At 67.4% G+C, this 56,594-nt stretch carries 53 protein-coding genes and 2 tRNA genes (2 of these 55 only partly in view); 39 read left to right on the top strand and 16 right to left on the bottom strand.

Going from position 1 to position 56,594, the window contains the following annotated elements:
• The 3 genes from A9O67_RS10035 to dusA all read left to right on the top strand — a co-directional run.
• Positions 1-851: the 3' portion of an acetyl-CoA C-acetyltransferase gene (locus A9O67_RS10035; protein ID WP_068609719.1), read on the top strand. It extends 328 nt beyond the left edge of the window; only the last 851 of its 1,179 coding nucleotides appear in the window; its start codon lies off the left edge, out of view; it ends in the stop codon at positions 849-851.
• A 60-nt stretch (positions 852-911) separates the two neighbouring features.
• Positions 912-1,652 carry an acetoacetyl-CoA reductase gene (gene phbB, locus A9O67_RS10030; protein WP_068609717.1) on the top strand — a complete coding sequence of 247 codons (741 nt, stop codon included), beginning with the start codon at positions 912-914 and terminating at the stop codon, positions 1,650-1,652.
• Positions 1,653-1,735: 83 nt separating this feature from the next.
• On the top strand, positions 1,736-2,749 hold the full coding sequence (gene dusA / locus A9O67_RS10025) for a tRNA dihydrouridine(20/20a) synthase DusA (protein WP_068609715.1): 1,014 nt from the start codon (positions 1,736-1,738) through the stop codon (positions 2,747-2,749).
• A gap of 24 nt (positions 2,750-2,773) precedes the next feature.
• On the opposite strand, the gene A9O67_RS10020 is transcribed toward dusA, so the two are convergent.
• Positions 2,774-3,421, bottom strand: a complete 648-nt coding sequence (locus A9O67_RS10020; RefSeq protein ID WP_068609714.1) for a GntR family transcriptional regulator — start codon at positions 3,419-3,421, stop codon at positions 2,774-2,776.
• Between the two features lie 165 nt (positions 3,422-3,586).
• On the opposite strand from A9O67_RS10020, the gene scpA reads away from it, so the two are divergent.
• The 8 genes from scpA (at position 3,587) to A9O67_RS09985 (ending at position 12,227) form a co-directional block, all read left to right on the top strand.
• Entirely contained in the window at positions 3,587-5,752 is a 2,166-nt protein-coding gene (gene scpA, locus A9O67_RS10015) for a methylmalonyl-CoA mutase (RefSeq protein ID WP_068609713.1), read from the top strand.
• An 80-nt stretch (positions 5,753-5,832) separates the two neighbouring features.
• Positions 5,833-6,063 (top strand): antitoxin, encoded by a 231-nt coding sequence (locus A9O67_RS10010; RefSeq protein ID WP_068609712.1) that lies wholly within the window; start codon positions 5,833-5,835, stop codon positions 6,061-6,063.
• A 5-nt stretch (positions 6,064-6,068) separates the two neighbouring features.
• Positions 6,069-6,473: a type II toxin-antitoxin system tRNA(fMet)-specific endonuclease VapC gene (gene vapC / locus A9O67_RS10005; protein WP_068609706.1), complete on the top strand. Its 405-nt coding sequence runs from the start codon at positions 6,069-6,071 to the stop codon at positions 6,471-6,473.
• Positions 6,473-7,078 carry a PIN domain-containing protein gene (locus tag A9O67_RS13460; protein ID WP_156682289.1) on the top strand — a complete coding sequence of 202 codons (606 nt, stop codon included), beginning with the start codon at positions 6,473-6,475 and terminating at the stop codon, positions 7,076-7,078. The genes vapC and A9O67_RS13460 overlap by 1 nt, the downstream gene beginning before the upstream one ends.
• Positions 7,071-8,120: a methylmalonyl Co-A mutase-associated GTPase MeaB gene (gene meaB, locus A9O67_RS10000; protein WP_068609988.1), complete on the top strand. Its 1,050-nt coding sequence runs from the start codon at positions 7,071-7,073 to the stop codon at positions 8,118-8,120. The genes A9O67_RS13460 and meaB overlap by 8 nt, the downstream gene beginning before the upstream one ends.
• Before the next feature lie 2 nt (positions 8,121-8,122).
• On the top strand, positions 8,123-9,655 hold the full coding sequence (locus tag A9O67_RS09995; protein ID WP_068609704.1) for an acyl-CoA carboxylase subunit beta: 1,533 nt from the start codon (positions 8,123-8,125) through the stop codon (positions 9,653-9,655).
• A gap of 20 nt (positions 9,656-9,675) precedes the next feature.
• Complete coding sequence (accC, locus tag A9O67_RS09990; RefSeq protein WP_068609702.1) at positions 9,676-11,727, top strand: acetyl-CoA carboxylase biotin carboxylase subunit; 2,052 nt, start codon at positions 9,676-9,678, stop codon at positions 11,725-11,727.
• Positions 11,724-12,227 (top strand): VOC family protein, encoded by a 504-nt coding sequence (locus A9O67_RS09985; protein ID WP_068609701.1) that lies wholly within the window; start codon positions 11,724-11,726, stop codon positions 12,225-12,227. Before accC ends, A9O67_RS09985 begins: the two co-directional genes overlap by 4 nt.
• Here the strand turns inward: A9O67_RS09985 and rsxB are convergent.
• From rsxB to A9O67_RS09970, 3 genes are all read right to left on the bottom strand, one after another.
• Entirely contained in the window at positions 12,224-12,907 is a 684-nt protein-coding gene (rsxB, locus tag A9O67_RS09980; protein WP_068609699.1) for an electron transport complex subunit RsxB, read from the bottom strand. The genes A9O67_RS09985 and rsxB overlap by 4 nt on opposite strands.
• Complete coding sequence (locus A9O67_RS09975) at positions 12,904-14,289, bottom strand: polyhydroxyalkanoate depolymerase (RefSeq protein ID WP_068609697.1); 1,386 nt, start codon at positions 14,287-14,289, stop codon at positions 12,904-12,906. Before A9O67_RS09975 ends, rsxB begins: the two co-directional genes overlap by 4 nt.
• A 106-nt stretch (positions 14,290-14,395) precedes the next feature.
• Positions 14,396-15,592, bottom strand: a complete 1,197-nt coding sequence (locus tag A9O67_RS09970) for an amino acid aminotransferase (RefSeq protein ID WP_068609695.1) — start codon at positions 15,590-15,592, stop codon at positions 14,396-14,398.
• Between the two features lie 67 nt (positions 15,593-15,659).
• Here A9O67_RS09970 and uvrB point away from each other — a divergent pair, with 67 nt between their 5' ends.
• From uvrB to A9O67_RS09910, 12 genes are all read left to right on the top strand, one after another.
• Positions 15,660-17,762 (top strand): excinuclease ABC subunit UvrB, encoded by a 2,103-nt coding sequence (gene uvrB, locus A9O67_RS09965; protein WP_068609694.1) that lies wholly within the window; start codon positions 15,660-15,662, stop codon positions 17,760-17,762.
• A 61-nt stretch (positions 17,763-17,823) separates the two neighbouring features.
• Positions 17,824-18,489 (top strand): LuxR C-terminal-related transcriptional regulator, encoded by a 666-nt coding sequence (locus A9O67_RS09960; protein ID WP_068609690.1) that lies wholly within the window; start codon positions 17,824-17,826, stop codon positions 18,487-18,489.
• On the top strand, positions 18,486-20,432 hold the full coding sequence (locus tag A9O67_RS09955) for a sensor histidine kinase (protein ID WP_068609688.1): 1,947 nt from the start codon (positions 18,486-18,488) through the stop codon (positions 20,430-20,432). The genes A9O67_RS09960 and A9O67_RS09955 overlap by 4 nt, the downstream gene beginning before the upstream one ends.
• Before the next feature lie 103 nt (positions 20,433-20,535).
• Positions 20,536-21,066 (top strand): Fe-S cluster assembly transcriptional regulator IscR, encoded by a 531-nt coding sequence (gene iscR / locus A9O67_RS09950; RefSeq protein ID WP_068609686.1) that lies wholly within the window; start codon positions 20,536-20,538, stop codon positions 21,064-21,066.
• Positions 21,067-21,097: 31 nt separating this feature from the next.
• Positions 21,098-22,318: an IscS subfamily cysteine desulfurase gene (locus tag A9O67_RS09945; protein WP_068609684.1), complete on the top strand. Its 1,221-nt coding sequence runs from the start codon at positions 21,098-21,100 to the stop codon at positions 22,316-22,318.
• A gap of 31 nt (positions 22,319-22,349) precedes the next feature.
• Positions 22,350-22,742, top strand: a complete 393-nt coding sequence (gene iscU, locus A9O67_RS09940) for a Fe-S cluster assembly scaffold IscU (protein ID WP_068609683.1) — start codon at positions 22,350-22,352, stop codon at positions 22,740-22,742.
• A 41-nt stretch (positions 22,743-22,783) separates the two neighbouring features.
• The gene (gene iscA / locus A9O67_RS09935; protein WP_068609682.1) at positions 22,784-23,107 is read left to right on the top strand and encodes an iron-sulfur cluster assembly protein IscA; all 324 of its coding nucleotides are present in this window, start codon (positions 22,784-22,786) and stop codon (positions 23,105-23,107) included.
• Positions 23,108-23,120: 13 nt separating this feature from the next.
• Positions 23,121-23,624: a Fe-S protein assembly co-chaperone HscB gene (gene hscB / locus A9O67_RS09930; protein ID WP_231960303.1), complete on the top strand. Its 504-nt coding sequence runs from the start codon at positions 23,121-23,123 to the stop codon at positions 23,622-23,624.
• An 18-nt stretch (positions 23,625-23,642) separates the two neighbouring features.
• Entirely contained in the window at positions 23,643-25,538 is a 1,896-nt protein-coding gene (gene hscA, locus A9O67_RS09925; RefSeq protein ID WP_068609679.1) for a Fe-S protein assembly chaperone HscA, read from the top strand.
• Positions 25,539-25,877 carry an ISC system 2Fe-2S type ferredoxin gene (gene fdx, locus A9O67_RS09920; RefSeq protein WP_068609677.1) on the top strand — a complete coding sequence of 113 codons (339 nt, stop codon included), beginning with the start codon at positions 25,539-25,541 and terminating at the stop codon, positions 25,875-25,877.
• Positions 25,878-25,888: 11 nt separating this feature from the next.
• A complete protein-coding gene (gene dnaQ / locus A9O67_RS09915) occupies positions 25,889-26,617 on the top strand; it encodes a DNA polymerase III subunit epsilon (protein ID WP_068609675.1) in 729 nt (242 codons plus the stop codon).
• Between the two features lie 44 nt (positions 26,618-26,661).
• Positions 26,662-26,736 (top strand) — tRNA-Val (locus tag A9O67_RS09910).
• A gap of 69 nt (positions 26,737-26,805) precedes the next feature.
• Here A9O67_RS09910 and A9O67_RS09905 read toward each other — a convergent pair.
• Positions 26,806-27,018: a putative motility protein gene (locus A9O67_RS09905; protein ID WP_231960302.1), complete on the bottom strand. Its 213-nt coding sequence runs from the start codon at positions 27,016-27,018 to the stop codon at positions 26,806-26,808.
• Positions 27,019-27,163: 145 nt separating this feature from the next.
• Between A9O67_RS09905 and A9O67_RS09900 the strand changes: the two genes are divergently transcribed.
• The 7 genes from A9O67_RS09900 (at position 27,164) to A9O67_RS09870 (ending at position 38,752) form a co-directional block, all read left to right on the top strand.
• The gene (locus A9O67_RS09900; RefSeq protein WP_068609671.1) at positions 27,164-29,068 is read left to right on the top strand and encodes a propionate--CoA ligase; all 1,905 of its coding nucleotides are present in this window, start codon (positions 27,164-27,166) and stop codon (positions 29,066-29,068) included.
• 73 nt (positions 29,069-29,141) lie between these two features.
• Positions 29,142-29,507, top strand: a complete 366-nt coding sequence (locus A9O67_RS09895; RefSeq protein WP_068609669.1) for an ArsR/SmtB family transcription factor — start codon at positions 29,142-29,144, stop codon at positions 29,505-29,507.
• Positions 29,508-29,675: 168 nt separating this feature from the next.
• Entirely contained in the window at positions 29,676-32,558 is a 2,883-nt protein-coding gene (locus A9O67_RS09890) for a 2-oxoglutarate dehydrogenase E1 component (RefSeq protein WP_068609667.1), read from the top strand.
• 84 nt (positions 32,559-32,642) lie between these two features.
• Positions 32,643-33,929, top strand: coding sequence for a 2-oxoglutarate dehydrogenase complex dihydrolipoyllysine-residue succinyltransferase (odhB, locus tag A9O67_RS09885; RefSeq protein ID WP_068609664.1), 1,287 nt, complete (start codon positions 32,643-32,645; stop codon positions 33,927-33,929).
• Positions 33,930-33,947: 18 nt separating this feature from the next.
• On the top strand, positions 33,948-35,375 hold the full coding sequence (gene lpdA, locus A9O67_RS09880) for a dihydrolipoyl dehydrogenase (RefSeq protein WP_068609662.1): 1,428 nt from the start codon (positions 33,948-33,950) through the stop codon (positions 35,373-35,375).
• Positions 35,376-35,381: 6 nt separating this feature from the next.
• Positions 35,382-36,521 (top strand): cell division protein ZapE, encoded by a 1,140-nt coding sequence (gene zapE / locus A9O67_RS09875; protein WP_068609660.1) that lies wholly within the window; start codon positions 35,382-35,384, stop codon positions 36,519-36,521.
• 65 nt (positions 36,522-36,586) lie between these two features.
• Positions 36,587-38,752 (top strand): putative bifunctional diguanylate cyclase/phosphodiesterase, encoded by a 2,166-nt coding sequence (locus tag A9O67_RS09870; protein WP_082955487.1) that lies wholly within the window; start codon positions 36,587-36,589, stop codon positions 38,750-38,752.
• On the opposite strand, the gene A9O67_RS13165 is transcribed toward A9O67_RS09870, so the two are convergent.
• The 5 genes from A9O67_RS13165 to A9O67_RS09850 all read right to left on the bottom strand — a co-directional run bounded on the left by A9O67_RS13165 (position 38,749) and on the right by A9O67_RS09850 (position 40,979).
• Positions 38,749-39,084 (bottom strand): helix-turn-helix domain-containing protein, encoded by a 336-nt coding sequence (locus tag A9O67_RS13165; RefSeq protein WP_082955486.1) that lies wholly within the window; start codon positions 39,082-39,084, stop codon positions 38,749-38,751. The genes A9O67_RS09870 and A9O67_RS13165 overlap by 4 nt on opposite strands.
• Positions 39,059-39,340 carry a BrnT family toxin gene (locus A9O67_RS09865; protein WP_068609656.1) on the bottom strand — a complete coding sequence of 94 codons (282 nt, stop codon included), beginning with the start codon at positions 39,338-39,340 and terminating at the stop codon, positions 39,059-39,061. The genes A9O67_RS13165 and A9O67_RS09865 overlap by 26 nt, the downstream gene beginning before the upstream one ends.
• A gap of 121 nt (positions 39,341-39,461) precedes the next feature.
• Positions 39,462-39,552 (bottom strand) — tRNA-Ser (locus tag A9O67_RS09860).
• Positions 39,553-39,581: 29 nt separating this feature from the next.
• A complete protein-coding gene (locus A9O67_RS09855; protein ID WP_068609654.1) occupies positions 39,582-40,496 on the bottom strand; it encodes an SPFH domain-containing protein in 915 nt (304 codons plus the stop codon).
• A 48-nt stretch (positions 40,497-40,544) separates the two neighbouring features.
• Positions 40,545-40,979, bottom strand: coding sequence for an NfeD family protein (locus A9O67_RS09850; RefSeq protein ID WP_068609652.1), 435 nt, complete (start codon positions 40,977-40,979; stop codon positions 40,545-40,547).
• Positions 40,980-41,010: 31 nt separating this feature from the next.
• Here A9O67_RS09850 and A9O67_RS09845 point away from each other — a divergent pair, with 31 nt between their 5' ends.
• Both A9O67_RS09845 and A9O67_RS09840 read left to right on the top strand, forming a co-directional pair.
• Positions 41,011-43,311 (top strand): arginine/lysine/ornithine decarboxylase, encoded by a 2,301-nt coding sequence (locus A9O67_RS09845; RefSeq protein ID WP_068609650.1) that lies wholly within the window; start codon positions 41,011-41,013, stop codon positions 43,309-43,311.
• A 94-nt stretch (positions 43,312-43,405) separates the two neighbouring features.
• Positions 43,406-43,621, top strand: coding sequence for a YdcH family protein (locus tag A9O67_RS09840; RefSeq protein ID WP_068609648.1), 216 nt, complete (start codon positions 43,406-43,408; stop codon positions 43,619-43,621).
• 33 nt (positions 43,622-43,654) lie between these two features.
• Here the strand turns inward: A9O67_RS09840 and A9O67_RS09835 are convergent, their stop codons facing one another.
• Positions 43,655-44,122, bottom strand: coding sequence for a C40 family peptidase (locus tag A9O67_RS09835; RefSeq protein WP_068609987.1), 468 nt, complete (start codon positions 44,120-44,122; stop codon positions 43,655-43,657).
• A 198-nt stretch (positions 44,123-44,320) separates the two neighbouring features.
• Between A9O67_RS09835 and A9O67_RS09830 the strand changes: the two genes are divergently transcribed.
• From A9O67_RS09830 to soxX, 5 genes are all read left to right on the top strand, one after another.
• A complete protein-coding gene (locus A9O67_RS09830; protein ID WP_068609646.1) occupies positions 44,321-44,914 on the top strand; it encodes an isochorismatase family protein in 594 nt (197 codons plus the stop codon).
• A gap of 194 nt (positions 44,915-45,108) precedes the next feature.
• Positions 45,109-45,561 carry a thiosulfate oxidation carrier protein SoxY gene (gene soxY, locus A9O67_RS09825; RefSeq protein ID WP_156682299.1) on the top strand — a complete coding sequence of 151 codons (453 nt, stop codon included), beginning with the start codon at positions 45,109-45,111 and terminating at the stop codon, positions 45,559-45,561.
• A gap of 37 nt (positions 45,562-45,598) precedes the next feature.
• The gene (soxZ, locus tag A9O67_RS09820) at positions 45,599-45,910 is read left to right on the top strand and encodes a thiosulfate oxidation carrier complex protein SoxZ (protein ID WP_068609643.1); all 312 of its coding nucleotides are present in this window, start codon (positions 45,599-45,601) and stop codon (positions 45,908-45,910) included.
• A gap of 58 nt (positions 45,911-45,968) precedes the next feature.
• On the top strand, positions 45,969-46,769 hold the full coding sequence (gene soxA, locus A9O67_RS09815; protein WP_068609640.1) for a sulfur oxidation c-type cytochrome SoxA: 801 nt from the start codon (positions 45,969-45,971) through the stop codon (positions 46,767-46,769).
• Between the two features lie 16 nt (positions 46,770-46,785).
• Complete coding sequence (gene soxX, locus A9O67_RS09810; protein ID WP_068609639.1) at positions 46,786-47,433, top strand: sulfur oxidation c-type cytochrome SoxX; 648 nt, start codon at positions 46,786-46,788, stop codon at positions 47,431-47,433.
• A gap of 76 nt (positions 47,434-47,509) precedes the next feature.
• Here the strand turns inward: soxX and A9O67_RS09805 are convergent, their stop codons facing one another.
• From A9O67_RS09805 to A9O67_RS09785, 5 genes are read right to left on the bottom strand one after another with little or no spacing between them, the layout of a single operon-like run.
• Positions 47,510-48,226, bottom strand: a complete 717-nt coding sequence (locus tag A9O67_RS09805; RefSeq protein ID WP_185974439.1) for an ABC transporter ATP-binding protein — start codon at positions 48,224-48,226, stop codon at positions 47,510-47,512.
• Positions 48,223-48,972 carry an ABC transporter ATP-binding protein gene (locus tag A9O67_RS09800; protein ID WP_068609636.1) on the bottom strand — a complete coding sequence of 250 codons (750 nt, stop codon included), beginning with the start codon at positions 48,970-48,972 and terminating at the stop codon, positions 48,223-48,225. Before A9O67_RS09800 ends, A9O67_RS09805 begins: the two co-directional genes overlap by 4 nt.
• Complete coding sequence (locus A9O67_RS09795) at positions 48,965-50,002, bottom strand: branched-chain amino acid ABC transporter permease (RefSeq protein WP_068609634.1); 1,038 nt, start codon at positions 50,000-50,002, stop codon at positions 48,965-48,967. The genes A9O67_RS09800 and A9O67_RS09795 overlap by 8 nt, the downstream gene beginning before the upstream one ends.
• Before the next feature lie 8 nt (positions 50,003-50,010).
• On the bottom strand, positions 50,011-50,874 hold the full coding sequence (locus A9O67_RS09790; protein ID WP_068609632.1) for a branched-chain amino acid ABC transporter permease: 864 nt from the start codon (positions 50,872-50,874) through the stop codon (positions 50,011-50,013).
• A 21-nt stretch (positions 50,875-50,895) separates the two neighbouring features.
• Positions 50,896-52,083 carry an ABC transporter substrate-binding protein gene (locus A9O67_RS09785; protein ID WP_068609630.1) on the bottom strand — a complete coding sequence of 396 codons (1,188 nt, stop codon included), beginning with the start codon at positions 52,081-52,083 and terminating at the stop codon, positions 50,896-50,898.
• A gap of 172 nt (positions 52,084-52,255) precedes the next feature.
• On the opposite strand from A9O67_RS09785, the gene purL reads away from it, so the two are divergent.
• Together purL and A9O67_RS09775 are read left to right on the top strand one after the other, a co-directional pair.
• On the top strand, positions 52,256-56,314 hold the full coding sequence (gene purL, locus A9O67_RS09780; RefSeq protein WP_068609629.1) for a phosphoribosylformylglycinamidine synthase: 4,059 nt from the start codon (positions 52,256-52,258) through the stop codon (positions 56,312-56,314).
• A gap of 112 nt (positions 56,315-56,426) precedes the next feature.
• Positions 56,427-56,594, top strand: the beginning of a protein-coding gene (locus A9O67_RS09775; RefSeq protein ID WP_068609983.1) for a hemerythrin domain-containing protein. Its footprint extends 378 nt past the window's final position; only the first 168 of its 546 coding nucleotides appear in the window; its start codon is at positions 56,427-56,429; its stop codon lies beyond the right edge, outside the window.

Genomic DNA, 56,594 nt, shown 5'->3' with positions numbered 1-56,594 from the left:
TCATCGCCGGCGGGCAAGAGAACATGTCGCTGGCCCCGCACGTGCTGATGGGCAGCCGCGAGGGCCAGCGCATGGGCGACTGGAAGATGATCGACTCGATGATCGTCGACGGCCTGTGGGACGTCTACCACCAGTACCACATGGGCATCACGGCCGAGAACGTCGCCAAGGCCCACGGCATCACGCGCGAGATGCAGGATGCCCTCGCGCTGGAGAGCCAGCGCCGCGCCGCCGCCGCGCAGGACGCCGGCAAGTTCAAGGACGAGATCGTGCCGGTCATGATCCCGCAGCGCAAGGGCGACCCGATCGTCTTCGACACCGACGAGTACCTCAACCGCAAGACCAGCGCCGAGGCGCTGGCGGGCCTCAAGCCCGCGTTCGACAAGACCGGCAGCGTCACCGCCGGCAACGCCAGCGGCATCAACGACGGCGCGGCCGCCGTGATGGTCATGAAAGCGAGCAAGGCCGCGCAGCTGGGCCTCAAACCCCTGGCGCGCATCGCCAGCTTCGGCACCAGCGGGCTGGATCCGGCCACGATGGGCATGGGTCCGGTGCCGGCGTCGCAGAAGGCGCTGGCGCGCGCCGGCTGGTCGGTGACCGACGTCGACCTGTTCGAGCTGAACGAGGCGTTCGCCGCCCAGGCCTGCGCGGTCAACCAGGCGCTGGGCGCCGCCCCGGCCAAGGTCAACGTCAACGGAGGCGCCATCGCGCTGGGCCACCCGATCGGCGCCTCCGGCTGCCGCGTGCTGGTCACGCTGCTGCACGAGATGCAGCGCCGCGACGCCCGCAAGGGCCTGGCCGCGCTGTGCATCGGCGGCGGCATGGGCGTCTCGCTCTGCGTCGAGCGCTGAGCCTGCCACCCCCTGGTTTTTGCCCCACCACCCACGTCCAACACACAGAGGAGCAGTTTCATGAGTCAACAACGCGTCGCATACGTCACCGGCGGCATGGGCGGCATCGGCACCGCCATCTGCCAGGCACTGGCCAATGCGGGTTTCAAAGTCATCGCCGGCTGCGGCCCCACGCGCGACTATCAAAAGTGGCTGGACGAGCAAAAGGCGCTCGGCTACACCTTTTATGCCAGCGTGGGCAACGTGGGTGACTGGGATTCCACGGTCCAGGCCTTCACCAAGGCCAAGGCCGAGCACGGCCCGATCGACGTGCTGGTCAACAACGCCGGCATCACGCGCGACCGCCTGTTCCTCAAGATGACCAAGGAGGACTGGGACGCCGTCATCAACACCAACCTGACCTCCATGTTCAACGTCACCAAGCAGGTCGTGCCGGACATGGTCGAGCGGGGCTGGGGCCGCATCATCCAGATCTCGTCGGTCAACGGCGAGAAAGGGCAGGCCGGCCAGACCAACTATTCCGCTGCCAAGGCCGGCATGCACGGCTTCACCATGGCCCTGGCGCAGGAGCTGGCCTCCAAGGGGGTCACCGTCAACACGGTCAGCCCGGGTTACATCGCCACGGACATGGTCAAGGCCATCCGCCCCGACGTGCTGGAAAAAATCATCGCCACCATCCCCGTCAAGCGCCTGGGCGAGCCGCGCGAAATCGCCTCCATCGTCGCGTGGCTGGCCGGTGACGATGCGGGCTTCACCACCGGGGCCGACTTCTCGTGCAACGGCGGCCTGCACATGGGTTGACGGATTCGACCTCCGTCGCACAACGTCCCAGCGCCCGCCTTTTGGCGGGCGTTTTTCGTGGCGTCGGGGATAATCGCGGCCCCATGAGTGAATCGCAGCCCAACCCCGGCCACAACCCCTGGCGCCTGAGCGTCGCCCCGATGATGGAGTGGACCGATCGCCATTGCCGCTGGTTTCACCGCCAGCTCACCCGCCACGCGCGCCTGTATACCGAGATGGTCACCACCGGCGCGTTGTTGCACGGCGATGTCGCGCGCCATCTGCGCTTTGGCGCGGAAGAGCACCCGGTGGCGCTGCAACTGGGCGGCAATGTCCCGCGCGAGCTGGCCGTGGCGGCCCGCATGGGCGAGGCCTGGGGCTACGACGAGATCAACCTCAACTGCGGCTGCCCCAGCCCGCGCGTGCAGCGCGGCGCCTTCGGCGCCTGTTTGATGGAGCATCCGCGGCTGGTGGCCGACTGCGTGCGCGCGATGCGCGACGCCGTGCGCGTGCCGGTGACGGTCAAGCACCGCATCGGCATCGACCGGGTGGAGGACTATGCGTTCGTGCGCGACTTCGTCGGCACGGTGGCCGAGGCCGGCTGCGCGGTCTTCATCGTGCACGCCCGCAACGCCTGGCTGGATGGCCTGAGCCCCGCCGAAAACCGCACCGTCCCGCCGCTGCGCTACGCCGTGGTGCATCGGCTCAAGCGCGATTTTCCGCAGTTGACGATCGCCATCAACGGCGGCATCACCACCGACGCCCAGGTGGCGGAGCACCTGGCCCAGGTCGATGGAGTGATGGTGGGCCGGGAGGCCTACCACAACCCGTGGTGGCTGGCCTCGTGGGACGCGGCGTACTTTGGCGCGCCACACGCCGTGCCCGACCGCGACGCGGTGGAAGCGCGCATGGTGGACTACATGGCGCGCGAAGGGCCGTCGTTGCCCGGCGGCTGGTATGCCATCGCGCGCCACATGCTGGGGTTGCGCCACGGTCAGCCCGGTGCGCGCCGATGGCGACAGGTCTGGAGCGATCACCGGCTCAAACGCCGGCCGCCGCACGAGGTGGCCGAACTCGCCCGGGCGGCGCTGCGCGCCCCCGCGTCCAGCGCCGCGTGAGGCGCGCTCGGCGCGCGCCCACGGTCACACCGCTGCCTGCAAGCCGTTGGCAAAGTGCACCCGCACCGCTTGCGCGGCCCCGGCGGCATCCCGCCGGCGCAAGGCGTCCAGGATGGCGCGGTGCTCGGCCAGCGACTCGGCGATGCGCCCCTGTTTGAACAGCGAGCCGTGGCGGTTGAGCTTCATGACCTTGCGCAGGTCGTTGACGAGTTGCTTGCGCCAGCGGTTCTGCCCCAGATCGAGCAGGCGCAGGTGAAACGCCTCGTTGAGCTCGAAAAACCGCTCCCGTGACCCCGTCTCGGGGTCGGCCGCGGCTTCCAGATCGGCGTGCATCCGCTCCAGAGCGGCCAGATCGTCGTCGGTCGCGCGCCAGCAGGCGGATTCGGCGGCATCCGCCTCCAGCAGCGCCAGCAGTTCGTACACCTCGCGCAGGTCCTGTTGCGACACCTCGGTGACGTAGGCGCCGCGGCGCACCTTCATCGTCACCAGCCCCTCGGCCGCCAACACCTTGATCGCCTCGCGCAAGGGCGTGCGGCTGATGCCCAGCTCCTCGGCGATTTTGAGTTCGTCGATCCAGGCGCCGGGGGGCAGTTCGCGGCTGAAGATGCGTTGGCGCAGCAGCTCGGCCACTTCCTCGTACAGCGCGCGCGACAGCAGGGGAACGGCAGTCATGGGCGCGATGATAGCGCCAGAAAGATTCTGCATCAATAATTATGAATGCGTTACACTAGGCGTTGTCCGGCGTTTGCGCCATCATCGCATCCGTTCGCGCGGGATCGCGCATCGCGTGGCCCGCACCGCACCGACCGTCATCCACCTGCCGACCTCGGGGGTTCCATGTCCAACACCGAATTCCGCACCGCCACACTGGCCGACTGGGAGGCCGCCGCCCGCAAATCCCTCAAGGGCGGCTCGCTCGAGCAGCTCCATTGGGTCACGCCGGAGGGCATCACCGTCAAGCCGCTCTACACCGCGGCCGACATCCGGGACCTGCCGTACACCGACACGCTGCCGGGCTTCGAGCCGTTCATCCGCGGGCCGCAGGCAACCATGTATGCGGTGCGCCCCTGGACCATTCGGCAATACGCAGGCTTCTCTACCGCCGAGGAGTCCAACGCCTTCTACCGCAAGGCGCTGGCCGCCGGCGGGCAGGGGGTCAGCGTCGCCTTCGACCTGGCTACCCACCGCGGCTACGACAGCGACAACCCGCGCGTGGTCGGTGACGTCGGCAAGGCGGGCGTGGCCATCGACAGCGTGGAGGACATGAAGATCCTGTTCGATGGCATCCCGCTCGACAAGGTGAGCGTCTCGATGACGATGAACGGCGCGGTGCTGCCGGTGCTGGCGGGCTACATCGTCGCGGCCGAGGAACAAGGGGTGGCGCAGGACCAGCTCTCGGGGACCATCCAGAACGACATCCTCAAGGAGTTCATGGTCCGCAACACCTACATCTACCCGCCGGAGCCGTCGATGCGCATCATCGGCGACATCATCGAGTACACGGCGCGGCACATGCCGAAGTTCAACTCGATCAGCATCTCCGGCTACCACATGCAGGAGGCCGGCGCCAACCAGGCGCTGGAGCTGGCCTTCACGCTGGCCGACGGCAAGGAGTACGTCAAGACCGCGCTGGCCAAGGGCTTGGATGTGGACGAGTTCGCCGGGCGGCTGAGCTTTTTTTGGGCGATCGGGATGAACTTCTACCTCGAGATCGCCAAGATGCGCGCCGCGCGGCTGCTGTGGTGCCGCATCATGAAGGGCTTTGGCGCGAAAAATCCCAAGAGCCTGATGCTGCGCACCCACTGCCAGACCAGCGGCTGGTCGCTGACCGAGCAGGACCCCTACAACAACATCGTGCGCACCACCATCGAGGCGATGGCGGCGGTGTTCGGCGGCACGCAGTCTCTTCACACCAACAGCTTCGACGAGGCGATCGCGCTGCCGACCGAGTTCTCGGCCCGCATCGCGCGCAACACGCAGCTGATCCTGCAGGAGGAGACGCACATCACCAGCGTGATCGACCCCTGGGCCGGCTCGTACATGATGGAAAAACTCACCCAGGACATGGCGGACAAGGCCTGGGCCATCATCGAAGAAGTCGATGCCATGGGCGGCATGACGCAGGCCGTCTCCAGCGGCTGGGCCAAGCTCAAGATCGAGGCCAGCGCGGCCGAGAAGCAGGCGCGCATCGACAGCGGCAAGGACGTCATCGTCGGCGTCAACAAGTACAGGCTGGCCAAAGAGGATCCGGTCGAAATCCTGGAGGTGGACAACCTGAAAGTGCGCGAGGCGCAGATTGCGCGGCTGCAGCGCATCCGCGCCACGCGCGACGGCGCCGCCGTGCAGCGCGCGCTGGACGCGCTGACCGAGTGCGCGCGCACGGGCCAAGGCAACCTGCTCGCGCTCAGCGTCGAGGCCATCCGCCTGCGGGCCACAGTCGGCGAGGTGTCCGACGCGCTGGAAAAAGTCTTCGGGCGCCACCGCGCCGACACACAAAAGGTGACCGGGGTGTATGCCGCTGCCTACGACTCCGCCGAAGGGTGGGAAAAGCTCCAGCAGGAAATCGCCGCCTTTGCCGAACAGCACGGCCGCCGCCCGCGCGTGATGATCGCCAAGCTGGGCCAGGACGGCCACGACCGCGGCGCCAAGGTGGTGGCCACCGCCTACGCCGACCTGGGCTTCGACGTGGACATCGGCCCGCTGTTCCAGACCCCGGAGGAGTGCGCGCGCCAGGCGATCGAAAATGACGTGCATGCGGTCGGCATCTCGACGCTGGCGGCGGGCCACAAGACGCTGGTGCCCGCCATCATCCAGGCGCTGAAAGACCAGGGCGCCGACGACATCATCGTCTTCGTCGGCGGCGTCATCCCCCGGCAAGACTATGAGTTCCTCTACGACGCTGGCGTCAAGGGCATCTACGGCCCCGGCACCCCCATCCCGGCCAGCGCCAAGGATGTGCTGGAGCACATCAAGAGGGCGGTGGCCTCAGCGGGTGGGGCGTGATGGGCGGACTGGGTATATATTTCTGATATCTACTCAATCAAAGGAGGCGAGCCGTGCCCCCCCCAGTTGCCACTGCCAAAGTGTTCACCACCGGCCGCAGCCAGGCCGTGCGCCTGCCCAAGGCGTTTCGGTTTGACACGGCGGAAGTCACCATTGAAAAGGTGGGCGATGCCGTTGTTTTGAGGCCCAAGTTGACGCGCAAAGACGAATGGTGGGCTGCGATGGAAAGGGTGCTCGACGGTTTTGAGGGCATGCCCGAGCACATCGAGCGCGACCGCTCAGGGCTGGGTGATCCGGTGCGCCTGGACTGATAGGCATGTATTTCCTGGACACCAACATCTGCGCCTACTTCATTTCGAGGCGCTACCCCGCGGTCACGGCCAGGTTTCGTGCAGTTGAGCCCCATGAGTTGGCCATCTCGGCACTGGTGGCGGCAGAGCTGGCCTACGGCGTCGAGCACAGCACGCGTGTGGAGCAAAACCGGCTGGCGCTGGAAGGTTTTATGCGGCTCATCAAGGTCGTGCCGTGGGACGCATCCGCCATGTGGCACTTCGCGCAGCACAAAACGCGGCTCAAAAGGCTGGACCAGCCCATCGGCGAGTTGGAGTTGCTCATCGCCTCCCAGGCTCTAGCCTTGGATGCGGTGCTGGTCACCAACAACACCCGGGAATTTGAGCGCATCGACGGCCTGAAGCTGGAGAACTGGGCTGAGGGCAGTTGATGAAAACTCAAATCATTTTGGTAGATTGGGAGAATGTTCAGCCCGAGCTTTTGCCCGCACTCAGCCTGGAAAACACGCGGTTGTTGGTATTCATCGGGCCACACCAAAACAAGTTGCCCTTTCCAGTGGTTCAAGCGGTGCAGATGCTCGGTGCACGTGCGCAATATGTTCAGGTGAGCAAGCAGGGAAACGATGCGCTGGATATGCACATCGCGTTTTATATAGGGCGTCTGGCGAGTGAGTTGAAAGACGCGTACTTCCATGTAATTGCCAAAGACCGCGACTATGACCCGCTGATCGCCCACCTGCGTTCGCTGGATATCGGGGCTGCGAAATGGCCTGATTTGGCCTCCATACCTGTTTTCAAGCGTGCTGCCGCAGTCACGTTGAAAGATCAGCTGGTCGCAGCCAAAGACTGGTTGAGGGAGCGAAGAATCAACCGCCCCAAGACACTAAAAACCTTGACCAATAGCCTGAAAACAGTCGCCTTTTCTGGACGGCTGACGGATGAAGAAATTGGTTTGCTGATGAAAGCACTGCTAGACGAGGGACTGATTGACGTCCAAGGGCAAAAAGTGACTTATGCTGGGCAACTTGATGCTTGACTACCTCCTGCACGGTACCCCTGCCCAGCAGCGGCGTGCCATGGCCAAGGCCATCACGCTGCTGGAGTCCACACGGCCTGACCACCGGCGCGAGGCCGACGCCCTGCTCAACGCCTTGCTGCCGCACACGGGGCAGGCGTTTCGTCTGGGCATCAGCGGTGTGCCCGGCGTGGGTAAAAGCACCTTCATCGAGGCGCTGGGGCTGTACCTGATTGGGCAGGGGCACCGCGTCGCCGTGCTGGCGGTGGATCCGAGCAGCAGCGTCTCGGGCGGCTCCATCCTCGGGGACAAGACGCGCATGGAGCATCTCTCCGTGCACGAGCATGCCTACATCCGGCCCAGCCCCAGCGGGGGCAACCTGGGCGGTGTGGCGGCCAAGACGCGCGAGGCGATGCTGGTCTGCGAGGCGGCGGGCTACGACATCGTGATTGTCGAGACGGTCGGCGTCGGCCAGAGCGAGACGGCGGTGGCCGACATGACCGACATGTTCTGCGTGCTGCAACTGCCCAATGCGGGCGACGACCTGCAGGCGATCAAGAAGGGCATCATGGAGCTGGCGGATCTGGTCGTCATCAACAAGGCCGACCTCGACCCCGACGCTGCCACGCGCGCCCAGGCCCAGATCACGTCGGCGCTGCGCCTGCTGGGCCTGCATGGACGGCCGGAGACGGCCCACCACGACGAGACGCTGTGGCACCCGCGCGTCATTCAGCTCAGCGCCCTGCAGGGCCGCGGGGTGGATGCCTTCTGGCAGGCGGTCAGCGATTTCCGGCGTCTGCAGCAGGCCAACGGGCGGCTGGCCGCGCGCCGCCAACGGCAGGCCCGCGCCTGGATGTGGGAGCGCATCGACAGCGGCCTGCGCGAGGCGTTTGCCCACCATGCCGCCGTGCGCGAGCGCCTGCCCCAGCTCACCGAAGCCGTGCTGGCCGGGCGCATGGTGGCCTCGGCCGCCGCGCGCTCCTTGCTGTCTGCCTTTTTCCACGCCCCGCCGATGGGCGGCGACGCGACCCCTTCACCTTCCCTGAACGACAGGAGCCTGTGACCATGCAAGAAATTCTCGAACAGCTCGAGCGCAAGCGCGCCGCCGCCCGCCTGGGCGGTGGGGTCAAGCGCATCGACGCCCAGCACGCCAAGGGCAAGCTGACCGCGCGCGAGCGCATCGAAGTCCTGCTCGACGAAGGCACCTTCGAAGAGTGGGACATGTTCGTCGAGCACCGCTGCACGGACTTCGGCATGGCGGAGCAGAAGGTGCCTGGCGACGGCGTCGTCACGGGCTACGGCATGATCAATGGCCGGCTGGTGTTTGTCTTCAGCCAGGATTTCACCGTCTTCGGCGGCGCGCTGTCCGAGGCGCATGCCGAGAAGATCTGCAAGATCATGGACCAGGCGATGAAGGTCGGCGCGCCGGTCATCGGCCTCAACGATTCGGGCGGTGCGCGCATCCAGGAGGGGGTGGCGTCGCTTGGCGGCTATGCCGAGGTGTTCCAGCGCAATGTGCTGGCCTCCGGCGTCATTCCGCAGATCAGCGTCATCATGGGGCCGTGCGCGGGCGGCGCGGTCTATTCGCCAGCGATGACGGACTTCATCTTCATGGTGCAGGATACGTCCTACATGTTCGTCACCGGCCCCGAGGTGGTCAAGACCGTGACGCACGAGGAGGTGACCGCCGAGGAGCTGGGCGGGGCGCTGACCCACACCACCAAGAGCGGCGTGGCCGACCGCGCCTTCGACAACGACGTCGAGGCGCTGCTGATGGTGCGCCGTCTGTTCAACTACCTGCCGCTGTCCAACCGCGAGAAGGCCCCCGTGCGCCAAAGCGGCGACCCGATCGACCGCGCAGAACTCAGTCTGGACACCCTGGTGCCGGACAACCCCAACAAGCCGTACGACATGAAGGAGCTGATCCTCAAGACCGTCGATGACGGCGACTTCTTCGAGATCCAGCCCGACTACGCCAAGAACATCATCGTCGGCTTCGCGCGCATGGACGGGCAGACGGTGGGCATCGTCGCCAACCAGCCGCTGGTGCTGGCCGGCTGTCTGGACATCAAGAGCAGCATCAAGGCGGCGCGCTTCGTGCGCTTCTGCGACGCCTTCCACATCCCGGTCATCACCTTTGTCGATGTGCCCGGCTTCATGCCCGGCACGGCGCAGGAGTATGGCGGCATCATCAAGCACGGCGCCAAGCTGCTCTACGCCTACGCCGAGGCCACGGTGCCCAAAATCACCGTCATCACGCGCAAGGCCTACGGCGGTGCGTATGACGTGATGGCCTCCAAGCACCTGCGCGGCGACGTCAACCTGGCCTGGCCCAATGCCGAGATCGCCGTCATGGGCGCCAAGGGGGCGGTGGAAATCATCTTCCGCGAGGACAAGAAGGACCCGGCCAAGCTGGCCGAGCGCGAGGCGGAGTACAAGCGGCGCTTTGCCAACCCGTTCGTCGCCGCCGAGCGCGGCTACATCGACGACGTCATCCTGCCGCACGAGACGCGCAAGCGTATCTGCCGCAGCCTCGTCATGCTCAAGGACAAGAAGCTGGACAACCCGTGGCGCAAGCACGGCAACATCCCGCTGTGAGGCGAGGGGGAGCACACACCATGTTCAAGAAAATCCTGATTGCCAACCGCGGCGAAATCGCTTGCCGCGTCATCGCCACCGCCCGCAAGATGGGCATCGCCACCGTGGCCGTTTATTCCGAGGCCGACCGCGAGGCGCGCCACGTCCGCCTGGCCGACGAGGCCGTCTGCATCGGCCCGGCGCCCAGCCGCGAAAGCTACCTCGTGGCCGACAAGATCATCGCCGCGGCCAAGTCCACCGGCGCCGAGGCCATCCACCCCGGCTACGGCTTCCTGTCCGAGAACGAGGACTTCGCCCGCCGTGTGGAGGAGGAGGGCCTCGTCTTCATCGGTCCGAAGCACTACAGCATCGCCGCGATGGGCGACAAGATCGCCTCCAAGAAGCTGGCCAAGGAGGCCGGCGTCAACACCATCCCGGGCTGGAACGACCCGATCGAGTCGGCCGAGCAGGCGGTGGAGATCGCGCGCGGCATCGGCTACCCCGTGATGATCAAGGCGAGCGCCGGCGGCGGCGGCAAGGGCCTGCGCGTGGCTTTCAACGACAAGGAGGCGCTGGAGGGCTTCACCTCCTGCCGCAACGAGGCGCGCAACAGCTTCGGCGATGACCGCGTCTTCATCGAGAAGTTCGTCGAGGAGCCGCGCCACATCGAGATCCAGGTGCTGGGCGACGCGCACGGCAACGTGATCTACCTGAACGAGCGCGAGTGCTCCATTCAACGCCGCCACCAAAAGGTGATCGAGGAGGCGCCCAGCCCCTTCATCAGCGACGCCACCCGCAAGGCGATGGGCGAGCAGGCCGTGGCGCTGGCCAAGGCGGTGAAGTACCAGAGCGCCGGCACGGTGGAGTTCGTGGTCGGCAAGGACCAGAGCTTTTATTTCCTGGAGATGAACACCCGCCTGCAGGTGGAGCACCCGGTGACCGAGTGCATCACCGGGCTGGATCTGGTGGAGCTGATGATCCGCGTCGCCGCCGGCGAGCCGTTGCCGCTGACGCAGGCCGACGTCAAGCGCGAAGGCTGGGCCATCGAGTGCCGCATCAACGCCGAGGACCCGTTCCGCAACTTCTTGCCCTCCACGGGCCGGTTGGTGCACTTCAAGCCGCCGACCGAGACCATGTGGCAGGCGGATACCGCGCACCGCTACGGCGTGCGGGTGGACACCGGGGTGTTCGAAGGCGGCGAGATCCCGATGTACTACGACTCGATGATCGCCAAGCTCATCGTGCACGGCAAGGACCGCCTGGACGCGATTGCCAAGATGCGCGAGGCGCTCAACGGCTTCGTCATTCGCGGCATCAACAGCAACATCCCCTTCCAGGCCGCGCTGCTGGCGCACCCGGAGTTCGTCGCCGGGCGCTTCAACACCGGCTTCATCGCCCAGCACTACGGCGGCGGTTTCCGCTCCGAGGACGTGCCGCACGACGACGAGGACTTTCTGGTCGCGCTGGCCGCCTTCGTGCGCCGCAAGAGCCGTGAACGGGCGGCCGCGATCAGCGGCCAGCTCCCCGGCTATGGCGTCAAGGTCGGCAAGGACTACACCGTCATCCGCCTGTCCAACGACGGCCAGCACCGCCACATCCCGGTCCATGTGGACGAGTTCGTGGGCGAGACCGGCTACGCCTCGGTGCTGGTGGGGGACAAGCGCTACAAGATCAGCTCGCCCTCGCGCCTGAACGACATCGTCATCACTGGCGAGGTCAACGGCCAGCCCTTCACCGCGCAGATCGAACGCGGCAGCGCCCGCAATCCGCTGGCCCTGGTCGTGCAGCACAACGGCACCAAGCTGGAGTGCCTGGTGGTGTCGCCCCGCATGGCGGAGCTGCACCGGCTGATGCCCTTCAAGGCGCCGCCGGACATGAGCCGCTATGTGCTCTCGCCCATGCCGGGGCTGCTGGTCGATGTGGCCGTCCAGCCCGGCCAGAGGGTGCAAGCCGGCGAACGCGTCGCCGTCATCGAGGCCATGAAGATGGAGAACGTGCTGTTCGCCGCGGCCGACGGCGTCGTGGCCAAGGTGCTGGCCAGCAAGGGCGAGTCGCTCGTGGTGGATCAACCCATCGTGGAGTTCGAAAAGTGAGCGCGCGCCCCTTTCAGGTGCTGGGCATCCAGCAAATCGCCATCGGCGGGCCGGACAAGGCCCGGTTGCGCCGCCTGTGGGTGGACCTGTTCGGGCTGGAGGTGACCGGCACCTTCGTCAGCGAGCGCGAGAACGTGGACGAGGACATCTGCGCCACCGGAAGCGGTCCGTTCAAGGTCGAGGTAGACCTGATGCAGCCGCTGGATCCAGAGAAAAAACCCGCGGTCCACGCCACCCCGCTGAATCACGTCGGCCTGTGGGTGGACGATCTGCCGCGCGCCGTCGAATGGTTGAGCGGCCAAGGGGTGCGCTTTGCGCCCGGCGGTATCCGCCGGGGCGCCGCCGGCTTTGACATCTGCTTCATCCACCCCAAGGGCAACGACGAGTTTCCCGTGGGCGGGGAGGGCGTATTGATCGAGCTGGTGCAAGCCCCGCCCGAGGTCATCCAGGCCTTTCGCGCGCTGGCGGCCGGCCCGTCGGTGGCAGGGGCGCTCGACTAAGACGCGGCGCGGGCCGCGCGCGCCTTGGCGATGGCCGCCTCGATCAGGGCGCGCTTGCGGTCGAGGACGGCCGGGTCGGTGTGCTTGGAGTGGGCCGGCAGGTCGGCCAGCTTGGCCTCGGCCTTGTGCAGGCGGCGCTCGGCCTGCTCGTCGGCCTCACGGGCCAGGCGGGCGAGCCGGGCCTGATAACGGGTGCGGGCCTGCTCGGCCTGTTGGGGCGACCACGCGGCCCAGCCGCGCCGGTCGCCGCTGATGGGGACCATCGCAATGCAGTCCACCGGGCACGCCGGGATGCACAGCTCGCAGCCCGTGCAGTAGGGCTCGATCACGGTGTGCATGCGCTTGTGCGCACCGACGATGGCGTCGGTCGGGCAGGCCTTGATGCACAGGGTGCAGCCGATGCACCAGGTCTCGTCGATGACGGCGACGCCCATCGGGCCTTCGGTCCCGTGGGCGGGGTTCAGGGGTTTGGGCGCACGGCCGGTCAGCGCCGCCAGCCGCCGCACGCCTTCTTCGCCCCCCGGCGGGCATTGGTCGATGTCCGCTTCGCCGCGGGCAATCGCCTCGGCATAGTGGCGGCAATCCGGATAGCCGCAGCGCGTGCACTGCGTCTGCGGCAGGGCGGCATCGATGCGGTCGGCCAGCGTCGGGGCGCTGGCGTTTGCGTCGCCCGCGCTCATGCCCCCGGTTCGGTCTTGCGGCGGCGGCCGCGCGTCGGCGCCGGCTCGTCCCGGCGGATGGCAGACGCCATCAAATCGGCCTCGGCCTGGGCAGCGGCCACATCGGCGCCACCCGCCGGCGGTTGGTGCGCCAGGATGAAGTCCCGCACCACGGGGTAGACCTTCTCGCGCCAGCGCCGCCCGCTGAAGATGCCGTAATGGCCGGCCCCCGCGACTTCGAAATGACGCTGATCGCGGGACTCGATGCCCGTGCACAGGTCATGCGCCGCGCGCGTCTGCCCGCTGCCGGAGATGTCGTCCAGCTCGCCTTCGACCGTCAGCAGCCCCGTGTTCCGGATGTCCTGCGGGCGCACCCGCTCCAGCGTGCCATCGGGTGCGCGCACGTCCCAGGTGCCGTGCACCAGCTTGAACTCCTGGAACACCGTGCGGATGGTCTCCAGGTAGTAGTTCGCGTCCATGTCCAGCACCGCGTTGTACTCGTCGTAGAACTGGCGGTGCGCCTCGGCGCTCTCGTTGTCGCCCTTGATCAGTTGCAGGAAGTAGTCGTAGTGGCTGTTGACATGGCGGTCCGGGTTCATCGCGATGAAGCCGGCATGCTGCAAAAAGCCGGGATAGACGCGTCGCCCTTCGCCGGGGAAGCCCGCCGGCACGCGGTAGATCACGTTGTTTTCAAACCACTCGTAGCTGCGGTGCACGGCCAGGTTGTTGACCGCCGTCGGCGAGCGGCGCGCGTCGATCGGGCCGCCCATCATAGTCATGGACAGCGGTGTCTTCTCGCCACGGCTGGCCATCAACGACACGGCCGCCAGCACCGGCACCGTGGGCTGGCACACGCTCATCACGTGGCAGTTGCCATACTGCCGCTGCAGGTAGCGGATGAACTCCTGCACATAGTTGACGTAGTCGTCGAGGTGGAAATCCCCCTCGGACAGCGGGACGGTGCGGGCGTTTTTCCAGTCGGTGATGTAGACCTTGTGGTCACGCAGCATGGTGCGCACGGTGTCGCGCAGCAGCGTCGCGTAGTGCCCCGACAGCGGCGCCACGATCAGCACCACCGGCTGCTCCTTCAGGCGCAGCAGCGTCTGGGGATCGTCCGAGTAGCGCTTGAAGCGGCGCAACTCACAGAAGGGTTTATCGATCTCCACCCGCTCGTGGATGGCGACATGCACCCCGCCGATGTCCACGCTGCGAATGCCAAACTCGGGTTTTTCGTAGTCCTTGCCCAGGCGGTGCAGCAGGTCGTAGGCAGCCGCCACGCGCTGCGAAAACGGCGTTTGCGCCAAGGGCGACGAGGGGTTGGCAAACAGCTTGGCCGTCACCAGCGCGAAGTCGGAGAACGGCTCCATCAACGCCCGTTGGGCCTCGTACAGGTGATACAGCATGGCGTCGGTCGGTTATGTTGCAGTGCAGCAAATATAGCAGGAAGTCGCCCTGGACGCCATGCGGCCGAACCCCGAGGCGCCGTCGCCTCGGGGACAGCCATGGGGATCAGAGGACAGCCGCGATCGACTGGCAGACGTAGTCGATGTTGCGGCTGTTGAGGGCGGCCACGCACATGCGGCCCGTGTCGGTGCCGTAGACGCCGAACTCGGTGCGCAGGCGCACCATCTGGTCTTTGGTCAGCCCCGAGTAGCTGAACATGCCGATCTGCTGGGTGATGAAGGACATGTCCTGCCGGACGCCGGCGGCCGCCAATCCGTCCACCAGCCGCTGGCGCATGGCCTTGATGCGGGTGCGCATGTCGCCCAGCTCCTGCTCCCACAGCGCGCGCAGCTCGGGCGTGTTCAGCACCATGGCCACCACGGCCGCGCCATGCGTCGGCGGGTTGGAGTAGTTGGTGCGAACCACAATCTTGAGCTGCGACAGCACGCGGTCGGCCTCGTCCTTGCTGGCGCACACCACGGACAGCGCGCCGACGCGCTCACCATACAGGCTGAAGCTCTTGGAGAAGGATGTGGAGACGAACACGTCCAGCCCCGCGGCCACGAACTTGCCCACCGCCGCCCCGTCCTCGGCGATGCCGTGGCCGAAGCCCTGGTAGGCCATGTCGAGGAAAGGCACCAGGCTGCGCTCGCGCACCACGGCCACGACGGCGTCCCACTGCTCGGGCGTCAGGTCGTAGCCGGTGGGGTTGTGGCAGCAGGCGTGCAGCACGACGATGGTGCCCGCATCGGCCGCGCGCAGGCTGGCCAGCATGCCGTCCACGTTCACGCCGCGCTTGGCCGCGTCGTAATAGGTGTAGGTGTCCACCGCGAAGCCGGCGTTGGCAAACAGGGCCCGGTGGTTCTCCCAGCTCGGGTCGCTGATCAGCACCTTGGCGCCCGGGGTGAGCTTTTTCAGGAAGTCGGCGCCAATTTTGAGGCCGCCCGTGCCGCCCAGCGCCTGCACCGTGGCCACGCGGCCGCTGCGCACCACGTCGCTGTCGGCGCCAAACACCAGTGCCTTGACCGCGTTGTCGTAGGCCGCGATGCCGTCGATCGGCAGGTAGCCGCGCGGGGCGGGCTTTTCCATCAGGCGCTGCTCGGCCGCCTGCACGCATTGCAGCAGTGGCAGCTTGCCGTTGTCGTCGTAGTAAACGCCGACGCCCAGGTTGACCTTGTTGGGGCGGGTGTCTGCGGCAAACTGTTCGTTCAGGCCCAGGATGGGATCGCGGGGGGCCATTTCGACAGCGGAGAAAAGCGACATGTGCAGTCCTTCGGGGGCGGTTGGATAATCCGAAATTTTACCCGGGGCCTGCCCGCGGCCCGCCGCCATGACCACCGAGACGATCGTCCCCACCGCCCCCCAGGACGGCCATGCCACCCCTGGGGCGTTCGTGACCTTTCCCGGCTCGCCGTTCGAGCTGTATCAGCCCTATCCGCCGGCCGGCGACCAGCCGGAGGCGATCGCACGGCTGGTCGAGGGCGTGCAGGACGGCGAGGCCTTTCAGACGCTGCTGGGCGTGACCGGATCGGGCAAGACGTTCACGATGGCCAATGTGATCGCTCGGCTGGGGCGGCCGGCCATCGTGTTCGCCCCCAACAAGACGCTCGCGGCGCAGCTCTACAGCGAGTTCCGCGAGTTCTTTCCCAAGAACGCGGTCGAATACTTTGTCAGCTATTACGACTACTACCAGCCCGAGGCCTACGTGCCGCAGCGGGATCTCTACATCGAGAAAGACAGCGCCATCAACGAGCACATCGAGCAGATGCGCCTGTCCTGCACCAAAAGCCTGCTGGAGCGGCGCGACGTCGTCATCGTCGCCACCGTCAGTGCCATTTACGGCATCGGCAAGCCCGAGAACTACCACCGCATGATCCTGACGCTGCGCACCGGCGATCGGCTGGGGCAGCGCGACATCATCGCGCAACTGGTGCGCATGCAGTACCAGCGCAACGAGCAGGAGTTCGTGCGCGGCAAGTTCCGCGTGCGCGGCGACACCATCGACGTCTTCCCCGCCGAGCATTCCGAGCTGGCGGTGCGCATCGAGCTCTTCGACGACGAGGTGGAGTCGCTGGCCCTGTTCGACCCGCTGACCGGGCGCATCCGGCACAAGCTGCCGCGCTTCACCATCTACCCCAGCAGCCACTATGTGACCCCGCGCGAGCAGGTGCTGCAGGCGGTGGAGGGCATCAAGCAGGAGCTGGACGCGCGGCTGAAGGAACTGGTCGGCATGGGCAAGCTGCTCGAGGCCCAGCGGCTGGAGCAGCGCACCCGCTTCGACCTGGAGATGCTGGTCGAGGTGGGGCACTGCAAGGGCATCGAAAACTACACGCGCCACCTGTCCGGGGCCGCGCCCGGCGAGCCCCCCAGCACGCTCACCGACTACCTGCCGCGCGACGCGCTGATGTTCCTGGACGAAAGCCACGTGATGATCGGCCAGCTGGGCGGCATGTACAACGGCGACCGGGCGCGCAAGACCACGCTGGTGGAGTACGGCTTTCGCCTGCCGAGCGCGCTGGACAACCGGCCGCTGAAGTTCGAGGAATTCGAGCAGCGCATGCGGCAGGTGATCTTCGTCTCGGCCACGCCGGGGGAGTACGAGCTGCGCCGCTCCTCCCAAGTGGTGGAGCAGGTGGTGCGCCCCACCGGCCTCGTCGATCCGGTGGTGGAGGTGCGGCCCGCCACCCACCAGGTGGACGATGTGCTGCAGGAGATCCGCCTGCGCGTGGAGCGCGACGAGCGCGTGCTGGTGACCACGCTGACCAAGCGCATGGCCGAACAACTCACCGACTACCTGACCGAAAACGGCGTGCGCGTGCGCTATCTGCACTCCGACGTGGACACGGTCGAGCGGGTCGAGATCATCCGCGACCTGCGCCTGGGGGCCTTCGATGTGCTGGTGGGCATCAATCTGCTGCGCGAGGGGCTGGACATTCCCGAGGTGTCGCTGGTGGCCATCCTGGACGCGGACAAGGAGGGCTTTTTGCGTGCCGAGCGCAGCCTGATCCAGACCATCGGCCGCGCCGCTCGCAACCTCCACGGCATGGCCATTCTGTACGCGGACACCATCACCGACTCCATGCGCCGCGCCATCGACGAGACGGAGCGCCGCCGGGCCAAACAGCTCGCACACAACGCCGCCCACGGCGTGACACCGCGCGGGGTGACCAAGCGCATCAAGGACCTGATCGACGGCGTCGTCAGCGACAAGGCGGCCGAGGAGGCGCAGCGCCAAGCCGAGGCGCGCGAAGCCGCCGCCTGGGTCGAGGAGATGGACGAGAAAGACCTGGCGCGCGAGATCAAGCGGCTGGAAAAGCAGATGCTCGAGCATGCGCGCAACCTGGAGTTCGAGGCCGCGGCGCGTGTGCGCGACCAGCTTGCCCGCCTCAAGGACCGGGTGCTGGGGGCGCATGGCGGAGAGGGCGGGCTGTGACGCGCGGCCTCCCCCGTTTGGGGGAGGGTCAGCGGCGGATGGTTTCGCCACAATAACGCCCATGTCATCCGACATCGTGCGGCTCTACCTCATCGAGGACGACCGGTCCATCCTGCGCTTCGTCGAAGGGGCACTGAGGCACCGGCCCGAATGGCGCCTCGTCGGGCATTCCGACACCGTTGCCCATGCCGAAGTCATGGCGCCCAACAGCCTGGCCGACGTTTTCCTGGTCGACTTGGGCTTGCCCGACGGCTCCGGCGAAGACATGCTGCGGCTGCTGGCCAACGCCAAGCCCGACGCCGAGCTGCTGGTCTTTACCGTGTTCGGCGACGAATCCCGACTGATCCGCGCCTTGCAGCGCGGCGCCACGGGCTATGTGCTCAAGGGTTGTACCGAGCGCGAGCTGATCGAGGCGATCGAGCAGATCCGCGAAGGGGGCGCGCCGATTTCTCCGCTGCTGGCGCGCATGCTGCTCAAGCAGTTTCGCGCGGCCGAGTCGGATGCAGACGCCTGGGGCGGACCGGACGGTCGCGCGCCGGTGCTCTCGGAGCGGGAAACCGACGTCCTGCACCTCGTGGCGCAAGGCTATGTCAACAAAGAAATCGCCCAGCGATTGAACATCGGTGTGGCGACGGTCAGCACCCACATCAAAAATCTGTACCGCAAGCTGGCGGTGCGCACCCGCGTGCAGGTGGTCCGTGCCGCGCAAGCGCGGGGCCTGCTGTGAGTCCCCCCATCGACCTGCCACCGCGCCCGCGCAGCCGACGCAGCGAGCGCGTCTGGCTGTGGGTGGGCGGGGTGCTGCTGGTGTTGCTGGCGATCCTGTACCGCGTATCGCTGCCCGCGCCCATGCCGGGCGTGTTCGATCTGCAACGCGCCACGGCGTCCCTGCCGCTCGATCCCCGGACGCCCGCGCGCGCCGTGTCGCTGCCCCATGTGCTGGACGACGAAGGGCCGGCGTGGTGGGATCGCGTCGACTATGTCCTGCCGTGGCCGCAGGCGCTCGGTGAACCGGCGCCGTCGCCGCGGCGGCTGGCGCTGCTGATCCCCCGGGTGGGGATGGGCATGCGGGTGCTCCTCAATGGGGAGGAGATCTACCGCTTTGGATGGGAGGCGCCCCCGGACCGCACGGTCAACGCGACCTGGTTTCCGCACCTGGTGTTGCTGCCGGAGCGCCTGCTGGCCGAGCGGGCGCCCGACAACGAGCTGACGATCCAGGTACAGGCCCAGGTGCTGGAGCGCAGCGGTCTGTGGCCCGTGCACATCGGCGACGCGGACCAGTTGATTCCGCGCTATCAGACCCTGCACTTTTGGCAGGTGACCGGCACCTGGATGATGGCCATGGTGTCGCTGCTGGTGGGCGTTCTGGCCCTCGTCATGTGGCGCTCGTTGCGCGAGCGCCTGTTTTTGCTGGGTGGCATTGCGTCCTTGGCCCACGCGGTCCGGATGGTGTTGTCGGTCGTGCCGGACCTGCCGCTGCCGTACGACACCTATTTTTTCATCCACCGCGTGTCCTTCAGCGTCTACGCGGGGTTTTTCATCCTGACGGTGGAGGAATTGTTCGGGCGCCGACTGCGCTGGGTTCGTCTGGCCGCCTGGGCGCTCATCGCCATCGCCCCGTTCTGGATGCTCTGGATTTTGTTATTACAGGACTATTCGCTGTACCGCGTTTGGGCGGGCGCCATGGCCACCCTGGCCGGCATCAGCTTGGCATGGGCCGTCTTCGACAACCTGCGCCGCCGTCAATTTTCCGACGAGCACCGACTGGTCGTCGTGGTGGCGACGTTCACCCTGATCACCGCGGTGCGGGATTTTTTGGTGGTTCAGCTCAACTTTCCCGGCGATGCCGACCTTCGGTGGACATCGATCGGCGGCTCAGCGCTCATGTTGACCATGGGTTGGGTGCTGGTCGATCGGGCCACCGAATGGGCGCGCGCGGTACACCGGCTCAACGACACGCTGGCGCAGACGGTCGCGCAACGCGAAGCCGAACTGCGTACAGCTTTCCAGCGTCTGCAGTTGGCCGAACGACAGCGCGTGGCCGAGGAGGAACGCCGCCGTCTGATGCGCGACATGCACGACGGCCTGGGCAGCCAGTTGGTGCAAACCCTCAACATGGTCCGCAGCGCCGGCGCCGTGTTGGATCGCGGCCCGATCGAGGCCATGCTCGCCCAAGCCCTGGACGAGCTGCGGCTGACGCTCGACTCTTTCGAGCCGATGGAAGGGGATTTGCCCGCCATTCTCGGCACGCTTCGCCGTCGACTTGGGCCGGCTCTCGAAGCCGCTGGCATCGAACTGCGCTGGGAGGTGCAGGATGTCCCCCCCATCGAGGCGCTGGACTCGCGCGGCGTCATGCATCTGTTTCGCTGCCTGCAGGAGATCCTTGCCAACGTCGTCAAACACGCGCGTGCGCGCCGTATCATCGTCAGCACTTGGCTGGGCGATGACCACATCGTTTTGTCGATCGAGGACGACGGGGTTGGCATGCCGCCGCCACAGGCCCGCCAAACCGAAGGCCGCGGGCTACGCAACGTGCTGACGCGGGCGGCCAAGATCGGCGCCGAGGTGCGCTTCTACGACGCCCATCCCGGGACGGGGGTCGAACTGGTGTTCCCCGTCCACGGCCCGACGCCAGAATCCGACAGCGATTGGCTGCGACGCGGCGCTTGAGGCCGCATACCCGACAAAAACGTTCGACTTTTGGTATACTCGACCGAAACAGTCGGGAATCAAAGCCTCCCCGCGCCTCGTCGGGGTCCACCAGGAGTCTGCCATGCGCCTGACCACCAAAGGCCGCTTCGCCGTCACGGCGATGATCGATCTGGCGTTGCGCCAAGCCAGCGGTCCCGTCACCCTGGCGGCCATCAGCCAGCGCCAGCACATTTCGCTGTCCTACCTGGAGCAGTTGTTCGGCCGCCTGCGCCGGCATCAGTTGGTCGAGTCCACGCGCGGCCCGGGCGGTGGGTACACCCTCGGCCGGCGCGCCTCCGACATCACCGTGGCGGACATCATCCTATCCGTGGACGAGCCCATCGACGCCACCCAATGCGGCGGCAAGGAAAACTGCCACGGCGATGGGCAGCGCTGCATGACCCACGACCTGTGGACCGAGCTCAACGAGCGGATGGTGGAGTTTCTGCGCTCCGTGACCCTGCAAAAACTGGTGGACGATCAGTTGGCCAAGGGCGTGGCGGTCGAGCCGCCGCCGTCCATCAAACGCGCCATTTCGCCAACGCCGGTGGTGCAGCCCATCCGCGTCAACGCCCCCAATTCGGTGTTTGCGCTCGCGGCCGCCGCCAAGTGACGCCACCCCACCCGACCTCCAGGAGCCCTCGATGAGCAGTACCTCCCACTTCCCCGTCTACATGGACTACAGCGCCACCACGCCCGTCGATCCGCGCGTGGTCGACAAGATGGTGCCCTGGCTGTACGAGCATTTCGGCAACCCGGCCTCGCGCAGCCACGCCTGGGGCTGGGAGGCGGAAAAAGCCGTCGAAACCGCCCGCGAGCAAGTCGCCGATCTGATCGGCGCGGATCCGCGCGAGATCGTCTGGACCAGCGGCGCGACCGAGTCCAACAACCTCGCGCTCAAGGGGGCCGCCCACTTCTACCAGGGCAAAGGCCGGCACATCATCACGGTCAAGACCGAGCACAAGGCCGTGCTGGACACCTGCCGCCACCTGGAGCGCGAAGGCTTCGAGGTCACCTACCTGGACGTGGACCAGGACGGTCTGCTGAATCTGGACGCCTTTCGTGACGCCATCCGGCCGGACACGATTCTGGCCAGCGTCATGTTCGTCAACAACGAAATCGGCGTCATCCAGGACATCGATGCGATCGGCCGCATCTGCCGCGAAAAGGGTGTCATCTTCCACGTCGATGCGGCGCAGGCCACTGGCAAACTGCCCATCGACCTGGCCACGCTGCCCGTGGATCTGATGAGCCTGGCCTCGCACAAGACCTACGGCCCCAAGGGCATCGGTGCGCTGTACGTGCGGCGCAAGCCCCGCGTGCGGCTGGAGGCCCAGATGCACGGCGGCGGCCACGAGCGCGGCCTGCGCTCCGGAACGCTCGCCACGCACCAGTGCGTCGGCATGGGCGAGGCGTTCGCCATCGCCAAGGCCGAAATGGCCACCGAGTTGCCGCGCATCCAACGCCTGCACGACCGGCTGCTCGCCGGGCTGAGCCAGATCGAGCAGTCTTTCGTCAACGGCCACCCCACCCGGCGCGTGCCGCACAACCTGAACATGAGCTTCAACTTCGTCGAGGGCGAGTCGCTCATCATGGGCATCAAGGGCGTGGCGGTTTCCAGCGGCTCGGCCTGCACCTCCGCCAGCCTGGAGCCCAGCTATGTGCTGCGCGCGCTGGGACGCAGCGACGAGCTGGCCCACAGCAGCCTGCGCATGACGATCGGCCGCTGGACCACCGAGGAGCAGGTGGACTACGCGATTGCCGCCATCAAGGCCAACGTCGAAAAACTGCGCGAACTCTCCCCGCTGTGGGAAATGTACAAAGACGGCATCGACCTCAACAGCATCCAGTGGGCGGCGCACTGACGCCACGCCCCACACACCAGGAGTACGCACCATGGCATACAGCGACAAGGTCATCGACCACTACGAAAACCCGCGCAACGTCGGCAGCTTCGACAAGGGCGACGAGAACGTCGGCACGGGCATGGTTGGCGCGCCGGCCTGCGGCGACGTCATGAAGCTGCAGATCAAGGTCAACCCCGCCACCGGCGTCATCGAGGACGCTCGCTTCAAGACCTACGGCTGCGGCTCGGCCATCGCGTCCAGCTCGCTGGTGACGGAGTGGGTCAAGGGCAAGACGCTGGACGAGGCGGCGCAGATCAAGAACAGCCAGATCGCGGAGGAACTGGCGCTGCCGCCGGTCAAGATACACTGTTCGATCCTCGCCGAGGACGCCATCAAGGCGGCCGTCGAGGACTACAAGAAGAAGCACACGGCGACGGCCTGAGCCGACCGCCCCCGAGACCCCGCAGTTCGTTCGATCTCCCCATGGCCGTCACCATCACCGAAGCCGCCGCCCGGCACGTCACCAAATACCTGGCCCGCCGGGGCAAAGGGGTAGGCGTGCGTCTGGGCGTCAAAACCACCGGTTGCTCGGGACTGGCGTACAAGCTGGAGTACGCCGACGACGTGGCGCCGGAGGACGTGGTGTTCGAGGCCCACGGCGTCAAGGTGCTGGTCGATCCCAAGAGCCTGCCCTACGTCGACGGCACCGAACTGGACTTCGTGCGCGAGGGGCTCAACGAAGGCTTCAAATTCAACAACCCGAACGAGCGGGACCGCTGTGGCTGTGGCGAGTCGTTCCGTGTCTGAGGACGCTGCGTCGTTGCAAGACGACGATTTCGCGCTGTTCGGCGTCCCGCGTCGGTTCCGCCTCGACCGCGCCGCGCTGGATGCGCGCTGGAAGCAGCTGCAGCGGCTGGCGCACCCCGACCGATTTGCCCACCAGGGGGCGGCGGCGCAGCGCATCGCCATGCAGTGGTCGGTGCGGATCAATGAGGCCTACCAGCGTCTGCGCGACCCGCTGCGCCGCGCCGCTTACTGGTGCGAGCTGCAGGGCGTGCCGATCGAGGCGGAGTCCAACACCGCCATGCCCGCGGACTTCCTGCTGCAGCAGATGCAGTGGCGCGAGGCCCTGGACGAGGCCCGCACGCCCGAGGACGTCGAGGCGCTGCTGCAGGCCGTCGAGGCCGAGCGGCGCGAACGGCTGGATGCCCTGGCCGATGCAATCGACGTCCGTGCCGACCCCCAGGCGGCGGTGGCCCAGGTGCGCGCGCTGATGTTCATCGAGCGGTTTGCCGACACCTTGCATGCGCGCCTCGACGGCTGAACAACCTTTTCCGAATCCATGGCATTACTCCAGATTTCCGAGCCGGGCGCCTCGCCCGACCCGCACCAGCGGCGCATCGCCGTCGGCATCGACCTGGGCACGACCCATTCGCTGGTCGCTGCCGTGCGTCACGGCGTGGCCGAATGCCTGCCCGACGCGCAGGGCCGGGTGATTCTGCCCAGCGTGGTGCGCTATTTGCCCGAGGGCAGCCGGCCGTCGCGGCAGATCGGCCACGAAGCGCTGGCCGCCCAGGTGAACGACCCCGCCAACACCATCAGCTCGGTGAAGCGGCTCATGGGGCGCTCGCTGGAGGACATTCAGGCGCAAGGAGTGGCCGCGCGGTTGCCCTATCAGGTGGCCGAGGGGCCGGGCGGGGTCGTGGTGCGCACCGTGGCGGGGGACAAGACCCCGGTCGAAGTCAGCGCCGAAATCCTTGCCACCCTGCGCCAGCGGGCCGAGGACACGTTCGATGCCGACCTGTATGGCGCGGTCATCACCGTGCCGGCCTATTTCGACGATGCCCAGCGGCAAGCCACCAAGGACGCGGCGCGTCTGGCCGGCATCAACGTGTTGCGGCTGCTCAACGAGCCGACGGCGGCGGCCATCGCCTACGGGCTGGACAACGGCGCCGAAGGACTCTACCTCGTGTATGACCTCGGCGGCGGTACCTTCGACGTCTCCCTGCTGCGCCTGACGCGCGGCGTGTTCGAGGTCGTGGCTACAGGCGGCGACTCCGCCCTGGGGGGCGACGACTATGACCGTGCCCTGGCCGATTGGGCGCTGGACCGTGTGGCGGCCGGGGCCCAGGTGGCGGCGCTGTCCGCATCGGAGCGGGCTGCTTTGCTGGCCGAAGCCCGGCGGGCCAAAGAGGCGCTGAGCGACTGCGCCAACGACCAAGCGGTGACGCTGCAAGTGCCCACCGCCGCCGGGCCCGTACCGGTCTCGGTGTCGCCGGCGGCGTTCGAGGCCGTGACCCGCCCGCTGACCGACCGCACCCTGGCAGTCGTGCGCCGGGTGCTGCGCGATGCGCGCGTCGCCGCCGACGAGGTGCAAGGCATCGTCCTGGTCGGCGGCTCGACGCGCATGCCGGTGATCCGGCGGGCCATCGCCCAGGCGTTCGGCCGCGAGCCATTGATCAACCTCAACCCTGACGAAGTGGTCGCCATCGGCGCGGCCATCCAGGCCAACCAGCTGGCGGGCAACGACGCCGATGGCGAGTTGCTGCTGCTCGATGTCATTCCGTTGTCGCTGGGGATCGAAACCATGGGCGGGCTGGTCGAGCGCATCGTGCCGCGCAACACGGCCATCCCCACCGCCCGCGCGCAGGACTTCACCACCTACCGGGACGGCCAGACGGCGCTGGCGCTGCACGTCGTGCAGGGCGAACGCGACCTGGCGCAGGATTGCCGCAGCCTGGCGCGCTTCGAGCTGCGGGGCATCCCGCCCATGGCGGCCGGGGCCGCACGCATCCGCGTCACCTTCACCGTGGATGCCGACGGCCTGCTGACCGTCAGCGCCCGCGAGCAAAGCACCGGTGTCGAAGCCCACATCGATGTCAAACCATCCTACGGCCTGACGGACGAGCAGATCGCCCGCATGCTGCAGGACGGCTTTGCCACGGCCGAGCAGGACATGCAGGCCCGCGCCCTGATCGAGGCGCGTGTCGAGGCCGACCGGATGCTGGAGGCCACCCGCAGTGCCCTGGCCGCCGACGGCGACCTGCTCACCGACGACGAACACGCAGCGGTGCATGCCCTGATGGCGGCCGTCGAATCCGCGCGTGCCGGATCGGATGCCGCGGCCATCGATGCCGCGACCGACGCCCTGGCCAAAGGCACCGAGGACTTTGCCGCCCGCCGCATGAACCGCAGCATCGCGCAGGCCCTGGCGGGCCGGCACGTGGAGAATCTCTGAATGCCCACGATCACCGTTTTGCCCCACCCCGAGTACTGCCCGCAGGGCGCGACCCTGCACGCCCCCACCGGCACCAGCCTGTGTGAAGCGCTGCTCGACAACGACATCGAAATCGAGCACGCCTGCGAAATGAGCTGCGCCTGCACCACCTGCCACGTCATCGTGCGCCAGGGTTTCGAATCGCTCAACGAAGCGACGGAGGAGGAGGAGGACATGCTCGACAAAGCCTGGGGATTGGAGCCCCAGTCGCGGCTCAGTTGTCAGGCGCGGCTGGGCACGCGCGACGTCACGGTCGAGATTCCGCGCTACTCCATCAACCACGCCCGCGAACGGCATTGACGCTGCGGCCCATGCGCCAGATCGTCCTCGACACCGAAACCACGGGCCTGTCCCCTCAGGACGGCGACCGCATCATCGAAATCGGCTGTGTGGAACTGGTCAACCGCCAGCTCACCGGCAACAACCGGCATTTCTACCTCAACCCGGAACGCGACATCCACGAAGACGCCCTGCGCGTGCACGGCATCACGCTGGACTTTCTGGCGGACAAGCCGCGGTTTGCCGAGATCGCCGCAGAGCTGCTCGACTACCTGCAAGGGGCCGAGCTGATCATCCACAACGCGCCCTTCGATCTGGGGTTTTTGGATGCGGAGTTTGGGCGGCTGGGGCTGGGCCCGACCCGGCGCCTGGTCAGCGGGGTGATCGACACCCTGGTCATGGCCAAGGAGCTGTGGCCGGGCAAGCGCAACGGGCTGGATGCCCTGTGCGATCGGCTGGGGGTGGACAACTCCGGCCGCCAGCTCCACGGCGCGCTGCTCGACGCGGAGCTGCTTGCCGACGTGTACATCTACATGACCCGGGGACAGGAGTCCCTGGTCATCGAGGTGCAGAGCGACGCCGGGGCCGCCGGGGTGCTCGAGCGGCGCGATCTGGCCGCCTTCGATTTGCCGGTGCTGCGGGCCAGCGAGGCCGAACTGGCCGAGCACGCCGCACTGCTCGCCGCGCTCGACAAGGAGTCCAAAGGCCGCACCGTCTGGCGCCGCTACGAGGAGTCGCTGCAAACGGCACCGCAAGACTGAGCCGGAAAGCGTTGAAAAGTACGCTATAATTTCATCCATCGACAGGGTGATTAGCTCAGCGGTAGAGCACTGCCTTCACACGGCAGGGGTCGTAGGTTCGAACCCTGCATCACCCACCAGATGTCAACAAAGCGCCTCTTCACGAGGCGCTTTCTTTTTGGTCGTCGCCCAGCGCGGCGACGCCAACATCACGCCATCACATTGACCTGTGTCCCCAAACTGCCGCTGGTGGCCAGCGGCAGACTCCCCACCGGGGCGGGCTGGGGCAGGGCGTTGAGCAGCGCCAGCGCCCCTTGCTGCTCCAGTTGCAAGGCTTTGCGCAGCACCAAGATTTGGGCGGCTCCGGGCGTCCCGCTCGCCGCGGCGGCGGCTTGCGTGACGGGGGAGGGCGTCGACGTCATGCTAACCATGGCACTAGATTACGCCGATTGCAGCCCGACCGCAAGGGCCATTAGAGAAGGGTGCGCGCCTGTCAGGCCGGCGAAAGCCGACGTTCCATAATCGGCGAACATTTCGCTTTTGACGCCCCTTCGAGGAGACGCCCCCATGAGCACCGTCGATTACGCCTCGTTTTACCGCCGTTCGATCGACGAGCGCGACGCCTTCTGGACCGAACAGGCCCGCCTGATCGACTGGCAGCGGCCGTTCGATCGGGTGTGCAACACCGACCATCCGCCGTTTGCGCGCTGGTTCGAGGGCGGTCTGACCAACCTGTGCCACAACGCGGTGGACCGGCATTTGGCTGCGCGTGCCGACCAAAACGCGCTCATTTACGTCTCGACCGAGACCGACACCGAGCGTGCCTACACCTACCGCGAGTTGCACACCGAGGTGCAACGCATGGCGGCGATCCTGCGCTCGCTGGGGGCGGGCAAAGGCGATCGCGTGCTGATCTACATGCCGATGATCCCCGAGGCGGCGTTTGCGATGCTGGCCTGCGTGCGCATCGGCGCCATCCACTCGGTGGTGTTTGGCGGCTTTGCCAGCCACAGCCTGGCCACCCGCATCGACGACGCAGCGCCCAAAGTTATCATCAGCGCCGACGCCGGCATGCGCGGCGGCAAGGTGGTGCCGTACAAGCATCTGCTGGACGAGGCGATCCGCCTGTCGGCCCACAAACCGGCGCGGGTGCTGATGGTCAATCGCGGGCTGGCGGCGCTGGATCCGGTGGAGGGGCGCGACGTCGACTATGCCGCGCTGCGCGAGCAGCATCTGGATGCCCAGGTGCCGTGCGAGTGGGTGGACAGCTCCCACCCCAGTTACATTCTGTACACCAGCGGCACCACCGGCAAGCCGAAGGGCGTGCAGCGCGACACCGGCGGCTACGCGGTGGCACTGGCCGCCTCGATGCGCCACATCTACATGGCCAACCCGGGCGAGACGTTCTTCTCCACCAGCGACATCGGCTGGGTGGTGGGCCACAGCTACATCATCTACGGCCCGCTGATCAACGGCATGGCCACCATCATGTACGATGGCACGCCGATCCGGCCCGACGCCGGCATCTGGTGGCGCCTGGTGCAGGACTACCGTGTCAACGTCATGTTCACCGCGCCGACCGCCGCGCGCGTGCTCAAAAAACAGGATCCGGCCCACCTGAGCAAGTACGACCTCAGCAGCCTGCGCGCGTTGTTCCTGGCTGGCGAGCCGCTGGACGAGCCGACCGCCACCTGGATCGCCCAGGCGCTGGGCAAGCCGGTCATCGACAACTACTGGCAGACCGAGACCGGCTGGCCGATCCTGGCGATCTGCAACGGCATCGAGCGCGCGCCGACCAAGTTCGGCTCGCCGGGCAAAGCGGTGTACGGCTACGACGTGCGCCTGATCGACGAGAACACCGGCGAGGAGATCCACGAGCCCGACCGCAAGGGCGTGATCGCCGTGCAGTACCCGCTGCCGCCGGGCTGCCTGCAGACCGTCTGGGGCGACGACGCGCGCTACGTCAAGACCTACTGGTCCAGCATCCCCGGGCGGCAGATGTACAGCACCTTCGACTGGGGCGTACGCGACGCCGACGGCTACTACTACATCCTCGGCCGCACCGACGACGTCATCAACGTCGCCGGCCACCGCCTCGGCACGCGCGAGATCGAGGAGAGCATCTCCAGCCACCCGGCCGTGGCCGAAGTGGCGGTGGTCGGCGTGGCCGACGCGCTCAAGGGCCAGGTGGCCGTGGCGTTTGCCGTCCTCAAGGATCCGTCGCTGGCCGCGACCGAGGCGGACGAGCTCAAGCTCGAGGGCGCGATCATGAAAGTGGTGGACGAACAGCTGGGCGCAGTGGCGCGGCCGGCACGTGTACGCTTCGTCAACCTGCTGCCCAAGACGCGCAGCGGCAAGCTGTTGCGCCGCGCCATCCAGGCTGTCTGCGAGGGGCGAGACCCCGGCGACCTGACCACGCTGGACGACCCCAGCGCCCTGCAGCAGATTCGGGACCTGATGCGCGCCGGCTGAACGGCCGCGCGTCGGCTTGGGTGTCCGGTCGGATTGTGGGTATGATGCAGGCTCACCGTCTGCATCATTGCTTATGCAACAACTGACCGAAGCCGACGTCGACAAGAATCGCGTCTTCGAGCTGGCGGCGGAGCTGTTTGGCATTCTCTCCACGCCGACCCGGTTGCGCATCCTCAACGCCCTGTGCGACAAGGAGAAGTCGGTGTCGGAGCTGCTGGCCGAAATCGAGACCACCCAGCCCAATCTGTCGCAGCACCTCAATTTGCTGTACCGCGCCGGCGTGCTGGCCAAGCGCAAGGAAGGCACGCAGGTCTACTACCGCGTCCAAAGCGAACAGGCGGTGGCGCTGTGCCGCACGGTGTGCGCCCAGATTGCCATCGAGCTGGACGAGCCCGGGGGCGTTCCCAACAGTCATCGCCTCTCGCCCCGGCGTCCCTGACCGCCGGGGGCACGCAATTTCCCCCACACCCACCGCCTTTGGTGGCACAATTCACGCCGCACAGGCCCTTCCAGTGTCACTGTCGCGTCCGCCAACCGGTTCAGCCGTGTCGCGGAAGGTTGTTCCAACCAGCAAGTCTCCTGCAGGGAGACGGAGGTCAGCGATTCCATGAGCGAGACGACGAGCGTCTACCAAGCCTTCAACGGCAACTCGTACCTCTTCGGCGGCAACGCGCCGTATGTGGAGGAGATGTACGAGAAATACCTCACCGACCCCACCAGCGTGCCCGAGTCCTGGCGCGACTACTTCGACGCGCTGCAGCACGTTCCCGCGGTCGACGGCAGTGACGCTCGCGACATCCCGCACATGCCGGTGATCTCGGCCTTCGCCGAGATGGCCAAGCAGGGCACCACCCAGGTGGTGGCCGCGTATGGGGCCGACTCCGATCTGGGGCGCAAGCGCGTCGCCACGCAGCAACTCATCGCCGCCTACCGCAACCTGGGGGTGCGCTGGGCCAACCTCGACCCGCTGAAGCGCTCCGAGCGGCCCGACATCCCGGAGCTGGAGCCGTCGTTCTACGGCTTCACCGACGCCGACCTGGAAACCGTCTTCAACGTCTCCAACACCTACTTTGGCAAGGAGACCATGTCGCTGCGCGAGCTGCTCAACGCGCTGCGCGAGACGTACTGCGGCACGCTGGGCGCCGAGTACATGTACATCACCGACATGGCGCAAAAGCGCTGGTGGCAGGAAAAGCTGGAAAGCATCCGCAGCAAGCCCAGCTTCACGGCGGAGCAGAAAAAGCACATCCTGGAAAACCTCACCAAAGCCGAGGGCCTGGAGCGCTACCTGCACACCAAGTACGTCGGTCAAAAGCGCTTCAGCCTCGAAGGCGGCGAGAGCTTTATCGCCTCGATGGACGAGCTGATCCAGCGCGCCGGTGCACTGGGCGTGCAGGAAATCGTCATCGGCATGGCGCACCGTGGGCGCCTGAATGTGCTGGTCAACGTGCTGGGCAAGATGCCCAAAGACCTGTTCGCCGAATTCGAGCACACCGCGCCCGAAGACCTGCCCGCGGGTGACGTCAAGTACCACCAGGGCTTTAGCTCGGACGTCTCCACCCCTGGCGGCCCGGTGCACCTGAGCCTGGCGTTCAACCCCTCGCACCTGGAAATCGTCAACCCCGTGGTGGAAGGCTCGGTGCGCGCGCGCATGGACCGCCGCGGCGACCGCGCCGGCGATCAGGTGCTGCCCGTGCTGGTGCACGGTGATGCGGCTTTTGCCGGCCAGGGCGTGGTCATGGAGACGCTGGCGCTGGCGCAAACGCGCGGTTACTACACCGGCGGCACGGTGCACATCGTCATCAACAACCAGATCGGCTTCACCACGTCGGACCCGCGCGACAGCCGCTCGACCCTGTACTGCACCGACGTCGTCAAGATGATCGAGGCGCCGGTGCTGCACGTCAACGGCGACGACCCGGAGGCGGTCGTGCTGGCCACCCAACTGGCGGTGGAGTACCGCCAGACCTTCCGCAAGGATGTCGTGATCGACATCGTCTGCTTCCGCAAGCTGGGCCACAACGAGCAGGACACGCCGTCGCTGACCCAGCCGCTGATGTACAAAAAGATCGCGCAGCACCCCGGCACGCGCAAGCTCTACGGCGACAAGCTGGTGGCGCAGGGCATCCTGCCGCCGGATGGGCCGGACGAGGTGGTCAAAACCTACCGCGCCATTCTGGACGAGGGGCGCCGCACCGTCGATCCGGTGCTCACCAACTACAAGAGCAAATACGCGGTCGACTGGGCGCCGTTCCTGGGCAAGAAGTGGACCGACGTGGCCGACACGGCCATTCCGCTGGCCGAGTGGAAGCGGCTGGCCGAGCGCATCACCACGGTGCCGGACAACATCACCCCGCACCAGCTGGTCAAGAAGGTGCTGGCCGACCGCGCGGCGATGGGCCGCGGCGAGATCAACGTGGACTGGGGCATGGGCGAGCACATGGCGTTTGCCTCGCTGGTGGCCAGCGGCTACGGCGTGCGCCTGTCCGGCGAGGACTGCGGCCGTGGCACCTTCACCCACCGCCATGCCGTCATCCACGACCAGAACCGCGAGAAGTGGGACGTCGGCACCTACATCCCGCTGCAAAACGTCGCGGAGAACCAGGCCCCGTTCACCGTCATCGACTCCATCCTGTCGGAGGAGGCGGTGCTGGGCTTCGAATACGGCTATGCGTCGAGCGATCCCAACACCCTGGTGATCTGGGAGGCGCAGTTCGGTGACTTTGCCAACGGCGCGCAGGTGGTGATCGACCAGTTCATCGCCTCCGGCGAGGTCAAGTGGGGCCGCGTCAACGGCATCACGCTGTTCCTGCCGCATGGCTACGAGGGGCAGGGGCCGGAGCACAGCTCGGCGCGCATCGAGCGCTTCATGCAGCTCGCAGCCGACACCAACATGCAGGTGGTCCAGCCCACGACGGCCAGCCAGATCTTCCATGTGCTGCGCCGCCAGATGGTGCGCAACCTGCGCAAGCCGCTCATCGTCTTCACACCGAAGTCGCTGCTGCGCAACAAGGACGCCACCTCGCCGCTGTCCGAGTTCACCAAGGGCGGCTTCCAGACCATCATCCCGGAGCAAAACGCCGACGTCGTCAAGAACGCGCAGCGTGTCAAGCGGGTCATCGTCTGCTCGGGCAAGGTGTATTACGACCTCGCGAAGAAGCGCGAGGAAAAGGGGGCCGACGATGTCGCCATCGTGCGCATCGAGCAGCTCTATCCGTTCCCGCACAAGGCCTTTGCGGCCGAGATGAAGCGCTACCCCAACGCCACCGACATCGTGTGGTGCCAGGACGAGCCGCAGAACCAGGGTCCCTGGTTCTTCGTGCAGCACAACATCCACGAGAACATGCTGGACGGGCAACGCCTGGGCTACGCCGGTCGCGCGGCATCCGCCTCGCCGGCGGTGGGCTATGCGCACCTGCACCAAGAGCAGCAGAAGGCGCTGGTCGAGGCCGCCTTCGGCCGGCTCAAGGGCTTCATCCTGACCAAGTAAGACGAGAGCGGTCCGCGCGGGCGTGGGCGCCGCGCGCGGGCTTTGTCGCCCCTTTTTTACGCATTCGTTGAGGAAGAACACACCATGGCCATCGTTGAAGTGAAAGTGCCGCAGCTGTCCGAGTCGGTCGCGGAAGCCACGCTGCTGCAATGGAAGAAGAAAGTCGGCGATCTGGTCGCCGCGGACGAAATCCTGATCGAGATCGAGACCGACAAGGTCGTGCTCGAGGTGCCGGCCCCGGCGGCGGGCGTGCTGACCGAAATCGTCGTTGGCGACGGCGGCACGGTGGTGTCCGACCAGGTCATTGCCAAGGTGGACACGGAAGGCAAGGCGGGGGCGGTCGCCGCCGCGGCCCCGGTCCCCGTTGCGGCTGCTCCTGCGACCGCTGCGGCGGCACCTGTGGCGAATGCCGCGCCGGCCGCCGCAGGCGCCATGGCCGGTGTCGCAATGCCGGCTGCCGCCAAGCTGATGGCGGATCACGGTCTGGCCCCCGGCTCCGTCGCCGGCACGGGCAAGGACGGCCGCGTCACCAAGGGTGACGTGCTGGCGGCCGTGGCGGCGCCCAAGCCCGCGCCGGCCGCAGCGGCGCCGGCCGCGATCCCGACCGGGGCGCCCGCCAAGGTGCTGCCGCAGGTCAGCGCGCCGGTCGGTCTGCCGGCCGATCTGGCCAACCGGCCGGAGCAGCGCGTGCCGATGACGCGCCTGCGCGCACGCATCGCCGAGCGGCTGCTGCAGTCGCAGGCCACCAACGCCATCCTGACCACGTTCAACGAGGTCAACATGGCCCCGGTGATGGAACTGCGCAAGAAGTACCAGGAGCGTTTCGAGAAGGAGCACGGCGTCAAGCTCGGCTTCATGAGCTTCTTCGTCAAAGCCGCGGTGCATGCGCTCAAGAAGTACCCTATCCTCAACGCCAGCGTCGATGGCAACGACATCGTCTACCACGGCTACTTCGACATCGGCATCGCGGTGGGCTCGCCGCGCGGGCTGGTGGTGCCCATCCTGCGCAACGCCGACCAGATGAGCTTTGCCGACATCGAGAAGAAGATCGCCGACTTCGGCAAGCGCGCGGCCGAGGGCAAGCTCGGCATCGACGAGATGACCGGCGGGACGTTCTCGATCTCCAACGGCGGCGTGTTCGGCTCCATGCTGTCCACCCCCATCATCAACCCGCCGCAGTCGGCCATCCTGGGCGTGCACGCGACCAAGGAGCGCCCCGTCGTGGAAAACGGCCAGATCGTGATCCGCCCGATCAACTACCTGGCCATGTCGTACGACCACCGCATCATCGACGGACGCGAGGCCGTGCTGGGCCTGGTCGCGATGAAGGAGGCGCTGGAAGACCCCGCGCGCCTGCTGTTCAACATCTGACGCGACGGAGTGACCCCCATGGCACAAGCATTTGACGTCGTCGTCATCGGCGCCGGCCCCGGCGGCTACATTGCGGCCATCCGGGCCGCGCAGCTCGGCTTCAAGGTCGCCTGCATCGACGAATGGAAGAACGCCGCGGGCGGCCCCGCCCCGGGCGGCACCTGCACCAACGTCGGCTGCATCCCGTCCAAGGCGCTGCTGCAGTCGTCCGAGCACTTCGAGCACGCCGAGCACCACTTTGCGGACCACGGCATCAGCACGGGTACCGTGAAGATGGACGTCGCCAAGATGATCGCGCGCAAGGACGCCATCGTGAAGCAAAACAACGATGGCATCCTGTACCTGTTCAAGAAGAACAAGGTGACGTTCTTCCACGGCCGCGGCTCGTTCGTCAAGGCCGTGGACGGCGGCTACGAGATCGCCGTGGCGGGCGACACGCCCGCCACGCTGGTGGGCAAGCAGGTGGTGGTGGCTACCGGGTCGAACGCCCGGGCGCTGCCCGGCGTGCCGTTCGACGAGGACAAGGTGCTGTCCAACGACGGCGCGCTGCGCATGGGCGCAGTCCCCAAAAAGCTGGCCATCATCGGCTCCGGCGTGATCGGGCTGGAGATGGGCTCCGTCTGGCGCCGGTTGGGGGCCGAGGTCACCATCCTCGAAGGTATGCCCACCTTCCTGGCCGCCGTGGACGAGCAAATCGCCAAGGAGGCCAAAAAGGCCTTCGACAAACAGGGCCTGAAAATCGAGCTGGGCGTCAAGGTTGGCGAGATCAAGACGGGCAAGAAGGGCGTGAGCATCGCCTACACCACCGCCAAGGGCGAGGCCGCGACGCTGGACGCCGACCGGCTGATCGTCTCCATCGGCCGGGTGCCCAACACCAATGGGCTGAACGCCCAGGCGGTGGGCCTGCAGCTCGACGAGCGCGGCGCCATCGTGGTGGACGACGAATGCCGCACCAACCTGCCCGGTGTGTGGGCGGTGGGTGACGTGGTGCGCGGCCCGATGCTGGCCCACAAGGCCGAGGAAGAGGGCGTCGCCGTGGCCGAGCGCATCGCCGGCCAGCACGGGCATGTTAACTTCAACACCATCCCGTGGGTCATCTACACCAGCCCCGAGATCGCCTGGGTGGGCCAGACCGAGCAGCAGCTCAAGGCCGCCGGGCGCGCCTACAAGGCCGGGACCTTCCCGTTCCTGGCCAACGGTCGCGCGCGGGCGTTGGGGGACACCACCGGGATGGTCAAGTTCCTGGCCGACGCCGCCACGGACGAGATTCTGGGCGTGCACATCGTGGGGCCGATGGCCTCCGAACTGATCGCCGAGGCGGTGGTGGCGATGGAGTTTCGCGCCAGCGCCGAGGACATCGCCCGCATCTGCCACGCACACCCGTCGCTGTCCGAGGCGACCAAGGAGGCGGCGCTGGCGGTGGACAAGCGCACCCTCAACTTCTGACGGGCGATGCTGGCGCGCGCAAGCGCGCCCGCGCCGGACCCCGCCTGGGGGCCGGTGCGGCGCGCCTACGAAGCAGAACTGACGGCGCGGGGGTTTCGCAGCGACCCTGCGCAACTGCGCGCGGTCGAGGCGCTGGAGCGGTGCGCGGCGGAGTGGGCGCGCTTCAAACAGCGGCGTTCCAACGCGCTCAAAAAGCTCATCAACCGGCTGCCCATCCCGCGCGGCGTCTATATGTACGGCGGGGTCGGGCGCGGCAAGAGCTTTTTGATGGACTGCTTCTACAACGCCGTACCGCTGCGGCGCAAAACCCGGCTGCACTTTCACGAGTTCATGCGCGAGGTGCACCGCGAACTGGCCGATCTGCAGGGCACGGTCAACCCGCTGGACGCACTGGCCAAGCGCATGGCCGTGCGGTTTCGGCTGATCTGCTTCGACGAGTTTCACGTCGCCGACGTCACCGACGCGATGATCCTGCACCGTCTGCTGGAGGCGATGCAAAAGTACGGCATCGGCATGGTGGCGACCAGCAACTTCCACCCCGACGGGCTCTACCCCGACGGGTTGCACCGCGACCGCATTCTGCCGGCCATCGAGCTGCTCAAGCGCACCATGGAAGTGGTCAACGTGGACCACGGCGTCGATTACCGCCGCCGCACGCTGGAGCATGTGCGCCTGTACCTGATGCCCCTGGGCAAGGCGACCGAGCAGGAGATGGAGGCTACCTTCGAGCAACTGGCCGAAGCGCAGGACGAAAACCCCGTGCTGCGCATCGAAGGGCGCGAGATCCGCGCCATCCGGCGGGCGGGCGGGGTGGTGTGGTTCGATTTCCGCACCCTGTGTGGCGGGCCGCGGTCGCAAAACGACTATCTGGAGCTGGCCAGCCAGTTCCACACCGTGCTGCTGAGTAATGTCCCGCCGATGCCCCCCAACATGGCATCGGCCGCGCGGCGCTTCACCTGGCTGGTGGATGTGCTGTACGACCGGCGGGTCAAGCTCATCGTCTCGGCCGCCGTGCCGCCGGAGCAGCTCTACACCGAGGGGCCGCTCGCGCACGAGTTTCCGCGCACCGTCTCCCGGCTGCACGAAATGCAGTCGCGCGAGTACCTGTCGTTGCAACGGCGCGACGTCGATACGGCGCTGACGTGACGATGGGGGTACCCGCCCGGGGGCAACGGGGCGCCGCAGTCCTGGAGCCGGGCTAGGATTGCGGCATGCCCTGGCGCCAGTCCCCTCCCCACGACATGCAGGATACGGCCTGCCGCCCCGCCGAGCCCGGCTGTCCCGTCGCGGCGTGGGTGGACGCCATGACCGGTTTCGAGCAGCCGGCCTACGTGCTGGCGCTGGATGGCCGCTTCGTCTGGGTCAACGAGGCCTGTGTGGGGCTGTTCGGGCGCCCGGCGGCCGAGCTGCTGCGGCTGCGCTTTCAGGACCTGACGCACCCGGACGACCACGCCGGCGACCGCCAGCGCATCGGCCAGCTGATCGCCGGCGAGGTGCGCTGGCTGCAGGTGGACAAGCGCTTTCTGCGGCCGGACGGCCGCACCGTGTGGGTGCGGCTCAACGTCCATCGCCCGTGGCGCGACCCAGCTGCCGCCGCCCCGGAGCTGGCCGAGCGGCTGCTGGTGCTGGCGCGCGAAATCGGCCTGGACGACGCCGGCCGCGAGGCGCTGCAGCGCAGCGAGCGCCAGTTGACCCTGGCGCTGGAGGGCAGCCGCGCCGGCTCGTGGGACTGGAACCTGCAGACCGACATCGTCGAATACTCGGCCGGCTTTGCGCAGTTGCTGGGCTATACCGGGGACGATTTTCACCGCGACTTCCGCTTTCAGGAGCGGCTGCACCCGGCCGACCGCCTCCGCGTGCTGGATGCCGTGCACGATGCGCTGGACGGCCCCCACGCCTTCGACGAGGCTTACCGGCTGCGCCGTTTCGACGGCCGCTGGCGCTGGTTCCGCGGGCGCGGCATGGCCATCCGCGACGCGCAGGGGGTGGCGCGCCACTTCAGCGGCATTCTGTTCGACTGGCACGACCAGCGCCGCCAGCAATTGCAACTGCGCCGCAACGAGCGACGCATGGCGCACCTGGCGCGCCACGACCCGCTGACCGGCCTGCCCAACCGCCTGCTGTGGAACGAGCGGCTGGCCGCCGCGCTGGCGCAGGCGCAGCGCCACGGCGAGCGGCTGGCGCTGCTGATGCTGGACCTGGACCGCTTCAAGGATGTCAACGACACGCTGGGCCACGCCACCGGTGACGCGCTGCTGGCCGCCGTCGGTGCGCGGCTGCGGCAGCGGCTGCGCGAGGGTGACACGCTGGCGCGGCTGGGCGGCGACGAGTTCGTCGTGCTGATGCGCCGGCTGCGCGACCCGTCCGATGCCGCCGCGCTGGCGCGCGACATCCTGGAGGCGCTGGCCAGCCCCTGGACCAGCCCGCGCGGGCACGAGATCCAGACCGGCGTCAGCGTCGGCATCGCGGTGGCGCCGGAGCACGGCACCGAGGCCGAGACGCTGATGGGCGCGGCCGACGCCGCGCTGTACCGCGCCAAGGAGCTGGGGCGCGGTACCTTCGCCTATTTCACCCAGGAGCTGACGCAGGCCGCCGCGCGGCGCATGGAGCTGGAGGCGCGCCTGCGCCGCGCCGTGCGCGAGCAGCGGCTGGCGCTGCAGGTGCAGCCGCAGTTCGCCTTCGGCACGCGCGTGCCGTGCGGCGGCGAGGCGCTGGTACGCTGGCACGACGACGAGCTGGGCCCCGTCTCGCCGGCCGAGTTCATCCCCGTCGCCGAGGCCTGCGGCCTGATCGACGCCATCGGCCGCTGGGTGCTGGAGCAGTCAACCGGCATCGTCGCCGCGTGGCGCCGCGCCGGCTGGCGGCAGGCGCGCATCGCCGTCAATGTCTCGGCGCGCCAGTTCAGTCAGGGCGACCTGGTGACGGCCGTGCTCGGCGCCCTGGACGCGCACGGCCTGCCCGGCGACGCGCTGGAGCTGGAGGTGACCGAATCCGTGCTGATCGACCCCGGCGCGGGCGCCGCCGCCGCCCTGGCGAGGCTGCGCGCCGCGGGGGTGACGATCGCCATCGACGACTTCGGCATCGGCTACTCGTCGCTCGGCTACCTGCACAACCTGCCGGTGGACACGGTCAAGATCGACCGCAGCTTCGTGCAGGGCCTGGGCCAGCCGGGCAGCGCCGGCCGGCTGTGCGCCGCCATCGTCGCGATGGCCCACCACCTGCACCTGGGCGTGGTGGCCGAGGGTGTGGAGACCGCCGCGCAGCACGACGCGCTGCAGGTCATGGGCTGCGACCGTTACCAGGGCTACTGGCAGGGCGGGCGGCCGACCGAGGCGATGGAGGTGCTGGCGTGCTGGCGGGCGTCACGCCCAACTTAGTGCAACGCAGCCAATCCCGCTTCTGGGGCTTTGTCCAACACTTTGAGCAAGGCTTTGGCAGCCCCCGTAGGGGCGCGTTTGCCTTGCTCCCAGTGGCGGATGGTTTGCAGCGGCACGTCAATTCGCTCCGAGAACTCCAATTGGCTCAACCCCAGGCGCTTGCGAACACGGCGCGCAAATTTGGCGGCGTCCTGCATCGCATCGACGTCGTCCGCGGCGGCTTGTCTGGCGATATCTGCCTCTGACGTCGCATCGACACGAACGGGATCGATACGTCCGTAGGTCAGTGTCGCAGGGGCGGTCGGGTCAATCGTCACGCGTACGGTTTTCATAGTGCTTGACCTCGCGCTGGTTGGCTTTGCGTGCCGAGATGATGCGAATGACACCGCGTCGGGATGTGTAGACCACCACGAACAGACGCTGCTCGATCTTGCCCATCAACCGGTAGCGTTCTTCGCCATAGCTGTGTCGGGTGTCGGCCTGGATCAGGCGATGCGGATCGAAAAAAGCTCTGGCCGCGTAGGCGAAATCGAACCCTCGATCAGCGAAGCACGCGTCGCTTTTCGCTGCATCCCATTCGAACTCCATAGCCCAAGTGTAGTTCAGTGAAGCACTTTTAGGGGCGACCGAAAGGAGGGGCAGCGAACCACCGGTTCCGCAGACCGCCTCGAACGCCCTGCGAGGAGGGCCGTGGCGGCAATCACTGGCGTGGCGGAGAGAGGGGGATTCGAACCCCCGAGGGGCTGTTAACCCCTACACGCTTTCCAGGCGTGCGACTTAAACCACTCATCCATCTCTCCGCGGGAGCCCCACATTGTAGCACCGACACTCAGGCGCTCTTGACCGTGCCGACCATCTTCATGGCCGAGCCGATCAGCGCCGAGACCTCGCTCATCGTGCTCGGGACGATGAGCGTCGTGTCGGCATCGTGCGCGACGCGGGCGTAGGCCTCCACCGCTTTTTCGGCCACCTTCAGTTGCACCGCCTGCTCGCCGCCCGGCTGGCGGATGGCGGCAGCAACGCGCTCGATGGCCTGCGCGGTGGCCTCGGCCACCTCGCGGATGGCGGCGGCCTCGCCCTGCGCCTGGTTGATCGCGGCCTGCTTTTCGCCCTCGCTCTTGGCGATGAAGGCGGCGCGCTCGCCCTCCGCGAGGTTGATCTGCTCCTGCCGCTTGCCCTCGGAGGCGGCGATCAGCGCGCGCTTTTCACGCTCGGCGGTGATCTGCGCCTGCATCGCGCGCAGGATCTCCGCTGGCGGCGTCAGGTCCTTGATCTCGTAGCGCAGCACCTTCACGCCCCAGTTCAGCGCCGCCTCGTCGATGGCGTTGACGACCTGGGCGTTGATCATCTCGCGTTCCTCGAAGGTCTTGTCCAGCTCCAGCCGGCCGATGACGCTCCTCAGCGTCGTCTGCGCCAGCTGCGTGATCGCCAGCACGTAGTTGGAGGAGCCGTAGCTGGCGCGCATCGGGTCGGTGACCTGGAAGTAGAGGATGCCGTCGACCTTGAGCTGGGTGTTGTCCTTGGTGATGCAGATCTGCTCCGGCACATCCAGCGGGATTTCCTTCAGGCTGTGCTGGTAGGCCACCTTCTCGATGAACGGCACGACGAAGTTGAGGCCCGGCGCCAGCGTCCTGTCGTAGCGGCCCAGCCGCTCGACCACCCATGCGGTCTGCTGCGGTACCACCTTGATCGACTTGACGACGAAGATGAGCGCGACGATGACGACGACGATGGCGATTTCCATGGGGGTGGCTTTCAGTCAAAGGGGAGGGCAGGGCAAGACAAGGTCGGTTCAGGGATGATCCACCGGCTCGATGACGAGCCGGTTGCCCTGCACCGCGCGGATGCGGTGGGGGCCGGGGTGGCGCTCGCCGTGCGGGCCTGAGGCCACCGCCAGCCAGTCGGCGCCACGGTAGCGCACCAGCGCGGTGCCGTCGGGCTGCCACGCGCTCACCTGTACGGTCTGGCCGACGTCGAGCACGACGTCCGGGTTGGCCTCGGGGCTTGCGGCGCGGCGGCGCAGCCGCACCCACGCCCAGCCGCCCACCGTCAGCAGCGCGCACAGGCCCGCGGCCAGCAGTTGGCCGCTGAAGGCCAGCCCTGCGTACACGGCCAGGGCCCCGGCGGCGGCGGCCAGCGCCAGCATCAGCAAAAAGAAGGTGCCGCTGGCGAGTTCGGCGGCCACCAGCAGTCCGGCCAGCACCCACCACAGCGTCGCGTCATCCATCGATCACCCCTTTGGCCTACACTCGCGGACCATGAAATTCCGCTTCCCGATCGTCATCATCGACGAAGATTACCGCTCCGACAACACGTCGGGTCTGGGCATCCGCGCGCTGGCGCAGGCGATCGAGGCCGAAGGCTTCGAGGTCGTCGGCGTCACCAGCTACGGCGACCTGAGCCAATTCGCCCAGCAGCAAAGCCGCGCCAGCGCGTTCATCCTGTCGATCGACGACGAGGAGGTGACCGGCAACCCCGAGCAGGATCCGGCGGTGCTCAACCTGCGCGCCTTCATCCAGGAGGTGCGGCGCAAGAATGCCGAGGTGCCCATCTACGTCTATGGCGAGACGCGCACCAGCCGCCACCTGCCCAACGACATCCTGCGCGAGCTGCACGGCTTCATCCACATGTTCGAGGACACGCCGGAGTTCGTCGCGCGCCACATCATCCGCGAGGCCAAGGCCTACCTGGAGTACATCCAGCCGCCGTTCTTCAAGGCGCTGCTGGACTACGCCGAGGACGGCTCCTACTCCTGGCACTGCCCGGGGCACTCGGGCGGGGTGGCGTTCCTCAAGACCCCCGTCGGGCAAATGTTCCACCAGTTCTTCGGCGAGAACATGCTGCGCGCCGACGTCTGCAACGCGGTGGAGGAGCTGGGCCAGCTGCTCGACCACAACGGCGCCATCGGCGAGAGCGAGCGCAACGCCGCGCGCATCTTCAACGCCGACCACTGCTTTTTCGTCACCAACGGCACCAGCACCAGCAACAAGATGGTCTGGCACCACACGGTGGCACCGGGCGATGTGGTGGTGGTGGACCGCAACTGCCACAAGTCCATCCTGCATTCCATCATCATGACGGGGGCGATCCCCGTCTTCCTCAAGCCCACGCGCAACCACTACGGCATCATCGGGCCGATTCAGCAAAGCGAATTCACCCGCGAGGCCATCGAGGCCAAGATCGCTGCCAACCCCCTGCTCAGCGGCGTGGACCCCAAGGCGGTGAAGCCGCGCATCCTCACGCTCACGCAGTCCACCTACGACGGCGTGCTCTACAACACCGAGACCATCAAGCAGATGCTGGATGGCTACGTGGACAACCTGCACTTCGACGAGGCGTGGCTGCCGCACGCGGCCTTCCACCCCTTCTACGGCACCTTCCACGCGATGGGCCGCAAGCGCGGTCGGCCCCAGCATTCGGTGGTCTATTCCACCCAGTCCATCCACAAACTGCTGGCGGGCATCAGCCAGGCCAGCCATGTGCTGGTGCAGGACTCGCAGACGCAAAAGTTGGACCGCCACCTGTTCAACGAAGCGTACCTGATGCACACCTCCACCAGCCCGCAGTACAGCATCATCGCCAGTTGCGATGTTGCCGCGGCCATGATGGAGCCGCCCGGCGGCACCGCGCTGGTAGAGGAAAGCATCGCTGAGTCGCTGGACTTTCGCCGCGCGATGCGCAAGGTGGACGCCGAGTTTGGCGACAACGATTGGTGGTTCCAGGTCTGGGGCCCGGAGGAGCTGGCCGAGGAGGGGATCGGGCGCGCCAGCGATTGGGTGCTCAAGCGCACCGATGCCGACGGCGTGCAGACGGCCGACGGCGAGGACGCCTGGCACGGCTTTGGCGACATGGCGCCGGGCTTCAACATGCTGGACCCGATCAAGGCCACCATCATCACGCCGGGCCTCAACCTCAAAGGGGACTTCGCCCCCACGGGCATTCCGGCCAGCATCGTCACCAAGTTCCTGGCCGAGCATGGTGTGGTGGTGGAAAAGACCGGGCTGTACTCGTTCTTCATCATGTTCACCATCGGCATCACCAAGGGCCGCTGGAACACGCTGCTGACCGCGCTGCAGCAGTTCAAGGACGACTACGACCGCAACCAGCCGATGTGGCGCGTGATGCCGGAGTTCTGCCGCAAGCAGCCGCGCTACGAGCGCATGGGCCTGCGCGATCTGTGCCAGTTCGTGCACGAGATGTATGCCAAATACGACGTCGCCCGCCTGACCACCGAGATCTATCTGAGCGACCTGACCCCGGCCATGAAGCCGAGCGACGCCTTCGCGCAGATCGCCCACCGCAACACCGAGCGTGTGCCCATCGACGAGCTGGAAGGGCGCATCACCACGGCGCTGATCACACCCTATCCGCCCGGCATTCCGCTGCTCATCCCCGGCGAGGTGTTCAACCGCAAGATCGTGGACTACCTGAAGTTCTCGCGCGAGTTCAACGAGCGCTGCCCGGGTTTCGAGACGGACATCCACGGCCTGGCCATCGAGGAGACGTTCGACGGCGGCAAACGCTACTACGCCGACTGCGTGCGCGTCACGTCCGCTTGAGGCACGTCAAGCCTCGAGCGGACCCGCTCGGCCAAGGCGCCGCCTTGCGGTACGATGCAGGCGTCGATCTTTCAACCCCCAAGCGCGAATCACCATGTTCCCCGAATACCGCGACCTGATCACCAAGCTCAAGACCAGCGATCACCACTTCACCCGCCTGTTCGACAAGCACAACGAGCTGGATGAGCGCATCCAGCGCATGGAGCAGGGCATCGAGCCCGGCACGCACGAGCAGATCGAGACGCTGAAGAAGGAAAAGCTGCTGCTCAAGGACCAGCTGTACGGCATCCTGCGCAAGGCAGCTGCCTGAGCTGCCCAAACGGCCGCCCATGCACAGGCGGCCTCAACCGCTGCTGTCGCCGATCACGCGGCGCGCACCGTTGAAGCGGTCGCGCCAGTAGCGGTCTTCCAGGCGCTCCATGCGCACATGGGCGCCCGAGCGGGGCGAATGGATGAATCGCCCCTGCCCGATGTAAATGCCCACGTGGCTGAACGGCTCGCCCAGGGTGTTGAAAAACACCAAGTCCCCGGGGGCCAGGGCCTCCGTATCGATGGGCAGCGTGGCCTGTGCCTGTTCCGACGCACGCCGCGGCAATAGGATGCCGGCGCTCTCGCGGTAGGTGATCTGCACGAAGCCGCTGCAATCCACCCCCTGGTCGAACCCGGTGCCGCCGCGGTGGTAAGGCACCCCGACGTATGCCATGGCGTACACCAAGGCAGCCGATCGCCGGCCTTGCGCGTCGTCGGTCAGCGCAGGCCATGCGGGCGCGGCCCCATCCCCCAACACCCCCCGCGCGGCGAGGAGATCCATGATAGGATCGCCCGCCTTTGCGGACAGCGGCAGCGCGAGCGCCAGCGCAATCCCCCACGCCCGGCGGCGCATGGTTGGGGGAGTGAGCGGCTGGGCCGTGGCATGTTGCGGCATCACGGCGCACACATTAGGGCAGGACGGCAGCCGACGTCAACGGGGCTGCCTTGTCCCACGGGTGTTTTGGGGATCGAAGAACGCATGTTGTTGGATGCAAACGACTGCCAGCTCGTGCTGGTGGACTATCAGGCCCGGTTGATGCCGGCCATCGCGCGGGGCGACGAGGTGTTGCAGCGCACCGAGCTGCTGGCCGGTTTGGCGCACCTGCTGGACGTGCCCGTCTGGGGGACGGAACAAGCCCCCGAGCGGCTGGGGCCCCTGGCGCCGTCGCTGCGCAGCCGGTGCCGGCAGGTGTTTGCCAAAACTGCGTTCGATGCCTGCGACAGCGGCTTGCTGGCCGCCCTGCGGGCGCCGGCTCGCCCGGCAGGCAATGCCCGCAGCCTGCCCAAGCACCTGCAAAAGCCCGCCGCGCCGCCTCGGCAGACGATCGTGCTGGCCGGCTGCGAGACCCATGTTTGCCTGCTGCAGACGGCACTGGGTCTGGTGGAGCAGGAGCTGGATGTCTGGGTGGTGACGGACGCTTGCGGCTCGCGCCGCGACCGGGATCGCGATGCCGCGCTGGACCGGCTGGCCGCCAACGGGGTGGAACTGGTCACCGCCGAAATGGTGGGCTTCGAGTGGCTGCGCGATGCGCAGCACCCGCGGTTCCGCGAGGCGTTGGCGCTGCTGAAGTGACAGACCCGAGTGCGCGGGTGCCAATGCAGTCATAGACGCAGACTATCAGTTGCAAAGAATATTTGAATTTTTAGGGTAATTGCCGATGCATCGCTGGCGCACCGCCGCCAGAATGCGCCGACAGTGTGTGGTGACCGCCGTGGCGCGGCCCAGTGACGACGAAACCTCGTGCAGGAGTACACAACATGAAGGCTATCCAATCCAACCGACGCGCCGTGCTGAAGGCCGGCGGTGCGCTGGCGACGCTGGTATCGCTGGGCGTGGTGACGGCCGAGCAGGCGCTGGCGTCGGGCCGCGACGGCTTTGCGGCCAAGACGCTGGCGGACGCGCTCAAGGCGGTGGGGGGCCAGCCCGCGACGAGCGACCAGGTGCAAATCGTCTCGCCGGACATCGCGGAAAACGGCGCGGTGGTGCCGGTGGGTGCGGTGAGCAAGCTGCCCAACACGACCGAGATTTACCTGCTGGTGGAGAAGAACCCGACGCCGCTGTCGGCGATGTTCATGATTCCGGCGGGCACCGAGGCGGACGTGCAGACGCGCCTGAAGATGGGGCAGAGCACCAACGTGCTGGCGGTGGTCAAGGCCGACGGCAAGCTGTACTCGGCCGTCAAGGAAACGAAGGTGACGCTGGGCGGCTGCGGCGGCTGAAGCGACACAGGGCAACGAACGCGAAGGAGAGACGAAGATGGCAGATCCGATGCGCATCCGGGCCAACGAGGCCGGTGGGGTGACGACGGTGCGGGTGCTCATGAGCCACCCGATGGAGCCGGGCACGCGGCGCGATGCGAGCGGCGCGCTGGTGCCGGCGCACCACATCACGGACGTGGTGGCCACGCACAACGGCAAGGAAGTGCTCAAGGCGCTGTGGAGCGGGGCGGTGTCGCAAAACCCGTTCCTGAGCTTCAAGTTCAAGGGCGCCAACAAGGGCGACAAGATCGTGGTCAAGTGGACCGACAACAAGGGCGAGTCGCGCACCGACGAGGCCGTGATCGCCTGACAGGGGCGGTGGGGGAGCGCATCGGCCTGCGCTCCCCCGTTGACAACGAGGAACCAACATGAAAAAGACGTTCGTCACGTTGGCGGTGCTGTCGTCGTTGGGCAGCGCCGCGGTGGCCCAGGATGCCACCATGAAGGGCATCGAGGAATACCGGGCGATGCTGCAGGACGGCAACCCGGCCGAGCTGTTCGAGGTCAAGGGCGAAGACCTGTGGAAGCAAAAGCGCGGCCCCAAGAACGCCTCGCTGGAGCAGTGCGACCTGGGCAAAGGGCCTGGCGTGGTCAAAGGCGCGTTCGTGGAACTGCCGCGCTTCTTCAAGGACACCGGCCGTGTCCAGGATCTGGAAAGCCGCCTGCTCACCTGCATGGAGACGCTGCAGGGCATCGACGTGAAGAAAGAGGTGTCCCAGCGCAACTTCGGGCGCGGTGAGACGGCCAATGTCGTCGCCCTGGCCACCTGGATTTCCAGCCAGTCGCGCGATATGCCGTTCAATCTGCCGTTCAACACCCAGGCCGAGCGCGACATGTACGAAGTCGGCAAGCGCCTGTTCTTCCTGCGCGGCGGGCCGCACGACTTTTCGTGCGCGAGCTGCCACGGCGAGGACGGCAAGCGCATCCGCCTGCAGGAGTTGCCCAACCTGACCAAGAACCCCGGCGACGGTGTCGGTTTTGCCGCCTGGCCGGCGTACCGGGTGTCCAACGGTCAGATGTGGAGCATGCAACACCGTTTGAACGACTGCTACCGGCAGCAGCGCTTCCCGGAACCCACGTTTGCCAGCGACGTGACGATCGCGCTGGGGGTGTACATGGGCGTCAACGCGAAGGGCGCCAAGTCCATCGCGCCGGCCATCAAGCGCTGAACCGGAGGATCCGCACATGAAAAAATCCCTGATTGCTCTGGCCGCGCCGGCGGTCATCGTGTTGGCGGGCTGCAGCGCGTCGCCGTCGCCCGCCGAGTACGACAAGATGACGATGGAGATCGTCAAGAAATCGTTCGTCGAGCGCGGCATTGCCACGCTCGATCGCCTGGAGCAGGACGAAGCACGCCGGGCGTGCTGGGAGTCCGAGGTGTCGGGCAAACCCCTGGACGACAAAACGGCAAAGGCCATCGAAGAAGCCGCTTACAAGAGCGTCAAGTGGCCGAGCGACGGCAAGTTCCTGGGGGACTGGAAGCAGGGTGAGGCCATCGCCCAGAGCGGCCGCGGTCTGACCTGGACGGACGACGCCAAGACCGTCAACGGTGGCAACTGCTACAACTGCCACCAGATCACCAAGGAGGAAATCTCCTTCGGCACGCTGGGCCCGAGCCTGTACAACTACGGCAAGCTGCGCGGGGTGACCAACCCGAACAGCCCGGAGGCCAAGGCCATCGTGGAGTACACCTGGGCCAAGATCTGGAACTCGCGTGCCTTCAACGCCTGCACCAAGATGCCGAGCGCGGGGCACAAGGGCATTCTGGACGAGCAGCAGATCAAGCATGTGATGGCGCTGTTGCTGGATCCGCAATCGCCCGTCAACAAGTGAGTCGCGGCGGGGCCATTCGCCCCGCTCCGTTCATCCCAAACGGCAGGGGAGGCCACCAGCGCCTCCCCTGTTTGCGTCAGACGCCCAGGTAACGCTCCAGCACGTCGGGGCGGGCGGTCAACTCGTCGGACGTGCCCTCGAACGCCACCCGGCCCTTGACCAGGATCACGTTGCGGTCGGTGATCTGGGTGACGTGCTTCCAGTTTTTGTCGACGATGATGCTGCTGATGCCGCTGTCGCGGATGACGCGGCAGATGCGCCAGATCTCGCGCGCGATCAGCGGGGCCAGCCCCTCGGTCGCTTCGTCCAGGATCAGCACGTCCGGGTTGGTCATGAGGGCGCGGCCGATGGTCAGCATCTGCTGCTCGCCACCGCTGAGCTGCTGCCCCCCGTGATCGAGGCGCTCGGCCAGGCGGGGAAAGGTCTCCAGCACCCGCTCGTAGGTCCAGTCGCGCCGGCCATCCACTCCGGGCCGGGCCGCCATGATCAGGTTTTCGCGCACGCTCAGGTTGCCAAAGATGCCGCGCCCTTCCGGCACATAGGCCACGCCCAGCCGCGCCACCTCGTACGTCGGCAAGCGCTGTGCCGGCCGCCCCTTGACGCGCACCTCGCCCGCGCTGGGGCGCACCAGCCCGACGAGGGTCTTGAGCAAGGTGGATTTGCCCATGCCGTTGCGCCCCATCAGCCCGATGGTTTCGCCCCGGCGCACGGAAAAATCGATGCCGTGCAGGATGTGACTGGCCCCGTAGTGGGTGTGCAGGCCGTTTGCCTCGATCAGCGTGTCGGTGCTCACGCGTCCTCCCCCAGGTAAGCGGCCTGCACGCCCGCGTCGGCGCGGATGGCGGCGGGCGGCCCGGATGCGATCACTTGCCCGTTGACCATGACCGTGAGTTCGTCGGCCAGGGCGAAGACGGCATCCATGTCGTGCTCGACCAGCATCAGGGCGTGGTCGCGCTTGATGGCCAGCAGCAGCTCGACCATGCGCTCGGCTTCGGCCGTGCCCATACCGGCCAAGGGCTCGTCCAGCAGCAGCACCTGCGGCTCGGTGGCCAGGGTCATGGCGATTTCGAGCTGGCGCTGCTCGCCGTGGCTGATGGTGCCGGCGATGCGGTGGGCGCGGGCGGTCAGCCCAGCCAGTTCCAGGGCCCGCTCGGCGCGTCGGTTGACGGTGGTCAGGCTGTCGGCGCGGGTGAACCACCGCGCCGCATGCGGCGTGCGCGCCTGCGCTGCCAGCCGCACGTTCTCCCACACGGTGAAGGGCAGGAAGATGTTGGTTTTTTGGTAGCTGCGCCCCAGGCCCATGCACGCGATGGTCTCGGCCGAGGCGCCGGTGACGTCCCGCCCCGCGAGCACCAGGCGCCCGGAGGTGGGGGGCAGATCGCCCGACAGCAGGTTGGTCAGCGTGGATTTGCCCGCCCCGTTGGGGCCGATGACGGCGTGCAGGTGGTCGCGCTTGAGCGTCAGGGACACGCGGTCCACGGCGGCCAGGCCGCCGAAGCGCTTGGTCAGGTCGTGGGCTTCGAGCAGGACGTCAGCCATGCTGCCCTCCCGGCACCGACTCGGCAGCGGGGGGCTGCGCGCCGCGCCGTCGCCGCTCCAGCAGGCGCTGGCCCAGCCCGATCAGCCCCCGCGGGGCGACGAACACCACGAGCACGATGAACGCGCCCATCAGCAACTGCCAGTGCTTGGTCAGGTCCTTGAAGACGTGCAGCAGGTATTCGAAGGCAAACGCGCCGACGATGGCCCCGGCGAAATTGCCCATGCCGCCCAGGATCACCATCATGATGGCGTGCGCGCTTTGGTGGAAGCCCATGAGCTCCGGGTTGACGAAGCCAGTCTGCGCGGCCCACAGATAGCCCGCCAGCCCGGCCAGCGCGCCGGCCAGCGTGAACGCGGCCAGCTTGTAGCCAAAGGTGCCATAGCCCACGGCACGCAGGCGGTGTTCGTTGACGCGGATGCCCGCCAGCACCCGCCCGAAGGGCGAGAACAACAAGCGGCGCAAAAAGGCGTACACCCCCACCAGACATGCCAGCGTCAGGTAGTAGAACGCGACGGGGTTTTCCAGGTCGAGCGGCTGCCAGTCCCCGCCCAGCCCGGTGGACGGCTTGAACAGCACGTAGATGCCGTCGGACCCGCCCAGCGCCTTGTTGTCGAAAAACAGGTAGTACAGCATCTGCGCAAAGGCCATCGTCACCATGATGAAGTAGATGCCCTTGGTGCGCACGACGAAAAACCCAATGACCAACGCCGCGAGCGCCGAGACCGCCACGGCCAGCGGCAGGGTCCACCACAGGCTGGGGGCGGCCGACGACGGGGTCACGAAGGCCAGCACATACCCCGCCAGCCCGAAGAACGCCGCGTGCCCCAGGGACACCAGCCCCGTCACCCCCTGCAGCAAATCCAGGCTCATGGCAAAGATGGCCAGGATCATCATCTGGGTGAGCATCTGCACGTAATAGCGCTCGTTTTCCAGCCCCAGCCAGGGGAAGGCGGCCAGCGCCACGGCGCCGAGGCCGAGCACGAGCTGCAGGCTGCGCGGCAGCCGTTCGATGTGGGCAGCGATCGACATGGGTGGGGTTATTGCTTGAACAGGCCCTCGGGCCGATAGAGCAGCACGGCGGCCATCAGCATGTAGATCAGCATGCTGGCGATCTGGGGCACGAGGACTTTGCCGAAGGTATCGACCAGCCCCACCATGAGCGCCGCGACGAAGGCGCCGCGCACCGAGCCGATGCCGCCGATCACCACCACGACGAAACACATGATCAGCACGGGCGCGCCCATGTTGGGATAGACGCTGGAGATGGGCGCGGCGATCATGCCGGCCACCACGGCCAGGGCGACGCCGACCGCGAACACCACGCCGTGCACGAGCCGGATGTTGACGCCCAGCGCCTCGGCCATGTCGCGGTTGAAGGCCCCGGCGCGGATCTTCATGCCCAGCCGCGTGCGCGCGATCAGCGCGTACAGGCCCAGCGCCAGCAACACGCACAGCCCCATCATGAACAGGCGGTACACGGGGTAGGCCAGGGTGTCGGTGAGGGCGATCGAGCCGCCCAGCAGCGGCGGCACCGGCACGGCATGTACATCGTCGCCCCAGAGCAGCGAGCGCGACTCCTCGAACAGATAGATCAGCCCAAAGGTCAACAGCACCTGATCCAGGTGGTCGCGGTGGTAGAAGTGGCGAAACAGCGCCCACTCCAGCAGCCAGCCTAGCGCAAACGCCAGCACCGCCCCCAGCACGATGGCCAGCAGCAGGCTATCGATGGCCCCCACCAGCCACCATGCCAGATAAGCCCCCAGCATGTAAAAGCTGCCGTGGGCCAGATTGACCACGCCCATGATGCCGAAGATCAGGGTCAGCCCCGCCGCCAGCATGAACAGCAGCAGGCCGTACTGCACTCCGTTGAGCAACTGAATCAGAAAATTGGCCAGATCCATGGGCGCGTCGATCCCCGTTGTTCAGCCCATGCGGCAGCCGGTGCCCGGGTCCTCGACCGCCTTGGCGGCGACGCCGATGACGCGGTTTTCCTTGCCCTTGACCTGGCGCAGGTAGATGTCCTGGATGGGGTTGTGCGCCTTGCTCATGCGCCACTGGCCGCGCGGACTGTCGATGACGGCGCCCTCCATCGCTGCGTAGAGGGCCTTTTTGTTGGAGAGGTCGCCCCCCACCGCCTTGGCGCCCTGCAGCAGCAACAGGCCGGTGTCGTAGCCCTGCACGGCGTAGACGTCGGGCTGCAGCTTGAAGGTCTTGGCGTAGTTCAGGCGGAACTGCTTGTTGCGCGGCGTGTCCAGCAAGTCGCTGTAGTGCATGGTGGTGATGACGCCCTCGGCGGCGTCCCCGGCCGCCTCCAGTACGCCCTCGGTCAAAAAGCCCGAGCCGTAGAGCTGGATGCTGCGGTTGAGGCCGGCGGCCGCATAGTCGCGCAGGAACTTGGCCGCGCCCCCGCCGGCGAAGAAGCAGGCCACCGCGTCGGGCTTGAGCGCGGCGATCTCGGTCAGCAGGGCCTGGAACTCGACGTTCGGGAAGGGCAGGCCGAGTTTTTTGACAATCGTGCCGCCGGCGGCGGTGTAGCTCTGCTCGAAGCCCTCGAAGGCCTCGTCGCCGGCCGCGTAGTTCCAGGTGATCCAGACCGCGCGCTTGTGGCCGCGCTCGACCATGGGCTTGCCCAGGGCGAGTGTGGGCTGCGCGTTGGAGAAGCTGGTGCGGAACACGTTGGGCGCGCACTGCTGGCGCGTGGCGACATGCACCCCAGCGTTGGGGATGAGGTTGAGCACGCCGGTCTCGCGCGCCACCTTGTGGATGCCCATCTGCACCCCGGAGTGCACGGTGCCGATCAGCACATCGACCTTGTCGCGCTGCACCAGTCGGGTGGCGTTTTCCACCCCCTTGGCGGGGTTGGATTCGTCATCGACCTTGAAGAAATCGATCTCTCGCCCCCCCAGCTTGCCGCCGGCTTCGTCCAAGGCCATGCGCACGCCGTTTTCGATGGCGACGCCCAGTTGCGCGAAGGTGCCGGTGTAGGGCAGCATGAAGCCCACGCGCACCCGGGCCGCCTGGGCCCGGACGATTTCGGGCAACAGCAGCCCGGTGGAAGCGGCGCCGATCACGGCGGCGCTGCGGGTCAGGACGACGCGGCGGGTGGTCATGGTGGGGTCTCCTCTGGCTTGAAGCAAAATGCCGACGGCGGACATGCACGATACTTCATGCCGCTGGCGCGGCAAGGCGGACAAACCCTAATTGACCCTCATTGACCCCACAGGCCCGCCGCAGGCCGACGGGTAAAATCCGGGGCTCTCTCCACACCCCAGCGCCATCGCCGTGAACGCCCCTGCCTCCCCGCTCCATCTGTCGACGTTTGCCGGGGGGGATGCCCTCGGCCACTTTCGGGCCCGGCAGTTGCTGCCCCGCTTGCAGGCCGTCGATGCACGCATCACCGGCATTGCCGCGCGTCATGTGCACCTGGTGGCCACCGATGCCCCGCTGGACGACGCCACCCGCGCCCGCTGGGCGGCCTTGCTGACGTACGGAGAGCCTTACGGCGGGCCCACCCAGGGGGTGCGCATCGTCGTCACGCCGCGCCTGGGCACCGTGTCGCCGTGGGCGTCCAAGGCGACCGACATCGCGCACAACTGCGGGCTGGCGGCGCGGCGGGTCGAGCGTGTCGTGGAGTATTGGCTGACGCTGGAGAGCGGCGCCCTCGCGGGCTGGCTGGGCCGCCCGGCCACGTTGGACGATGCGGCATGGCAGGCTTGCGCGGCGCTGTTGCACGACCGCATGACCGAGAGCGCCCTGCACGATACGGGCGAGGCGGCGGGGCTGTTCACGGCGTTGGCCCCCCAGCCCATGGAGCGCGTGGATGTGCTGGGTCAGGGGCGTGCGGCGCTGGAGGCGGCCAACACCGCCTGGGGCCTGGCCCTGGCGGATGACGAGATCGACTACCTGGTGGCGGCCTTCCAGCGACTCGGGCGCAACCCGAGCGATGTCGAGCTGATGATGTTCGCCCAGGCCAACAGCGAGCACTGCCGGCACAAGATTTTTAACGCCCAGTTCGTCATCGACGGGGTGGAGCAGCCGCACAGCCTGTTCGGCATGATCCGCCACACCCACCAGAGCGCGCCCCAACACACCATCGTCGCCTACGCCGACAACGCCGCGGTGATGGAAGGGCATGCGGTCGAGCGCTTCGTGGCGGTGCCCGACGGCGAGGGCAGCCCCAGCTACCGCCGCAGCGAAGCGCGGCACCACATCCTGATGAAGGTGGAGACCCACAACCACCCGACCGCGATCTCGCCGTTCCCCGGCGCGGCCACGGGGGCCGGGGGCGAGATTCGCGACGAGGGCGCGACGGGCCGCGGGGCACGTCCCAAGGCGGGGCTGACGGGGTTTTCGGTTTCGCGTTTGTGGGGCGGCTGGTCCGACCAGCCGGGGGGCAAGCCGGCGCACATCGCCAGCCCGTTGCAGATCATGATCGAGGGGCCGCTGGGCGGAGCCGCCTTCAACAACGAGTTCGGCCGGCCCAACCTGCTCGGCTACTTCCGCGCCTATGAGCAGCGCGTGACCTCCGACGTGGATGCGGTGGAGCGCGGCTACCACAAGCCGATCATGATCGCCGGCGGGGTGGGTCAGATCGACGCCGGCCTGACCCACAAGATCACCTTCCCGGCCGGTACCCTGCTGGTGCAGTTGGGCGGGCCGGGCATGCGCATCGGCATGGGCGGCGGCGCCGCCAGCTCCATGGCCAGCGGCGCCAACGCGGCAGAGCTGGACTTCGACTCGGTGCAGCGCGGCAATCCGGAGATCCAGCGCCGTGCGCAGGAGGTGATCAACCACTGCTGGGCGCTCGGCGCGGACAACCCCATCCTCGCGATCCACGACGTGGGGGCTGGCGGGCTGTCGAATGCTTTTCCGGAGCTGGTGAACGACGCCGGGCGGGGCGCCCGCTTCGACCTGCGCGCCATACCGCTGGAGGAAAGCGGCCTCGCGCCCAAGGAGATCTGGTGCAACGAGAGCCAGGAGCGCTATGTGCTGGCGCTGGCCCCCGATGCCCTGCCGCGCTTTGCCGCGCTGTGCGAGCGCGAGCGCTGCCCGTTTGCCGTGGTGGGGGTGGCGACCGAAGAGCGCCAGCTCGTGCTCGCCGACGCGCAGGCCATTGCCGAGGCGGACGCCCGCCCAGTGGACATGCCGATGGAGGTGCTGTTGGGCAAGCCCCCGCGGATGCGGCGCGAGGTTTCGCGCATCCCGCGCCGTTTTGCCCCGTTCGACGGCACGGGCGTGGAGCTGCAGCGCGCGGTCATCGAGGTGTTGTCCCACCCCACCGTCGCGTCCAAGCGCTTTCTGGTCACCATCGGCGACCGGACCGTGGGCGGCCTGACCCACCGCGACCAGATGGTGGGCCCCTGGCAGGTGCCGGTGGCCGATTGCGCGGTGACGCTGGCCGACTTTCGGGGTTTGGCGGGCGAAGCCATGGCCATGGGCGAGCGCACCCCGATCGCCGCGCTGGACGCCCCCGCCGCGGGCCGCATGGCGGTGGCCGAAGCCATCACCAACCTGCTGGCGGCGCCGATCGAGCTGCCGCGCGTGAAGCTGTCGGCCAACTGGATGGCCGCCTGCGGCGAGCCGGGCGAGGACGCCGCGCTGTACGACACCGTCAAGGCCGTGGGGTTGGAGCTGTGCCCGCAGCTCGGCATCAGCATCCCCGTGGGCAAGGACAGCCTGTCCATGCGCACCCAGTGGCGCACCGATGACGGCCAGGCGCGCAAGGTGACGGCCCCAGTCAGCCTGATCGTGAGCGCCTTCGCCACCCTGGCCGATGTGCGTGGCACCCTCACGCCGCAGCTCGACGCGCGGGAGGACACCACGCTGATCCTGATCGACCTGGGGCGCGGGCGCCACCGCATGGGCGGCTCCATCCTGGCGCAGGTGCTGGACCAGGCGGGGGGCGACGTGCCCGACCTGGACGACCCGCAAGACCTGGTGCGGCTGGTCGATGCCGTCAATGCGCTGCGGGCGGGCGGGCAACTGCTCGCCTACCACGACCGCAGCGACGGGGGGCTGCTGGCCTGTGTGGCCGAAATGGCGTTTGCCGGTCATGTGGGCGTGACGCTGAACGTCGACCTGCTGGTGACCGAAGGCGACGGCATCCGCGACAGCCGCGCCGACTTTGGCGACGCCAAGAACTGGGCCGCGCAGGTCGGCGCGCGCCGCGACGAACTCACCCTGAAGGCCCTGTTCAGCGAGGAGCTGGGCGTGGTGCTGCAGGTGCGCAGCGCCGAGCGCGACGCGGTGCTGCAGACCCTGCGCGCCCACGGCCTGTCGGCCTGCAGCCATGTGATCGGCAAAACCCGCCCCGCCACCAGCCCCATCGATGCGGGCAAGGGCGAGCTGCAGATCTGGCGGGATGCCCGATGCCTGTTCAGCGCCACGCTGGAGGATTTGCAACAGGTGTGGGACAGCGTGAGCTGGAAGATTTGCCAGCTGCGCGACAACCCCGACTGCGCCGATGCCGAGCACGCCGCGGCCGGCCGGGCCGACGATCCGGGGTTGCACGTGGCGCTGACCTTCGACCCCACCGAAGACGTCGCCGCCCCGTACCTGAATCTGGCGCGGCCGCGCGTGGCCATCCTGCGCGAGCAGGGCGTCAACTCGCATGTGGAGATGGCCTACGCGTTCGATGCCGCCGGCTTCGAGGCGGTGGACGTGCACATGACGGACCTGCTGTCCGGCCGCACCGCGTTGCAGGGTTTTCGCGGGCTGGTGGCCTGCGGCGGCTTCAGCTACGGGGACACGCTGGGCGCCGGTATCGGCTGGGCGCGCTCCATCACCTTCCATCCGGAGCTGTCGGAGCAGTTTGCCGCCTTCTTCGCGCGGCCGGACACGTTCGGGCTGGGCGTGTGCAACGGCTGCCAGATGTTTGCCGAGCTGGCCGCCATCATCCCCGGCGCCGAGCACTGGCCGCGCTTCACGACCAACGTCAGCGAGCGCTTCGAGGCCCGGCTGTCGCTGGTGGAGGTGACCGAGTCGCCGAGCCTGTTCCTGCAAGGCATGGCCGGCAGCCGGCTGCCGATTGCGGTGGCGCACGGCGAGGGCTATGCCAACTTTGGCCAGCGCGGCGACCGCGCGGCCGTCCGCGTTGCCATGCGCTTCGTGGACCACCATGGCCGGCCGACCGAGGTCTATCCGTTCAACCCCAACGGCAGCCCGGGGGGCATCACGGCGGTCACCACGCCGGATGGGCGCTTCACCGCCATGATGCCGCACCCGGAGCGGGTGTTCCGCAATGCGCAGATGAGCTGGACGGACCTCGGCGCCACCGGCGGCCTCGACGCTTTCAGCCCCTGGATGCGCATGTTCCGCAACGCCCGCCGCTGGATCGGCTGAATGCGGTCCCGGCGTCCATCTGAGCGCTCGACCGAACCTTGATGCGTGTCAAGATTCGCGGCAGCGCAGCGGCTAGACTGGCCACATCGTGATGTTGCAAAACGGTGTTGCCATGTCCGGATCCGATGCGCCCACCCCCGTCGATCAGCCGATCGCGGATTTTTCGCAATGCCATGCCGGCATCCTGCGCAAGCTCGACGGGCTGGCCGAGCTGCCGGCGCTGTTGCAGCCGGCAGCCCGCGCGCGCGAGGTGGCCGAGCAGTCGGTCGAGTTCTTCCGC

The sequence above is a fragment of the Tepidimonas fonticaldi genome (assembly GCF_001675355.1).
Lineage (GTDB): Bacteria > Pseudomonadota > Gammaproteobacteria > Burkholderiales > Burkholderiaceae_C > Tepidimonas > Tepidimonas fonticaldi.
Note: the sequence above shows the minus strand (reverse complement) of the source record. Positions and strands in the feature narration are given on the sequence as shown.

Bases quoted from the DNA above. Each gene is read 5' to 3' on its own strand.
- phbB (WP_068609717.1), top strand. From the start codon at position 912: ATGAGTCAACAACGCGTCGCATACGTCACCGGCGGCATGGGCGGCATC.
- dusA (WP_068609715.1), top strand. From the start codon at position 1,736: ATGAGTGAATCGCAGCCCAACCCCGGCCACAACCCCTGGCGCCTGAGC.
- A9O67_RS10020 (WP_068609714.1), bottom strand. From the start codon at position 3,421: ATGACTGCCGTTCCCCTGCTGTCGCGCGCGCTGTACGAGGAAGTGGCC.
- scpA (WP_068609713.1), top strand. From the start codon at position 3,587: ATGTCCAACACCGAATTCCGCACCGCCACACTGGCCGACTGGGAGGCC.
- vapC (WP_068609706.1), top strand. From the start codon at position 6,069: ATGTATTTCCTGGACACCAACATCTGCGCCTACTTCATTTCGAGGCGC.
- A9O67_RS13460 (WP_156682289.1), top strand. From the start codon at position 6,473: ATGAAAACTCAAATCATTTTGGTAGATTGGGAGAATGTTCAGCCCGAG.
- meaB (WP_068609988.1), top strand. From the start codon at position 7,071: ATGCTTGACTACCTCCTGCACGGTACCCCTGCCCAGCAGCGGCGTGCC.
- A9O67_RS09995 (WP_068609704.1), top strand. From the start codon at position 8,123: ATGCAAGAAATTCTCGAACAGCTCGAGCGCAAGCGCGCCGCCGCCCGC.
- accC (WP_068609702.1), top strand. From the start codon at position 9,676: ATGTTCAAGAAAATCCTGATTGCCAACCGCGGCGAAATCGCTTGCCGC.
- rsxB (WP_068609699.1), bottom strand. From the start codon at position 12,907: ATGAGCGCGGGCGACGCAAACGCCAGCGCCCCGACGCTGGCCGACCGC.
- A9O67_RS09975 (WP_068609697.1), bottom strand. From the start codon at position 14,289: ATGCTGTATCACCTGTACGAGGCCCAACGGGCGTTGATGGAGCCGTTC.
- A9O67_RS09970 (WP_068609695.1), bottom strand. From the start codon at position 15,592: ATGTCGCTTTTCTCCGCTGTCGAAATGGCCCCCCGCGATCCCATCCTG.
- uvrB (WP_068609694.1), top strand. From the start codon at position 15,660: ATGACCACCGAGACGATCGTCCCCACCGCCCCCCAGGACGGCCATGCC.
- A9O67_RS09960 (WP_068609690.1), top strand. From the start codon at position 17,824: ATGTCATCCGACATCGTGCGGCTCTACCTCATCGAGGACGACCGGTCC.
- iscR (WP_068609686.1), top strand. From the start codon at position 20,536: ATGCGCCTGACCACCAAAGGCCGCTTCGCCGTCACGGCGATGATCGAT.
- A9O67_RS09945 (WP_068609684.1), top strand. From the start codon at position 21,098: ATGAGCAGTACCTCCCACTTCCCCGTCTACATGGACTACAGCGCCACC.
- iscU (WP_068609683.1), top strand. From the start codon at position 22,350: ATGGCATACAGCGACAAGGTCATCGACCACTACGAAAACCCGCGCAAC.
- iscA (WP_068609682.1), top strand. From the start codon at position 22,784: ATGGCCGTCACCATCACCGAAGCCGCCGCCCGGCACGTCACCAAATAC.
- hscA (WP_068609679.1), top strand. From the start codon at position 23,643: ATGGCATTACTCCAGATTTCCGAGCCGGGCGCCTCGCCCGACCCGCAC.
- fdx (WP_068609677.1), top strand. From the start codon at position 25,539: ATGCCCACGATCACCGTTTTGCCCCACCCCGAGTACTGCCCGCAGGGC.
- dnaQ (WP_068609675.1), top strand. From the start codon at position 25,889: ATGCGCCAGATCGTCCTCGACACCGAAACCACGGGCCTGTCCCCTCAG.
- A9O67_RS09905 (WP_231960302.1), bottom strand. From the start codon at position 27,018: ATGACGTCGACGCCCTCCCCCGTCACGCAAGCCGCCGCCGCGGCGAGC.
- A9O67_RS09900 (WP_068609671.1), top strand. From the start codon at position 27,164: ATGAGCACCGTCGATTACGCCTCGTTTTACCGCCGTTCGATCGACGAG.
- A9O67_RS09895 (WP_068609669.1), top strand. From the start codon at position 29,142: ATGCAACAACTGACCGAAGCCGACGTCGACAAGAATCGCGTCTTCGAG.
- A9O67_RS09890 (WP_068609667.1), top strand. From the start codon at position 29,676: ATGAGCGAGACGACGAGCGTCTACCAAGCCTTCAACGGCAACTCGTAC.
- odhB (WP_068609664.1), top strand. From the start codon at position 32,643: ATGGCCATCGTTGAAGTGAAAGTGCCGCAGCTGTCCGAGTCGGTCGCG.
- lpdA (WP_068609662.1), top strand. From the start codon at position 33,948: ATGGCACAAGCATTTGACGTCGTCGTCATCGGCGCCGGCCCCGGCGGC.
- zapE (WP_068609660.1), top strand. From the start codon at position 35,382: ATGCTGGCGCGCGCAAGCGCGCCCGCGCCGGACCCCGCCTGGGGGCCG.
- A9O67_RS09870 (WP_082955487.1), top strand. From the start codon at position 36,587: ATGCCCTGGCGCCAGTCCCCTCCCCACGACATGCAGGATACGGCCTGC.
- A9O67_RS13165 (WP_082955486.1), bottom strand. From the start codon at position 39,084: ATGAAAACCGTACGCGTGACGATTGACCCGACCGCCCCTGCGACACTG.
- A9O67_RS09865 (WP_068609656.1), bottom strand. From the start codon at position 39,340: ATGGAGTTCGAATGGGATGCAGCGAAAAGCGACGCGTGCTTCGCTGAT.
- A9O67_RS09855 (WP_068609654.1), bottom strand. From the start codon at position 40,496: ATGGAAATCGCCATCGTCGTCGTCATCGTCGCGCTCATCTTCGTCGTC.
- A9O67_RS09850 (WP_068609652.1), bottom strand. From the start codon at position 40,979: ATGGATGACGCGACGCTGTGGTGGGTGCTGGCCGGACTGCTGGTGGCC.
- A9O67_RS09845 (WP_068609650.1), top strand. From the start codon at position 41,011: ATGAAATTCCGCTTCCCGATCGTCATCATCGACGAAGATTACCGCTCC.
- A9O67_RS09840 (WP_068609648.1), top strand. From the start codon at position 43,406: ATGTTCCCCGAATACCGCGACCTGATCACCAAGCTCAAGACCAGCGAT.
- A9O67_RS09835 (WP_068609987.1), bottom strand. From the start codon at position 44,122: ATGGATCTCCTCGCCGCGCGGGGGGTGTTGGGGGATGGGGCCGCGCCC.
- A9O67_RS09830 (WP_068609646.1), top strand. From the start codon at position 44,321: ATGTTGTTGGATGCAAACGACTGCCAGCTCGTGCTGGTGGACTATCAG.
- soxZ (WP_068609643.1), top strand. From the start codon at position 45,599: ATGGCAGATCCGATGCGCATCCGGGCCAACGAGGCCGGTGGGGTGACG.
- soxA (WP_068609640.1), top strand. From the start codon at position 45,969: ATGAAAAAGACGTTCGTCACGTTGGCGGTGCTGTCGTCGTTGGGCAGC.
- soxX (WP_068609639.1), top strand. From the start codon at position 46,786: ATGAAAAAATCCCTGATTGCTCTGGCCGCGCCGGCGGTCATCGTGTTG.
- A9O67_RS09800 (WP_068609636.1), bottom strand. From the start codon at position 48,972: ATGGCTGACGTCCTGCTCGAAGCCCACGACCTGACCAAGCGCTTCGGC.
- A9O67_RS09795 (WP_068609634.1), bottom strand. From the start codon at position 50,002: ATGTCGATCGCTGCCCACATCGAACGGCTGCCGCGCAGCCTGCAGCTC.
- A9O67_RS09790 (WP_068609632.1), bottom strand. From the start codon at position 50,874: ATGGATCTGGCCAATTTTCTGATTCAGTTGCTCAACGGAGTGCAGTAC.
- A9O67_RS09785 (WP_068609630.1), bottom strand. From the start codon at position 52,083: ATGACCACCCGCCGCGTCGTCCTGACCCGCAGCGCCGCCGTGATCGGC.